Consider the following 57671-nt stretch of genomic DNA (forward strand, 5'->3'; position numbering starts at 1 on the left):
CAGCTCGGAATGCTCGGCAGCCGAAGTCAATTCATGCGCGTAGTTGGTGCCGTTCCGGGTCGAACCGAGGTACGGCGGGTCGACATACAGGCACACGTCAGGGCAGGGCCCGTAGGCGTCGATCACCTCCAGTGCGGGTCGACATTCGAGGCTTACGTCGTGCAGTCGGTCGGCGACTGCGGCGAATCTCTGCACGTACCCGGATAGGTAGTCCGGCATCGACGAACTACTGCCGCCAGGACTGATGTAATAGCGCCAGCCAGTCTTTTTCCCCAGCAGGGCGCTGCGGGATTGGGTAAGCCGAACCCATACGCGTCGTGCGATCTCCATGTCACCGCCATCGAGATCCGCCGCAGCGGCGTACTCTGCCCTGGAATGTGGGGTCAACGCGCACACTCGCGCCAACTCGGTTGAGTTGTCGCGCAGGACCTTCCAGAACGTCATTAGCTCTCGGTGCAGGTCGTTGACCGTCTCGAATCGCGCTGCTGGCTTGGCCAGCAAAACTGACAGGCTCCCCGCGAATGGCTCCACGTAGTGCCGATGCCGAGGAATCAAGTCAGCGATGGGGGCGGCCACCGTCATTTTGCCGCCGTAGTATGGGAACGGAGGCCTCATGTTGTCGCCTTCCGTGCTTCAACGCGAACGACGCCTACCGGCCAGCAGGGACGCCACTCGCGATTCATACCGAGTTGCGGGAAGTGACATCTCCGCTGCATATTGATGAGCAGGACGACATCAATCATGAGAACCTTCATTCCTCTTCGGCGGACGCTGCCGTGGGGGCGATCCCTTTCACGGCGCTGTCGGTATCGGTGAGCACGATTTCGTGTGGCGACCGGATGTGTTCGAACAGAAAGGGATCGCGGGCACCGATCTTCACGAGAGCCTGCCCGCGGTCGAGGCGCATCAGGGCTTCCTCGGTACCTGCGGGCAGCCGGTACATACGCATCGTCTCGGTGACGTCGTCCTCGCGGTCTTGGCCGAACAGGATCACGATCGACGCTTCCTGCATCAAGGCCCGTGCTGGGGAGTCGAGCGGGAGATCGGAGATGTGGTGGAAGGCGCTGATAGTCGACAGGCCCAGGCCGCGTGAGAGTTTGAGGTTCGATCGGAAGACCTCGCCGGTGGTGCCCTGGGCGACGTGCCAGCCTTCCTCGACGATGAGCAGTGTCTGCTGGAATCGGCTGCTGCGCGAGGCCAGCCGGTTCGCCAGCCAGGTGTTGGCGACGGTCATCACGATCCGCAGGGCCGGTCCGTCGGTGGGCAGCGCGGACAGGTCGACGTGGACGAATGGGTGGCTTTCCAGGGCGTCGGCTACTTCCGCAGTCGTCTCTTGATCGACCAGTCCTTTGAGGTCGCGGTCGGCTAGCCGCAGCAACGCAAGGCCGGGTGCCAGTCCCCATTCCAGCGCGCGTTCGGACCAGCGTCGTCCGAATCCGTCGCCGTCTTCGCGGTGCGGCGTCAGTAGCCGCATCGCCAGGTCCCGGATGACCGGGGCGCGGCCGTGTGCGCGGGCTTCGGCGTTGACCAGTTCCAGCGCGGCACCGACGGCTGCCTTCTCCCGCTCGTCGAGGGCGCGGCCCATGCTGTCCTGTAGGACTGCGAGTACCAGTGCTTCCTGCCCGGCGGGGACGACGCCGTCGAGTCCTCCGGTATGTTCGCCGCCGGTGCTGATCGCGGGGTCGAGGAGGTTGATGCATGCGCCGCCGCCCGCGGTCTGGAACCGGATCGACGCGGCACTCAATGCTTGGGCGAGGGGGGTGTATTCTCCGCGCCCGCTCTGGGGCTTCTTGTCGAAGACCACGACCTGGCGGCCGGGGAGCAGCTGGCGCAGGCAGAACACGGACTTGATCAGCGCGGATTTGCCGCGTCCGATATCGCCGAGGACGCAGACGTTGATGCCGCTGGTCTCGTCGCCGTAGACCGCGAAAGGGTCGATGATCTCGAGTTCCTGGCTGACCTTGTTGAGCCCGGCGGCGACGCCCTCCTGGCGCACCGCGCGACGGCCGGTGGCCAGGTTGAACGCCTCGGCTTGGCGAGTCGTCGTCCAGGCCCCTTCGGGACGAGGCTCGTACCAGCCGAGCCGATCCAGCAACCGGCGGCGCTTGGGCGGTCGACGCCGCACCGGCGTTGCGGGACCGCGCTCTCCGGCGCGGCCTGGGGCGAAGCCGCGCAGGTGCGCGCGTGCGGTGTCGATGGGGCGGTGGGGCGAGGTCAGGGTGTCGGTCATCGTGCGGGCTCCCAGTCGTCACCGGGTGTAGGTGGTGGGGGCGAGGCCGCGTCCCAGTGGCAGGGTGGCGAACAGGGCGACGTCGTGATCGTCTCGGGCCCAGTCGATTTCGCTGAGCGCGGAGTCGTTGGCGGCTTCGGTGATTCGCACGCAGGCACGATCGAGGTCGTCGGCGTCGCGGCCGGTGACCGCGATGGCCATGGTGTGGATCGCGCCGTGGTGGCCGGAGCCGGGGGTGAGGTCGTGGCGTCGGCGATCCGAGGCCGACAGCAGCACGTCGGAGGATCCGTCGTCCACTTTGCCCTTGCGCCGCTCTTTGGTCTTGCGGGCTTCGTCGGTGGTGAAGTCGCCGCGGGCCGCAGCGCGGGCGCGTTCGGCGGGCACGAAATCGATGCGGACGCTGACAGTGCGGATGGTCGGCATCGGGGCGGTCTCGTCGTCTCCGGGATCGGCGTCGACACCGGTCAGCAAGGGCGCCAGCCACAGCGCGTTGAGTTCGGCGGGCTCGATCGCCCGGGCGGGCACGAATCCGACCCGGGTGCGCCACCGTGCGCTGGGGCCGACGGCGACCGCGTCACGTCCGCCGACGTAGGTGGGCCAGCAGCCCGCCCAGTCCGTGTCGCCGTGGCGGGCGAGTTGGAAGTCCGGGTCGATGATGGCGCGGAATACGGCGCACGCGCGTTTCTCTCCGTAGACCTGGGCCTCGCCCATGCCCGCCAGGGCGAGCAGCCGTGCGGCGCGCTCGGTTTCGTCGCGGATCAGCTGCGCGATCGCGCCTTCGATCGGGGCGTGCCGAGCGCGGGCGATGCGGCCGGTTTCGGCCATGAATCTCTCGGTCTGCGGGATCTTCAGGCACACGTAACAGCGGTGGTCCTCCGCGAGCGGCGCCAGCACGTCCAGCAGCGCGCCGTAGGACTCGACCGCGGGCAGCAGGCGACGGTCGCTGAGGCGGATGACTTGGCTTTCGGCCCATTGTTCGTGCGGGGTCATGTCGTGCGGGACGCTGCGGTGCACCATCTGGATGCCGCGCACATACGACGACTGTTTGGCCATGTTCGCCAGGAAATTTCCGAAGGCGGCGGATGTGGCGGCGTAGGCGGCGTCGCCGCGCAGCCCGCCGGTGACGCCGTCGACGGCGAGGACGACCGAGAAGTAGGTTCGCTCACCGGGGTTGGCGTGGCGCAGGATGAACATGTCGTCGAGCCCGGTGCCGGCCACCGTCAGCGGCGCGACGTTGCCCAGCGGCACCGGCAGTGCCCAGCCCGGATCCAGCGCAGGGTCGCCGAACGCGGGATCGGCGGGGTTGCGGTAGATGTGTTCGCCGCGGCGGCGGCGCGTCCAGGTGCGCAGCACGTGCAGGTGGCGGGCGGCCCACGACCGGCGGCCGTCGAACTCGAGAGTCGCGGCGACCACGGCGGCGAGGCCGGCCACGATCACTGCCAGCGTCCACAGCGAATCACCGGCCACGATGTACAGCCCGACCGCGGCGACGATCGCGGCCCCCCAGCTGATCAGCACCGGTTGCGGCAGCCCGAGCCAGGTCCGGCGGGCGATTTCGCCGCCGATCATGTAGGTGCGCGGAGTCGTCATTGTTGCTGTTCCGCCTCTCCGGGACCGGATTCGGCGGCCGAGCGCGCTTTGTTCAGCGCGGCGGCCGAGGCCTGCGCGGCGACCGGCACCGCCAGCGCCGCCGCGCCCGCCGCCGCTTGGCCGCCGCCTTTGAGCAGTCCCCCGGCCTTCGGCCACGCGCGGCCCGACGATCGGCGGTTGAGCATGTTGCCGAACCGCGCTTCCCGGGCGCTGCGCCCGTCACTGCTTCCCGAGGTGCGCCAGCGCGGGCCGACACCCGCGACCCCGCCACCGGACGCGACCCCGCCACCGGACGCGGCTGCCGTGGTCGCGGCAGTGCGGCCCCCGCCCTGTTCGCGTGGGCCGCGGTCGCGCCACCCGCCGAGGCCGGGCCCGCCCCGCAGGCGGCTGCCGTACATGCCGCCGACCGCGCCGGCCAGCATCGACCCGGAGTGCGCGCCGAATCCGGCGGCATCGGACCGGGTCGGCAGCAACGGCGCATACCGCAACAGCGACCAGGGCGCGAGTCCGACGACGATGAACGAGGCGACGATCATCGCCAGTTTGCCGAGGCCGCCGGAATCGCCTTGGGCGGTCGACTGTCCGGTCAGCTCGGCGTTGATCAGCGACGATTCGACCGCCAGGAGCAGAAACAGCAGCGGTTTGGAGAACACGATCCCGATGAACACCAGCACCGGCCGCGCGGCCTTGGGCCGCCACCGCGGATGTACCCACATCCCGAACCCGATCCCCGACGCCACCGCCAGCACTGGTAACGCGTTGGCGTGCAGCAGCAAGCCGAAGAACACGCCCAGTGCGCCCGCGATCAGCAGCAGGAACAGAATCAGCCCCACCACGACGCCGCCGGGCAGCATGGGGGAGGTCAGTTGCCCGGTGAACCGGCTGATGTTGTCGACCATCGCGCCCATGTCCGGGCCGGAGGTCTGCGTGATCGCGTGTGACATCAGGTTCGACACCTCGACCAGCATCTGCGCGAGCATCGGCGCGAACAGCATCAGCAGCAGCCCCGCCGGGGCGTAGCCGAGCAGGTCGGCGGTGATCGTCTTGATCGTCTCGCCCTTCGACGCCGCCCGCCATAACGCCAGCAATGTCATCGCGCCCATGGTCATCACGCCGACGCCGGTCGACAGCGCGTACCAGCGCAGAAACCACGCGGCCTGCGGGTCGAACCCGCCCACCCCCGCCAGCCCGGTAAGCGTCTTCGTCGTCAGGTCGACCGCCGAATCCTTCGACGCGTCGGCCCACTCGTCGATCACTGTCTGCGGATTCTCGACGAACCGGACCGTGTTGGGCACCGCCGTGCCCCAGAACCAGGAGAACGCCCGCACATACGCCGAGGCGGCCTTGAACTGCAGATTGCCTTCGAGCGCTTGATTGAGCCGATCACTGACCGAGGTGTTCGCCGAAATCCACTGCGCGGTACCGGCGAACAGTTGCCCGACCGACCGGTTCCACTCGACACAGCGGCGCACATCGTCAGCGCCCGGGTCAGCCTGGTCACAGTTGACGAAAAACGCGTGCTGGCAATAGATTCCGGGAACGCTCCCGCCGCAGGGCCGGTTCCAGGCGTCTGCGGGGACCCCGTCGGCACCGGTGATCTTGCGGATCTCGGCCTTCGATTGCCGGTCCGGGGCAGCGGCCCACTGGAACCCCCAGGTGTTCCACTGCGGCGTGGACCAGCGCGCGAGGTCGTCGGCGCAGTATCCAGTGCGGAGGCTGTAGGTGCGGTCACCTGCCGGGAAGACCCGCGGCAATGCCTGGGCCGGCGGCTCGGTGCCCTGCTGCACCTGCTGCTGCACCGACCCGTCGTCGATCGCGGGGCCGCCCACCACCGGCCCGCTCACGGCCGACCGCAGGATCTGCTGCTTCTGCTCCGGCGACGCCGACCAGTACAACAGGCGGTCCTCCACCGCGAAGACCGCGTTGATGTAGGCGCCCATGTCTCCGCCCCGGTCGCGGCACGCACCGGAAAACCACGGGCCCGCCTTGAATTCGTCGCTGCCCCCGACGAATTTCTTCAGATCCGCGGGGAATCCGGGTGGCAGCGACCCCGACGGCTGCGCCGCACCGGCAGTGCCCGGGGTCGGATCGGCCGCCGCCACCGCCGGGGCACCGAACCCCAAGACGCACAGCATGATCGCCAGCACGAGCACCTCCAGGTTGCGCCGCGTCGGGCTGCGCCTGCCGGTCATTGGACGTAGAAGCTGTAGTAGCCGCCCAGCAGCGGCGCGGTCAGCGGCGATCCGGAGTTCGGGGCGACGACTTCGTCGGCGGTCGGCCCGACTCGCCCGGTCTTCTCCTGCGCCTTCCAGTCGCCGTCGCGCCACACCAGCGACACGGTGTTCGTCGACCACACTGTGACCACCGACACCGGATCCCCGGGCCCGATCGTCGACCGCGACACCCCGACCGTCCACACCGATACCTCCGCGGTGTTGTCGCTGTAGGACAGCACCGATACCGCGGCGGGAAGAACGTTGAGTACATTGCTGTCGTCGGCGCGGTCGCGGCCTACCTCGATCGACTTGCGCAACTGCGGGCCGGGGTCGGCGGCGACGAGCACCGACGCCACGGCCGCCATGCCGATGCGGCCCTGACCTGCCTGTGCCAGCGCCTGCACCACGTTCACCGCCGCGGTCGCCGCGCCCGCCCGATCACGGCTGTATCCGGCCGGGACGTTGTCGACTACGCGAGTCGGGCCGTGGGCCGCCCGCACCGCGAATCCGCCATCACCTTCGGTGTTCGTGCCGCTCTCGTCCCCGCTGGACAGCGCCGCGACGATCAGCACGACGACGGCGACCACCGCCCCCGCCACCAGCCACGGCCACGGCATCCGGCGGCGGGACCGCCCACCGCGCGGGCCGGCCCGCGCCGGCGACCCTGTGTCGTGCGCGGGGGTCGCGGGTCCGGCGCTGTCGGGTGACAGTCCGGCGAAACCTCGTGCTGTCATGGGTGTTTCACCTCCGGTTTCCGGTGTCAGCCGCCGACGACGAACAGGATCGCGGCCACGATCGGGGAAGCCAGTCCCGCCAGCGCGAGGGCGACGAGGCTGTCGCGGAACTCGTCCATTCCCTCGGCCAGGTCGTTGCTGTAGCCACGGGATTTCGCCGACCGGACCTTGTAGGCGCTGACGATCACTCGCACCGCACAGCCGATCAGCACGGCCGCCCACAAGGCCGCCACTACCCGCTTCCATGCCTGGTCGAGGGCGTTGCCGAACAGGTCGAATCGCGGGGTGACGCCGTCGAGCGGGTTCGGGGCCGCCTCCGCCGGACCGGCCCCGGCAACCGTCCAGATCGTCAGCGTTATCCCGAAGATCAGCATTCGCCAGGTGCCGATGACGCGGTGGCGTAGTAGCGGTTTCGTCATAACCTTTGCCTTCCAACAGATCTCATCCGGCCACCGCTCCTCCCCCGCGCTGCCATCCACCCGGGGCAGGGGGGATCGTGTCGTCCCGCCACAGCCGGGGCGGCGGACGGCGGGTGACTGCGGTGCGGTCGCGTGCGTCGTATTCGAGTGGGACAGTGCGGGATTCGGGCATATAGTCGGTGTGTAGCGCGTGGGTGGCGGTCGCGAGTTCGTCGGCGACGTTCTCGGCGACCGCGGCCGCGACCCGGGTCCACGCTCGCACGGTCGTGGCGGGCAGCCGGGACAGCACGATCCGTTCGCCGTTGGCCAGGGCCGGGTCGAACGGCACGCGCACGATCGGGCCGATCTCGGCGCGTTCGAGTGCCTCCTCGACCGCGGTGCGGGTGGCGGCGTCGGGCGCGGTGTCCTCTGTGAGGACCACGATCGCGGTGCGGACCAGGCGAGCGTGCCCGCGCGCGGCGAGACCGTCGAGGGTGCGCAGCGCGGCGTGGGCGACGTCGCGGCGATAGGTGATCGGCACCACAAGTTGGGTGGTGTGGTCGATCGCGTGGCGGAACGTCGGTGCCCGGTCGTTGTTGCCGGTGTCGGCGATGATCAGGGTCCGGTGCCGGCGCAGGACGGCGAGGATGGCGCGGCATTCCTCGGCGCCGATCATTTCGGTGCGTTTGGCCGACTGGTCCGAGGCCAGGATCTCGTCACCGCTGGGTTGGCGGATGAGGAACCGGGCCAGCGCCGACGCGGCGACCGTCGGCGCGCACAGCTCGTGGGCGTTGGCCAGCAGGTCCCAGGTCGACGACGGTTGCTGGGGTCCGGTGGCGGCCCGCGCGGCGAGCGTCCCGCGGGTTTCGTGGTTGTCCCAGCCCACCACGCCGTGGCCGCGGTGCAGGCCGAAGATGTTCGACAGCAGCACCGTGGCCGGGGTGGTTCCGGATCCGCCTTTCGGGTTGGCGACGGTGACCAGCGGTGTGCCGGGCAGGGGCTGGCGGATCCGTTCGATATCGACCCGGTGTTCGATTTCGGCGCGGGTGGGCTTCAGCCGGGCACCGAGTGTGTTCGCTCGGCCGCGCCAGCCCCATTGTGCCGGGTCGGTTTCTGAGCCGGGGGCGGGGCCGAGCAGACGCCGGATCCGTTCTTCCCGTATGGCTTCCAGCTCCGCGGCCGACGGTCCGGCGGGCTCATCGTGGCTGACGCCGTAGCGATCCGGTGCTCCCGGCTGGGGGGAGCGTGGTCGCAGGTGCATGGCCGGGCGTGCCTCGGTGGGCTCGGGTCGCAGTCGCTGTGCGCGCAGATCCACCGGACGCTCCGCGTCGTACTGTGCCGCACCGGGCTCTCGGTGTTCCGCGGGCGGTGTCGGGTTTTCGTCATCGCTCGTCGACACGGTTCACCTCCCACTCCGGGCTCGCGCGCCGCATCAGGACACCGACGGTCCGGTAGACCGTGTCGATTAGGGCTCCGGTGGGGTCGTAGAAGTACTGGGACACCCGGTAGACGCGGATCGCTTCGGTATCGGTTTGCGGCGGAACGGGTTCGGTCGAGGCGGCGACATCCACCGCTGCCACGGCATGAGACCCGGACCAGCGGGCCCAGGCCGCGCCGGGATCGGTGACCGGCGCCGAGCTGGTGACCGTTGCGGTCAGCGTGGCCGACAGCAGCGGTGCGGCCCGGCACGCGGCGTCCAGCGGCCCGCGATCACGGTTGGTGTTCCAGCCGAACCAGATCCGCAGCACGGCGCGGGCGGTCGCGTCGGCGTCGCGGCGATCGATCGGACCGGCCTCTGCGGGCAGGCTCGTCGCGGCGATGCCCAGTCGCCCGTCGGCCGCCGGTGCCCGGTATTGCGAATCGCCGGTGGCGCGGTCGGCGGGCTCGGTCGCCGGGGACACGCACCCGCCGATCGCGCCGATCGCCGCAGCGGCGGCGCACGCGGCGAGGCGGTCTCGGACGCGGCGCGCGATCACGATGTCCCCGCTTCCCATAGTGTGCGGGCCACGTTCGTGGTGCCGCGATCCTGCCGGGGACGGGCGCGACAGTCCCACCCGGTGCGCGGTGACCGGTGCGCCACGATCCGGCATCCCGCCGCGCGCAGGCTAGACCCGGGCTCGTCCGCGCGGGTGTAGGTGATCAGCCGCGTATAGCCCAGGGCCCGGGCAGCACGCCACGCCGCTCCCAGCAGCATGCTCGCGACGTTAGGGGTGCCGTCGGTCGCGGTCCGGCAGACCTCGAGTGTCCGGCCGTCGTCGAACCGGCGCGCGATCGGGCGTCCCACCATGATCACTCCGACGACTGCACCACCGGATTCGGCACCGATGGAGAACTTGTGCCCGACCGGCGGCGCGAGGTGGCGGTGGTGGGCGGCGACGAACTCGGCGGCGGTGGCGAACGACACCGGGCACAGCGCTAGCCGGGCGTGGCCGCGTGCCGGCACCGCGGTCTCGGCGGGAGCGCGCATTCTCGGCGGCAGCCGGTCGGAGGCCGATGTCCGCTCGGTGGTGCCCCGGTCTTTTCCGGCAGTGGTGGTTGCGGTCATCGCAGTGCTCCTGCCAGGGCTGTGTTCGGGCCAGGGTCCGCGAATTGTGCGGCGCGCCTGGGGATATCTCGGACGTATCCGAGGGTTTCGGGGTTCTGGCAGACTCCGGTTTGGGACAGGGTGTTGCTCGGTCCGCAGTTGTAGGCCGAAAGCCACAGCTCGGTCAGATCGCCGTGCAACTTGCCTTGTGCCACACCCTCTTTCGCGAAGGCGGCCAGTTTGCAGTCGTAGGAGCCCTGGGACATGACCGCGTCCGGGATGCTGCGCGGGTCGATGGCGCCGTCGCCGTCGCCGTCGATGCCCTCGGTTTGCCAGGTGGTGGGGATGAACTGCGCGGGGCCTGCTGCGTGGGAGTTGTCGTTGTAGGCGTCGACCCGGAAACCTGATTCCTGGTCGAGCTGGGCGGCCAGGATCGGCGCGGTGACTTCCGGGCAGGTACGTGATGCGCGTTCGATCCAGGGCGCGAACGGCGCGGGCACGGTCCCCGGCCGCAGCGGTGTGTCGGAATGGGCAGGGACGCAACCGGATTCGTGCCCGGTCCCGGCACCGGGCGCGGTGTAGGTCTGGCCGGGCGGGGGTGGGCCGTGGCCTTCGACGGTGACGTGGACGTGGTCGAAGTGGTTTTCCGTCGGTGAGCCGCGGTCTTCCATCTGGTTTGGGGTGCCGTGTGCGGGGCGGTAGGTCTGCCGGAAGATCGTGTAGACGACACCGAAGTCCTCGGCGTGGTCGTGGACGTAGTCGTTGATGCTGTCGCCCAGCGCTTTTCCCTCGGGGCTGTCCCAGTGCGGGATCATGATGTCGGCGGCCCGTCCGGAGGGATGGTCGGGGTAGGGGTCCGCGGCGCGCCAGCCGCCGATGCTGGCGACGGCGGGGAATTCGGCGTGGACAGCGCGCACGAGCCGGACGGTGTCGGTCTGCAGGTGGTCCTCGGAGCCGATCGAGGCTGGGAGGGCCGGCAGCGACGTGCCCACTGCTGCCGCCGCAGTGGCGGCAAGGTTCGGTGGTGCGGGCGTTCCGGATGCCGGTCCGGCGTGGCCTGTCAGCCAGGGCAGGGGGTTGACGGCGGTGCCGCCGGACAGTTTCCCTCCGGACCAGACTTCGAAATGCAGGTGTGGGCCGTCGGATTCGCCGTTGGCACCGACCTCGGCGATGGGCTGCCCGGCGGTGACGGTCTGCCCGACGCGCAGGCTGGTGGTCCACATGTGGCCGTAGACGGTGGAGTAGGGGTGGCCGTCGATGGTGGTGTCGAGGACGATCCACTGCCCGAATCCCTCGGCGGGTCCCGCGGCGGCGACGGTGCCGTCGGTGGCGGCGAGGATCGGGGTGCGCTCGGGCGCGGCGAAGTCGATGCCGTTGTGGGGTCGTCCGTCGCGGAGCCCGAAAGGTGAGGACACGGTGCGGTGGTCGGGGGGCATTGGCCACACCACACGGCCGGATCCGGGGCGCGCGGCGGGCATGTCGGGCAAGCAGTCGCTGCGTTTGTCCCGGGTGCCGCTGTGCCCGGAGACCACGACAGCGCCGATCAGCAGGACCGGGACGGCCAGCAGGAGCCACAGCCCGCCGGCGGGTCGGGTGTCGGTGTCGGACATGGGCGGTTACACCCCCGCCCCGGTTTGGCGGATCCGGTTGCCGAACCAGTCTTCGAGCCATTGCAGCGCGGAGCGGCCGGAGGAGTCGACGGGATAGCTGTCATAGGACTGGTGGGCGCCGGAGCCGAAGAAGTCCGCCGCGGTGAGGCCGTCGTTGAGCAGTTGCGACATGCCGCTGGCGCCGTGGGTCGACGCGGTCTGCGACAGGTTCGCCGCCAGCCCAGCCAGGTTCGAGCCTCCGCCGGTGACTGGCTGGCCCAGCAGATCCGGGGAGGTGGCGGCGTTCGAGCCGGTCAGCGAGCCCAGCACGGTGGTGGCCAGTCCGAGCAGGTTCGAGACGAGCGGGGTGAAGGAGGCGGCGATCGCAGCGAGATCGCCTCCGCTGGTGATGGTTTCGACGATCTTCCACAGGGTCTCTTGCAGGGCACCGGCTTGGCGGGCCAGCTCGATCACGTTGAGGTCGCCCAGTACGCCGACCACGACCGAGGCGATCGAGGCGAAGCCGGAGGGGTCGGGGATCAGTGCGATCAGTGACGCGATCGCGTGCAGGTCGATTCCGTCGGCCATCCGCACCAGGGGCTGGCACAGCGTGTTGATCTGGCCGAAAAGGTCGTGGACGGCCCGTACCTTGCCGGGCAGGTCGAGGGTCGCGTCCGTGACTGCCGGACCGATCCGTGCCAGGGTATCCAGCAGTCGCGGGACGTCCCCGGCGAACTGGAGGGTGTTGGCGGCGACGGTGGTGATTTGTCCGATCAGGGCGGTCGGCCGCAGCAGCGGCAGGATCTTCGCGGCCTGCTACCAGGTGTCCGACGGTGTCGAGGTCAGCGCCGTGGTGGCGCCAGCCAGGGCGTCGGCGGCGCTGGTCAGCTCCGGATACGGCGCGGAGGCAGCGTCGTTGGGCCCCGCTTCCGTCAGCCGATCGGCGAGGGTGGTGGCCGCGTCGCTGGCGGCGTCGAGATTCGTGCCGCGCAGTGCTGAGAGCACCTGATCCGCCGCACGGTCCGGTGTGCCGGGCTGCGCGGTCGACAAATGTTGTGCAGCAGCGGGATTGGCATCGACCCAGTGCCGGAGGTCGCCGAGCCGGGGAAGAACCTGACCGACGGCGTCGACGGCGTCGCGGAGGGTGACGGGATCGGGGTGGCCGGACCCGAGCTGGCCCACGATCGTGGCGATCCGGTTCGGCAGTTGTTGCATCTCGTCGCTGGTGAAGCCGGAGTTCAGCGACTCGGTCAGGTTCTGCGATGGCCCGCCGGCAGAGTTGGCTCCGGGTGCCGGCGTGGTGCCGGTGGGCTGGGACAGGATCCGGCCGAGACCGGCGAGCAGTGGGTTGGCGGCGGCGTCGGTGGCGCAGTAGCGGTCGCCGGTTTCGCAGAACTGGGCGGTGACCGCGCTGAGCTGGCAGAACCCGGTGGGACGGGGGCCGCGGATGCCGGTCCCCTGCACCGCTGGGCCGACGAGTTTGCCGCCGCTGGTGCCCTGGCGGGGATCGGCGACCAGCCCGACGGCGAGGACCTGTTGCGGTGACACGGGGAATTGCTCGCAGCCGATCTTCGCAGCGACATCTCCTGCCACGTCGGCACCCTGGGAGTATCCAGCGATCACGAACTTCGTTGCGCGGCAGCGCGCGGCGATGTCGCCGATCGCCTGTTCGACGGCGTTGCGGCCTTGGCTTTCGCTGTCGCCGTAGGCCATTCCGTCCATGGCGCGGGCAGCATAGGCGGGGAACACGGCGCGGAACCGGCTGCCGAACCGGCCGGTGAGCCCGCGGGCGATAGGGGCGAGCAGACCGACCGGCACTGACGGATCGGCCGCACTATTCGTCTCCCCGGTGCCGGACACGAAAATACCGGCGACAGAGGGACACCTACCGGCAGACCCGTCACCGAGACCGGGCTGCCCTGGACCTGGTTGCGCCGTCGCCAGCGCCCCAGTGCCGCCGAGCACACACACGAGAGCGACCAGAAACATCGGCATGCCCCAGACCGAGAGCAACCGACGGCGGGCACGGGCGAGTGCGGCCGTCGCCAGGTTGGGTGGTCGCCGGGTGTGCGGGGCCTGGTGGGTGGTCGTGGTCATCGTGGCGTGATTCCCGTGATCAGGACGCGTCGGTCTCGGCTGGTGGTGGTGATGGTCTGCCGGTAGATCTCGGCGGGGTGGCCGGGCCGCTGTTCAGCCAGGTCGACTGCCCAGGTGTCGGGCCCGGCCGGGGCGACGGTCACGCAGTAGCCGGTGCCGGGCGGGACGGTGTCGATGCCGCGCTGGATCTCCTGTGCCGGGGGCAGGGCAGCGTCCGGTGTCGCGACTGCCCGGGCCTGGTCGCCGCTGCGGAGGCGGTAGTAGGCATGTTCGAACGCGAAGATCGCTCCCGGTCCGCTGCTGTCGTCGCCGGATCCGTTGCCGGACACCGCATCCTCACTCGGCCGCGGCGGGCAGCCCGTTGCCGGTGGCGCCGCGGCCGGGGCGGTCGCGGAAATTACGGCCGCCGGTCCGGGGCCATCGGACTGCGAGGTATCGCGGCCGGAAAATGCCACGACGAGCACGACCGCGCAGACGAGCCCGGCGATCACCGCGGCAGCCACGCGCGGCTGGCGACGGTAGGGACGGGGGCACGGTGGCCGAGTCGCCGTGTCGTCGAGGACGGTATCGAGGTGATCGGCCCAGTCGCGCTGGTGCACAGCAGGATTCGCGCCCAGCCGATCCGGCGCGGGCTGGGCGGCCGGGTGCGAGTAGATGGTATCGAACCGCGTGGGTGCCATCTCGAAGCCTCCTGCGTGGCCGGCTACTGCGTCACCGGCGCGGGCGGCGCGGGCGGTGGCGCGAGCAGGGCAGGAAGGGGCAGGGCGGGGAGTGGCAGTTGAGCCAGTGCCTGCTGGGCGGCGGCGACAGCGGTGGCGGTGTCGGTGACTGTCTGCACGACCGCGCCCGCCCTGTCGGCGACTGCGTCGACGACCCCTGCGAGGGGATCGCGCATCGGTGCCGGTGCCACGGGTGGGGTGGCGTCGCAATCGGATTCGGCAGGCGGCGATGCGGGTGGGTCGATCAGCGGTGGCGGCGGCGTGGCCGGGCCCGGATCGGTCAGCGCGCCGACCGCCGCGGCGGCTCCTCCGCCGATGATCGCGCCAGCCGTGCCGCCGACGGCGGCCGCCGGGAGCCCGAGCACAGCGGCGCCGATCGGGCATCCGGCCACACCGGCTGGCAGCGCGCCGATACCCAGCGCGAATTCGCCGACGGCCGCTCCGATCGCGGCACCGGCGGCGCAGCCGATCAAACCCGCAGAGACACCGAGGATCTCGGCGCCGAGGACGCCTCCGGTGAAGCCGCCGCCCACCGTGGACAGGGTGCGGCGGGTGGACTCGTCGCGCGGTATTCCGAGGCTGTCGTAGCCGATGGCGATCTCGGTGGCACCCCAGTCGACCCACCGCTGTGCTTTGTCCTGCACCGCCGGATCGACCCAGTCGGGAACCACGACCGCTACGTCCCCGACCTGCAGGATACGAGGCGCGGGCGGTGCAGGCGCGGCGGGCGCGGCTGGCGGACCGTCTCCGGCGTCGACCGGTACATCCGTGTCGGGGATCTCGGCGTCGGCATCCGGGGGCGGAGCGGGGGCGACGGCGGGAAGGTACTGGGGACGAGGAACCGGCCGATCGGGTACCGACGGCGGTGGCGGGTCCGGAAACAGCGCTGCGGGACCGGTTTCGGCGTGCGGCGGCGCGGGGGGCGGCGGTGTCGGCGTGGTCACCCCGGCTTGGCCGCTGTCGGTGACTCCGGCTTGTCCCGGTGCCGCGGACGCGTCGGTGGCCAGGGCGGTCACGATCACGACCGGTATCGCGCCGGCCAGGACGGCACGGCGGATTCGCTGCTGAGTTGTGGCTGCGGTCATCGGTTCCCCTCGCGTGAGGGCGCTGCGGCCCGTGCGGATGAGTCGGGCGAATCCCCCGGGCCGGCGCGCGTTTCAGGCGTGCCAACAGCGGACCGGCTCATCAGGAGACGACCGGCACCAGCCAGGCTGTGATTCGTGGAAGCCGCTACCGGTCTCCCCCGGGCGGGCGGATCACGGTGGCGGTGCTCATCCGATTCCGCAACCAGCAGGAACCGGGGAACCCCAGAAGAACAGGGTGCTCTTGTACTTTAGGCCGATCACCCGGTCGCGCGCAATGATCGCGAATCCCGCAGAGAGCGGCCGTGTTTCGCCGCGCTGTACTGCGGCCGCACGGCGGACGACGACCACGCCGACGGGCTGGTGCCCCAGCGTGGCGCAGGCGTCGGGCGGCGGTACGGCGTGGTTGTCATCGGCCGATGTCGTCGCGGTCCGGATCGTGAGGGGCCGAGGAGCGGTCGGCGGCGGGCTGTCTGCCGGTGTCGTCGCCGATCGAGGGCGGGGTGTCGGTCCGCCGCCAGGCCGTCCAGGACGCTGCTTCGGCTTGTTCGGCGAGGTGGCGGCTCCAGTGCCACATACATTCTCCTGTGCGGGAAGGGGAGCCGAACGGGTGGACCGCCCGGTGGCGAGGACATGCTGTTACCGCTGTGTCCCGGTCGCCGCCGTTGTGGTGGCGGAGGATGCACGGCGGGGTCCGCCGTTCGGCGTGGGGGTGAAGAGACCGGCGGGGTGGCAGCGGGCTAGCCGCGCGAACAGGCGGGCCGATCCCGGCCAGGGCGTCACGATGCGGCCGGTCTCGGTGCGATACCAGCTGTGTGTGGTCGACCAGACGGTGCGGGCCAGCGCGTGGTCGAGCCATCGCTGGTAGCGATGCATAACTTCAGGCCTGATTTCTATTGCGGCAGCGCCGATTTCGCGTTGCCACGCGATGGCGTTGATGGCGAGTTCGGATTGGCGTTCGTGGATGTAGGGATTGCTGCCGTGGCCGGTGAACGAGCTGGGGCCGGCGTGGATGAACATGTTGGGGAAGCCGGGGACCGCGACCCCGAGGTAGGCGAACGCACCGTCGGCCCACACGGTGTGCAGATCGATACCGTCGCGACCGATGATCCGGGTGGGGACGAGGTACTCGCTGGCGCGGAAGCCGGTGGCCCAGATGATGGTGTCGACGCTGCGGTACCCGTCCTCGGCGACGATCCCGTCGGACGTGATGCGCCGGATAGGTGCGGTGACGAGGTCGACGTCGTCACGGGACAGGGCCGGATACCAGTGATTGGCCAGCAGGATCCGTTTGGCGCCGAGCGGATAGCCGGGGGTGAGCCGGGCCCGCAACACGGGATCGGCGACCTGCCGGTGCAGGTGCCGCCGAGCCAGCCAGGTGGCTGGGCGAGCCGACCACCCCCGCGTCATGATCGGGGTCAGCGCGAGGTCAGCACCGAGGAACACCACAGCACGGTAGACGCTCTGCAACGCCGGAGCGTGGGTGAACATCTCGGTGCGGAGCGCACCGAAACGCTCGGGTGGGCGGGGCAGGACCCAGTGAGGTGTCCGCTGGTACACCAGGACCCGCCGAGCGCGTTGCGCGATTTCGGGAACCAGCTGGACAGCGCTGGCGCCGGTGCCGATCACCGCGACGGTGCGGCCGGAGAGGTCGTGGTCATGGTCCCAGCGGGCGGTGTGGAACGCGGTGCCCTGGAAGATGTTCCGCCCGGCGATGTCGGGCAGATAGGGGCGGTGCAACAGGCCGACCGCCCACACCAGGTGCCGGGCGCGATAGCGGTCACCACGCGTGGTGGTAAGGGTCCAGTGGCCGCTGGCGTCGTAGACGGCCTCGACGACCGCTGCGTCGCAGCGCAGGTGTGGGCGCAGGCCTTCGGCGTCGACTGTCCGCCGCAGATAGGCGAGGATTTCCGGCTGGCCGGGATAGCGGACGGCGGCGCCGCGCGCGGGGCGGAACGAGTAGGAGTACAGCTGTTGCGGCACATCGCACGCGCACCCCGGATAGGTGTTGTCGCGCCAGATTCCGCCGACCTCATCCGCCTTCTCCAGCAGTACGAAATTGGTGATCCCGCGGCGTTTGAGCCGGGCGGCCATGCCAATTCCGCTGAACGCCGCTCCGACGATTGCCACTTCGACTGTCGCCACTTCGTTGGCTCTCATAGGTTTTCGCCTTCGCTCACCGCGGCTGAGGCGGCGGCGGTGTCGTCATCGAGTAGCCGGCGCAGTCCGGCGTGCTCGGCCCACGCTCGGGCGTGGTCGTCGGAGTCGATCGGCGCTGTCGTCTGCGGCAATCCGAACGCGGCAACCAATGCCGGGAGGTGCGGGGCTACCGCGAGGATGCGGTCGCGCAGTTCGGCGTCGACGCGCGCCGCGGTCCGCGGGGTGTACCGATCGTGGACGGCGTACCAGTCGCTGTGGGCCCGGATGAGGGTCAGCCCGTAGATGGCCGCCATGTCCTCGACGACCGCGCGCGTTCTGGCATCACCGGTGCGCGCCGCGGACACCGATGCCGCGTCGACGGCGAGCCGTTCGGCGTGGGCGCGTGCGAGTTCGATCTCGGCGGACTTGCGGCCGAGGGCAAGCACTCCGGCCGGGGTGCGGCCTGCTCGGACATCGCTGGTCATGATCTGCTGACGGTCGTGGATCATGCGGTGCCACCAGGGCAGGTCGAGTGCGGTGTCGGCGCTGTGAAGCGCGGTGGTGGCGCTGCCGTCGGGGCGGGCCAAGCGGGTGCCGGCGGCGATCAGCAGTGCCTGGTTCTCGCCTTCGGCGATCCTCATGCCGCGCAAGTTGGCGCTGTAGGCGCCGACGTAGTTGGCGGCGTGGATGCTCTGGCCGGCCAGGCGGTCCCGGCACACGTCGAGGATGTCGCGGGCGGTGTCGCTCATGAGTGGCTTCGCGAGCATCACCAGCTCCGCCGCTGACTGTCCCTCGGCCGCGACGCAGGCGGTGGCGTGGCGGCCGAGGGCGGTCATCGCGTACACCGCCGCCATGGCCGGTACGAGGTCGCGGCGGACGTTATCGAGGTCGAGCATCTGGTGTTCGTGGATTTGCCGCTGCTGGGTGTACCGCACGGTCAGGGCCAAGCCTGCCCGTGCGCTAGCAACGCTGGCGCGGGCGAGCTTGAGACGCCCGGTGAGCAGACCGCCGAGCCCGGCGGCGAAGCGCGCGCGGTGGTCGAGGGCGCAATGGAATCCGGCGTCGTCGAACTGCGCGAACCCTCCGCACAACAGCGCGTCACGCGGGATCCGGACGTGGTCGAAATCGACGATCGCGTTGTCCATGATCGGCCCGTCGGGACTGGGCGGTAGCGCGACCACGGTGACACCAGGGGCGAGACCGCCACGGGCTGTTCGCAGCTGGACCAGGAACGGCCATACCCCCTCGTCTCCGTCCACGATCAGGCGAGCAGCGACGATGACGGTCTTGGCGACGTCGAGTGCGCCGGCGTTGGGCGGCATCTTCAGTGCCGCTGCGGACGAGGAGTGCAGGTCGAACCAGCCGCCGTCGGAATGCGTTGCGTCGGGGTGCCAAGTCGCGCGGGTTTCGAGGTCGATGGCGGTGGAGCCGTAGCCGAGTTCGGTGATCAGCAGGACGCCGACGGCCGCTGTCGAGTTCAGCTCGGCCAAGCGTGCGCGTTGATAGGCCGCTCCGGTGCCCAGCCGTTCGATGGCGGCCACGGTGAGGTCGATGTGGCCGGTGAGGTAGGGCAGCACATGTGTGCCCAACTGCGCGCACCAGTCGCACAACGCGGTGCCGACGGCCAGATCCGCGGCGATGGCCTGGGCGCCGCCGAGGTCGCGGGTGATGCGGCGCAGCAGGGCGTAGCCGATGCGGATACGGTCGCCGGCCGTGGCTCCGGGCGGGTCGGGCCGGTCGTCGAGCGCGGCGACCAGGTCACGGACGCGCCGCGACACCACCGGGTCGTCGTACAGGTATGCCTGCAACGCGGCGATGGACGGACCGCGACGACGGGAGACAGCGGTACGACGGGCGGAGGAGCGCGGTGAGGGGAGAGTGGTGCTCACGGTGTGTGCCTTCGGTATGGCCGGCCGCCGGTGCTGCCGTGCGGGGAGCGGCAGCTCCGGGGCCGGGTGAGGTGAGTGGGTGAATGGGTAGGACGTGTAACCGCGGGTCCAGGCGGGTCGGGTGTCAGCGATGCGGCGGCGGGCGCGGTCGAACTGGCGGCGTGGTCGGCGATCGACAGGGACGCGGCGCGCTCCGGCAGCGTCCGTGGGGGCCGGGGTGCAGGTGTTTTGCGAGGGTCATCGCGCGAGCACGCCTCGCGGGCACTGCGGATCGCTGGTGAGCGCGGGCCCGCCGGCGTTGGACCAGCCAGTCGTGTTGGCTGCGGCGAGACTTCTTGGTGGTGCGGAGATCTCAGTGGCGGCGACGTGCTCACGGACCAGGGCGTGGTCACGCAACGCGAGGCGGTGGACGATCAGTGCGCCGTACCCGCGGGTTACCAGCACGACGGGGATACCGACGGCACGCACCAACTCGGCCAGATCATCGGCGATCCGATCCAGACTGGTCTGCGGGCGTGGGGGCAGCCGGAAATCGGATGTCGTGTCGAGGAAGAACGTCACGTGCAGCTGGCGGACGCGGGCGGGCAGGCGGTTTCGCAGCAGCGCCGGAAGCAGGCCTGGCCACGGGGTGGTCGTGACGCCGATGACAATGGCGGGAAGGGGACGGCGGGCGCGGCCGGGGCGCTTGGCTGGGGGCGCTGGGATCACGTGTTCTCCGTTCTCGGTGGGCCGGGCGTCGCGGTGCGGGAAGCGTGGCCGGTATCGATGCAGTGCAGATCCAGCAGCGCCTGTGGGTTCGTGCCGCCAGCGAGGAGGTTCCAGCGGGCGTGCGCGGCCAGCCAGCCGGTATCGGCGAAGCGCAGCCTGATTCGATGCTGGTACCGGGATTGGTTGTCGAGCAGCCGGGCGCACGCGTGGGTGAATGAGTGGCGATCGTCGTCGTGGATCTGCGGCAGTTCTTCGCGCCATCGGTGCAGTGGCGGCGGGCCGGGGATCACCCACTCGTGAACGAGGCCGGTGCGCAGGTCGACCAGCCCGATGGCGTGCCCGGGCGCCACCGGTAGGTGCCGTACCAGATGCGCGGTGATCGGCTCGACATCCGGTGCGGTCGTGTCGATTCGGTGGACGACGGCCCGGACGATGTCGTCGGTGACGCGATGAGCCACGACTCGCAAGACATGGCGGGTACCGCGGACGATTCCTGTGCCGATCCACGTGGTGGCGGGGGGCCGGTCGCCGAACAGCTCGAGCAGTCCGGGCCGGGGGTGCAGGTCGAGGTGCCGCACAAGGTCGGGAAGGATGCGGGTGGCGGCGGGGGGCGCGCCGAGTAGTTGTTCGAATGCGGGACTGGTGGTGGCCACGCCGGTTCGGGGGTTCCAGGTCAGGGTGGCCGCTGCTGGTCGCTGTGGCGGGTGGAGTGTGCGTGGTCCTGCCCAGGCGTGGACGGCGTGGACTTCGCGGTCGGGGCCGAGGACCGGCACGGTGAAGCAGCGCAGCGCGACGCCTGACGGCAACGCCACGGTCCGTGTCTGGGGCCGCCGCGTCACCACCGATCTCGCCACAGTGGCGGCGATCTGCTGCTCCAGCGCACCGGTTCCCGACATCCGGGTGCGGCCCAGCCGACTGTGTGCGCGGGGCCGGACACCTTCGGCGATCACCGAATGGACCGAATCGACGAAGGTGTCCACCAACACCCAGGGGCTCACCTCGGCGCGCGGAACCCTTTGTCGCGAACTGGTTTTCGGCCTACCGGGCCGGGAGTCGTTCATCGCCACCACCGTCCGAGGGACTGGAGTGCCGACGGGCCCGGATTCGGAGCGGATGCTGCCGGGCGACACTGTGGGCAACCTGATCGTCCGCGCGCACACCGTGGTTGATGTCCGGCGATGGCGAACGCGACGTTTCCGGCCGTCGTGATCATCGCAATCACGGGGCCTGCGATCGTCGCTAACGTCACGCTGGTCACGAGGTCTCCCGCAGCGGTGAGCGCGCGGGCGGGTGCCACGGCGTGGTCGAGGGCGTGGCGGGGACCAGGACGAGGTAGCCGGGCCGGCACGGCGGTGTCGGCTCGGGTGGTGCGGGGGTTGTGGCGATCCAGGCCAGCACGGCGACGGCCACGAGCGCGGCCAGGCTCGCGAGAAGTTCCAGCAGGGCGCGTGCCCACATGGGCCTGCGGTCGTCGAATGCTGCTGGTGAGGTCCGGGCTGTTCGCATGGGGTTATCGATCGCCGGTCCGGTGCCGGTGGATCCGGGACAACAGCACGCTCGTCCAGCGGCGCGGCCGATGCAGGGCGCGCCGGTAATCCGGCGCGGGGATGATCCCGTCGCGGGGGTGGTCGGTGGACAGATCCGTCCAGGCCCCTTGGGTGAGGTCGCGGGCATGCAGCGTCGCGGTGACCGTAATGCCTTGGCTGGACAGTGTTCTCGTGAGTGCATCGAGCGGTGCAGTGGCCCGGGCGAGATCACTCACGGTGCCGACCACGATCACCACCGTCGTCACGACATCCCGGCCGTGCAGGTCCGATACGGTTCGGGAGTCGCAGATGCCGCGAAAGGCGCTGGCGGCGATCGTGCCGTCGGCGCGGAATCCGACGACGGCGACACCCGCGTCCTGGCGGGCGATCGCGCGGGCTTCGACGAGTGCCGCGGTCTTCGGGTCGTTTACGTCGCGGCTCACCGGGGTGCGCCTCCCGGCGCGTCACGGCGGGGGTCGACATCAGCCTGCGAGGCGCGGCGCACCGCGGTCAGCGGCGCGATGACCATATCGCCGAGCGTGACAGCAGCGACCGTGTCGCCACGTTCGCGCGCCGCGCGGGCGACCGCCGTGACAGCGGCAATCACCTGCCCTTGCAGCAGGCTTTCGGTCATCGAATCGTGGGCGCCGAGGTGCCCGAGGACCAGCGCGACGTGGCCGAGGTCGCAGGCCGGCGCGGGCCGGGTCGGGCGGTGCCGCGCGCCGGGGGCAGATGCGTACCGCGCCAGGGCTTCGGCGGCGAAGGCCAGCGGTCCGGGGGTGCCGAACTCGGCGCGCTGGGACCAGATAGACACCACGCCAACCAGTCGCGCGGCCGCCCACTGCCAGGCCTGCACCTCGTCGGGCCGGTACTCCAGCAACGTGCCTCGGAAAAGGTAGGCGTCGTTGAGCGCCCGGATCCACAGCTTCGGCGCGGTCAGCGGCACAGTGTCGCGCGCCACGGGCGGTCGGGAAGACGGGTGCCGCCATTCGGCGAGCGCGGCGATCTCCAATTCCGGACTCTGCAACCAGCCGTTCCGCAACTCCGACAGCCGCACGTCAGGGCCCAGGTCGACATCGCGGATCGCAGGACCCAACCGGCCACGCCGATCGGGCCAGCGCGCGGCGTACCCGACCACACCCGCGGCCGGATCGAAGAACGGCTCGAGGGCGGCACCGACCGCACGGATCCGCCGCACGGCCTCGTCCTCGGTCAAGCTGACCGTCGCCGCCGCGCGGATCGTGCGCCGCAGCAGAAACGCATCCCCGACCGCGTTGCGGCGTTCGATCGCCGTCAGCGCCTGTTCGGCGTGGCAGGCGGCCACCTCGTCCGAACTCAGCCCGTACAGGAACATTCGCGGCCTGCTCACTGCGAACCCCCCTCACCGAGCGCGAGATCGCGGGCCGCGGAAGCGAACCAATCGGCCACCTGCTGACTCGCACCGTTCGCGGCATACGACGTATGCGCAGCAACGGTGGTCGCGATTCGCGCCCAGGTAGCCGGATCGGCCAGCGCGGCATTGTCGGCCAGATTGGCGGCGATCGCAGCACCGACTTGCCCGGCCAGCCGGGGGATCTGCGCAGGATCGGTGACCACCGCAGCGACCGCCTCCCCGAACTTGGCTGCGACCGCCTGCTGTTGGTCAGACGTCGGCATCGGCTCGCGGGGATCAGCGGCGTCCGCAACGCGTTCGGAAAGCGATTCGGCCGGGACCAAATTGACCTGTCCCTGATCGACATGCAGGTCGTCCAGAACGACTGTCGTCGATGCCTTGCTCGCGGCCGAGGACCATGCCTCACCGAGCGAATGAGCCGCCGAGATCGGGTCACGCAGATCGGCCTGGGCTGCCAACCCCGCCGCGGCGCGGAATGCCTGCGCGTTCTCCGGCGCGTCGCAACTGAGATCACCCGGAGTGCAGATCTCCGCGACCCGTCCGGTCAGGTCACCGAAACCTTCGGATTCCGAACCGATTCCGCCGCTCGCCGGCACCGGGCCGAAATGGATCTGAGTGGTGGCGGCGCCGTCAGTGCCGGGCACCGGGTCGGGTGATGTCTGTCCGGGGCGCCCGGGAATCGGGTCCGGCCCGTAGGGTCGCGTCCAATCCGACAGCAACGCCACACCCGCAACCTGGTCAGAGTTGACCGGACCCTGGCCGGCACCTACTCGGCGCGCGAAATCCGCTGCGCCCCCGGCACCTTGGGAATACGCGGCTACAGCGATACGCGTTTCGGGACAACGCGCGACCACGTCTGCGGCCGCGGCGTCCAAGCGGTCACCGGCTTCGGTGACCGATGCGGCGAACGACTCCGTGGATGGCCCGGTTCCCGGCGCACCGCCGAATCCGGCCGGATACGGGATCGTGGCATGCCCGATGACTCCCTCCTGGGCCAGCATCGGGCCGAATACGGTACCGATCATGCCGGAGATGGCGGACGGGTCTGCGGCGGAGCTCGATTCGGATGTGCCCTGCACCCCGAGGACATATAAGTCGGGGCACGAGATGTTCGCAGTTCCTGCGACCTCGTCGGCTGATGCGGTCCCGCCGACCGCCAGGACGGCAGCAGCGCAGGCTAGCGCGCTCCACATCGACCAGCGGATGCTCAGGCACACGGGGACTCCCGTGGCGAAGCGCTCTCGGGCGTCCCTGTCCGGGTGCGCTGTGACGGATCTATGTTCTCGGACGGCAATGCGTTTCGATGGTGGCAACGGGGATCCTCGCGAATCAGCCCCGCACGACCTCGGGATGCTCGCCCAGCTGGCTCGCCTGGATCGACGGCACCGGGGCCTGTGGGGTTCGCGCAGGCGCGGCGGCTCCGGCCGCACGGATGTTCCGTCGTGCGGCCGTGGGGGGAAGCTCGGTCTCCCGCGCTGCAATGCGCCGACCAGCGCATGCGGGGTAGACACGAATCGGCCGGGAGACTCCGGCCGATGAATCAGCTGTGGGTGTGGGCACGACCCTCGCGTACCGAGGGGGTTTGTGGAAGGAGTACGCGAGGGCCGGCCGGCACCTGCCGGCACGCTGTAGGTGCTACAGCAGCGGCAGGATGTACGAGGCCACGTTCACCGCGACCTGCGCGACGTACGCGACGGTGTTGATGACGGCCAGGCCGATACCGATGACGTCCATTTCCCTCCCTCCCGGTCTCTGTGCCGGATCGGTTCCGGCGCATCTACTGGCCTCATGAACATTAACGCCGACACCTTCCGAAAACAACAGTAAATTGGAAGGTAATGGAAGTTTTTGTTGCGTTACCGTTGGATGATCGTTGTGTGCCAGGGTCGATCCGGAAGTGAAAGCATGCAGAGCGGAAGGTTCGGGCGTGATTGAGACACCACCACTGGACAGCTTCTGGTCGATGCACGGCTACGAGTCGCCTACAATCACTGCGGTGGAAGACAAGGCATCGGGCATGGGAACCACGCCGACGAGCAAGGGGGCCAAGCTCAGACAGCGTCGCGAACGTCTGGGTCTCAGTGTGCGAGCGGCCGCGAGGAGCGCCGGTATTGCGCACACCACGCTGCGGGACTACGAAAGCGACAAATCGGTGCCTACGCGGGGAGCGGTGTTTCCCGCCCTGGACCGCGCCTACCAGTATGTGGAAGGCTCGGTGTACAAGTGGTACCACGAGGACGTGGAACCAGTCGAAGAGTCGGGGCAGGCAGTGCCTCCCCCACTGCCGACGGAGGTCTTCCCAGTTGCACTGCCGCTCGAGAGCATGATCGCGTTGATCGAGGCCGACCAGGATCTTGAGCGCATCGCCGCCGAACGAGGCGACGAGAAAGTGCTCGAAGTGCATCGTCAGGTATCCCTGTGTGCCGATCGGCTCCTGCGCGCGTGGATCATCGCCCAGGTCGAGGGCCGGCGCTCAGCAGGGATCAAGGAGGATCGGGTCATCGAGATGTTGCTCAGCGACAAACTGGCCCGCCGTCCGCACACCGATAATCCGCAGGATCAAGACGACCTGGACTACCTGCGCTATCTGCTCGGCCGTACCGAGCATCTAACTCAAGAGCAGCAGGACCGCTATTCTGAACGGTTCGCCAATCGCACCAAGGGGGTTCGATAGATGCTGACGCTCGAGATCAAGTTGAATCGGCTGTTCGAGTTGCTCCATGAGCGTGGCGAGCCCGAACGCAGTACCGACGAGGTCGCCCGGGGAGCATCGGAACGGCTCGGTCGCACAATCGATCCGGCGATGCTCGTCGCGGCGCGTGCCGGGCAGCTCACCGAGCTGCCCGACGATGTCGCCGACGCGGTCTGCGCCGAGTTCGGTTCCGAGACTCACTATTTGCGTAGCGGTGAGGACGCTGAAACCGTCAGCCAGGACTTGACGTTCCAGATGTGGATTCTCATCCGCGACCTCGGCTTGCACCGGCTCGCCGCCCGCAGCCACGAATTGAACATCGACGGCCTGCGCGCGATCGTCGCGATGCTCGACGAGATCAAGCAGAAATCCTTGTCGCCCAGTCACATTCACGACCGTCGCACCGCCTGACTTGCCGCAGGCTTGCTCGCTGCCCGCGCAACGGCACCCGCGGCCCACCACAACCGCAGCAGCGTGCGTTCTTCGGGCAGAACAGGCATTGCCGCGACGGACACATCGTCCAGCGCCCCATTCGCGCGGCGCTGGAGGATCGCTCGGCGGACTGCGACGATGTCGTCCAACGCTTTACGGTCGCCGTCATCGACGGCGAGGGCGGTGATGGGGTTACCCGGATGGTGCGGGACCACGGGCACGGTGCTAGCGATGATCTGCCAAGCGTCCCGGATCTCGATGCGCAGTCGTTCCAACCGCTCGACCGGTGTCGATCCCCATCGGTCCCGAAGCCGCAGCGACAGCACCACGCTCGGTGCCGCGGAGGTCAGTTCCCGCCAGATCGGATACAGCCGAATCCTCAGTACCGCGCGTTGCAGTCCCCGGGCGCACGACGGCACGACCATCAACGCCAGCACGGCCCCGATCATGAGCTGCGGCTCGCCTGACGCCAAACCGTCGGAGATCACGCTGTAACCGCTGCGGGCAAACTCCGGCGCGACGCCGGAGGCGCTGAGGCCGGCGAAGAACACGAACAGCACGATCGGCACGATGCTGAGGACCGCCACGATGAAGGCGACCGCCACGGCGAGCAGCTCGCGTTGCGCGGTAGCGATGTGACGCAGACTCAACATCGTGCGGATCTGGTAGACGGACACAATCACCGGCAGCACGAACAGCAGTGCGAGATAAGCACCCCAGCGCCAGCCTCCGTAGTCGGCGATCGAGATCCCTTGCGCCCGTGCAGGACTGCTCAGTAGAAGAAACGCAACGCCCACCGCTGCAGCGAAGAAGGCGGTCGCCCGGAACGGTGCCTTGTAGCGGATGGGGCCGAATTCCCTTATCAGCAGCCAGATCCCCATTCCACACGTCCACGACAGCACCTGGGTCCAGTGCCAGAGGTCGAATACCACCGGAAGCCCGCCCGGGACGAATCGCGCGAATCCCCGGCCGATCGAGGGCTCCCGCATCAAGACACCGATCGCGCATACCAGCTGCATCATATTGACCAGGTGATCGACCTCGGATTCGCGGCGGACCAACACAATTCGCATCACCGCAGGGACGACCATGAGCAACATCGCCGGGATCGTGATGTAACCGGGCAGGTAGTCCGGTGGCCACATCAGAAGGCCTTCAAGATGCCGTCACGCCGCGGTCCACGGGTGCGAACACGCGTCCGCATCATCGTCGCGAACAGTTCCGCGGAATACTCGTCGGGCGGGTCGTAACTCGAGGCACCACGGAACCCGCGCACCGCGGAACCAGCGACCAGATCTTTCTGAGCGAGAAGCCCACCCAGCTGCCCCACCAGCGGTGCCTCCTGCCCGTGATCGAGCAAGATGTGGCCGAGTTCGTGCAGCGCGTCGTGCGGATCGGACATGTTCCGCAGAAACAGGACGTCGTGGTCAGCGTAGGCGAGCCACATGCCGCACAATCCTGCCGGCGCCACCTCCGGCAACGGCAACCTGTCGATACGTCGGCCTCGCAGGCGCTCGACCACGGCGAAAAGCTCGTCGACCGTGTAGTCGCCGGGCAGATCACGGTCGAGACGGTCGACGAGAGACTGCAACTGGGCACGGATTGAGGACATTCTTCTCGGTGACATCACCCAGCCCCTCATCTGCCCACGGCGAGGTGCCAACCAGAGCCCGCGGGCCAACGGGTCACGCCGCGACGAGCCGGTGCGGCACGTTCGCCCATCGGCAGTGGTCCGAGACGGTATTTGAAAGTTGTACTATTCATGGCTGGCCTCTCCCCCGAGTACCTGGCGGTATGACTTGAGCTAGCACGATCGATGATCTCGACCCCGGCGCTGGGACCGCGTCACCTATGCGGCAGTTAGGTGTCGGGCCGCCACCACAGCGAAGCGCAGAGGCCCGTGAACAGCTGCCGCCGATCATGGGACGGTCCAGGGTAGACGACGCCTGGCGACAATGCCATCGCCTCCGGCCAGACGGAGCCCAGCCTACGGTGACGGGCCCGCAACTTCGTCACCAGTCGCTCCGAACAGTCTGCACCGCAAGGCTTTACGACCAGAACGCAGGCGTCGAGCGCCAGCTCATCGCCAATGACCGGACACGGCCGGCCACTGTGTGCGCTGTCAAACTTCCGCCCCGCAGGCCCGGTCATTTTGCCCCCCACTTCACGCGATCGTCAGCGTGTCCGCGCCCCAGTCGATGACCTCCTGGACCGGCTCGGCCCCCAACGGTCACGCCCCAGATGATCTGACCGAAAGTTTTCTTTGAAAGCTTTCACTTGTCAACTGTTACAACGAGTTACATCGGAAAGCTGTGCCTGTCGACCGGCTGACGGACCAAGCGATCGCACCGGCCCAGGGCCGGGCGCCCCCGGGCTGATCGACCACTTCGGCGGGCCGATACGGGTTACCGAACCATGTCCGGACCGGACTATCCACGACGTAACAGGCATGCGTCATGCGAAAGTGCAGCTTTGGCCTGCGAGGCTCTTTCCAGTTCCGGATGCCTGAATCCGTCGCGAGCATTTCGACTGCTCGGGGGCATTCACCGCATTTCGACCGACGAGTAGTCGAGGCTCAAGCCGGCCCAGCGCTGAATCCGGCTGCTAAGAACGGGGGCCAAACCGCCCAACGCCACCGCGATCCGCATCTCCCATGGAGCGACGACGAGTTCCCCCACGTCGTCCCGAATCGCTCGGACGACAGCGTCCCCCACGCGCGCCGGTGGCAGCGCACGAAACCCACGCGGCAGGGCAAGCCCACTGTCGGCGAACATCCCCGCTTCGCTGATGAAACCCGGCTCCACAATCGATACCCCGACACCGCTGCCACGCAGATCCTCACGCAACGCCAACGCGAAACCACGCAGGCCGAACTTCGTCCCGTTGTACACGGCTGTGTCCCCTGCCAGCATGCGGCTGCCGATGGACCCGATGAACACGATATGGCCGTGCCCGCGGGCACCCATCGACTTCGCAGCAGCGCGTGCCATCGCCATCGGCGCACGCAGGTTCACCGCAATCGCATCATCAAGATCATCCGATCCGAAATCCGTCACGTGCCCCGACGCAGGCAGACCCGCGTTAGCGACCAGCACATCAACTGAGCCAATAGCTTCGAGGACCTTGGCCAGACCGTCACCGCTGCGCAAATCAGCCTGGATCGACTCGGCGGCCAGTTGCGCCGACACCCGTTGCAGCGCCTCTTTTCGCCGCCCGGTCAGAACCAATCTCGCGCCGGAGTCTTTTACCGACTTCGAGATCGCCTGTCCGATCCCGCCCGTCGCGCCGGTGACAAGCACCTTGCGATCCCTGAGCTGATACCTGCCATCCACTGCCACGCCCCCCTTCTTGCGGTCTGCTCGGCACGTCGACCACGGCGGACTACAGGAACCAAGCCGAGCCCACGACCCTCCGACGACGTACCACCTGGCCCGACCCTCGACAGCAGAGCAGATCAAGTCAATCGGCGGCCAACGAGTGTGTCAAGACCGACGGCCCTGTGCCCGGCGGACCGCACCCTCGCATAGCCGCCGCGTCGAGCGAATAGACAACGCAGCCACACCACGGCGGAAGTTTTGTTAGGTAGACACACCACATCTTGGTGTTTAAGATCCTCGGACAACCCGGCTGACCCTCGCGAGAACGCCCCAGTTGCCAATCCCGGCGCAGCACGGCCAGCTCGAGACACCAAGGAGGGATCGTTGCGCCACCCAGAACGAACCCACCCCGAAGTGCATCCGACCGTCAGACCCGACTCACACTCCACACCAGTAGCGGCAGCCGAGAACCGACCAGCGCGCCGCAAGCCGCCGCCCCACCGACAGCAATCAGCCAGCGAACTCGCCGCCTCTTGTTTGAGCCTTGCACTCCATGAAGGGTTCACATGTCCACTACCGAGCCGACTTACCTAACCCGAGCAGAGGTCGCTGAACGTCTACGGCTCAAACCGAAGACGTTGGCCAACTGGGCGAGCGCGGGCAAAGGGCCGCCATGCATCCGTCTCGGCGGTAGGGCAATCCGCTACCCGCGCAAGGATTTCGATGCCTGGGAGCGAACCCAACCTCGCACGCACTGAACAAAGGAGGCGACATGCCGCAGGAAGCCCTGGAACCTGGAGCGGCACCCGATAAACATAAGCTCAGCCCAACGAAAGGCGCGGACGGCATCTGGAGACTGAGCCGAGTAAGGCACCGCGCCCTCAACGGCGACTATGTTCGCAGCAGCGGAAAAGGACGCACCCAGAAGGAATGCCTCGACGATTTCTGGCGCAGCTTCGAGAAGAACAACACCAAAGGCAGCAATCGACGCAGGCGTTCCCCGCGCAGGCGATTCGCACTGACGGACAAGATGGTTGACGTGTTCGACTACTGGCTGGACCTTCAAAAGGCCCGAGTCGACAAGGGGGAGATCGTCAAACGCACCTACACCAACTACAGCAAGGGCATCAAGCCAGCCCCCAAGACCGCGAGAAACCGAAAACCGAACGCCTACAAACTGGGGAGAGAGTACAGGGGACTCACGATCGCTGAATCGTGCGACCGGCTGGAGATCGTGGACTACCTGGACGAAGTCTTCGAAGTAGCCCCCAACACGGCGATGCTCCACCATGTCATCCTCAAGAGCGTATGGAAGATGCTGATGACCAACGCCCCCATCGAATCGAACCCGATGCACGGCATACCGCAGCCCAAACCCGGAGGCTACGAACCCCGCGCACTGGTGGGCGCCGAGCCAGCAGGCATACTGCGCTCCATCACCCGGTGGCTCGAATATGGCTACAGCCCCAGCGAATATCTGCCCTGCTACTACCTGCTGATGCTCGGGACAGGCATGAGACCTGCCGAGGCCCTAGCCGTACGTTGGGTTGACATCCTCGATCTGGACGAAGAGCGCGCGATCATCCACATCTGCGGAACTATCGTCGCAGACCCGTTCCACAGGCAGAACAAGCGCAAGCGCGGCCCAAGTTACTACGTAGTGGCACCGAGATGGCTCACGCGAATACTGCGAGCTTGGAAAGAGTTCGACCAGCCGGTGACTGAGGAGCAGGCCATATTCCTGCCGCCCTACGGCCATGGCGATTGGCTACATCCCTCCACTGTGCAACGTTCTCTCGAGACCTTCCGCGGTGACGAGTTCGAGTGGTTCACCTGGACAAACCTTCGGGACACCGTAGCCACCGTTGTTGCTGTGGAAACCGAGGACGACGACCGGGCTAGCGCGCAGCTGGGCCATTCTTCGGCTCTCCGCCGGACGATCGCGCAGCGGCACTACATCGACCCAAAGGGCCGTCCGATCAAGCCTGTCGACAACGCCGATGCACTCGAGACCCTAGGCTTGGAATGGACGCCGACCAAGTACCGCAAGCACCGAGCGTGGATCGACCGACGAAGGGGAACGGTTGGAACAACGAAAGTTGGAGCAAAGTTGGAAAAAGTTGCTTCCTAATAACAGCCAGATGGAGGAAAAGGCTCTTGACCAGCGCAGATACCAACTATCGCATCGAACACGACACCATGGGCGAGGTCCGCGTGCCGGTGAACGCGCTGTGGCGCGCGCAGACCCAGCGGGCCGTCGAGAACTTCCCGATCAGCGGCCGCGGTCTCGAGCGCGCCCAGATCCGCGCCCTCGGGCTGCTGAAGGCGGCCTGCGCGACGGTGAACAGGGACCTGGGGCTGCTCGACGCGACCAAGGCCGACGCCATCGTCGCGGCCGCGTCCGAGATCGCCGAGGGCCGCCACGACGACCAGTTCCCGATCGATGTGTTCCAGACCGGTTCGGGCACCAGCTCCAACATGAACGCCAACGAGGTCATCGCGAGTCTGGCCGCCGGCAGCGGGGTGACCGTGCACCCCAACGACGACGTGAACATGTCGCAGTCGTCCAACGACACCTTCCCCACCGCCACGCACCTGGCCGCCACCGAGGCCGTCGTGCGCGACCTGATCCCCGCGCTCGAGCACCTGCGGCTGCGCCTGCTGGACAAGTCGGCCGAGTGGCGCACGGTGGTCAAGTCCGGCCGCACCCACCTGATGGACGCGGTGCCGGTGACGCTGGGCCAGGAGTTCGGCGGCTACACCCACCAGGTGCAGGCCGGCATGGAACGCCTGATCGCGACGCTGCCCCGGCTGGGCGAACTGCCGATCGGCGGCACCGCGGTCGGCACCGGACTCAACGCGCCCGCCGGATTCGGCGCGAAAGTCGTTGCGGAACTGCGCAAGTCGACGGGGCTCGACGAATTGTCGGAGGCCCAGGACCATTTCGAGGCGCAGGCCGCCCGCGACGGCCTGGTGGAACTGTCGGGCGCGCTGCGCACGGTCGCCATCAGCCTCACCAAAATCGCCAACGACATTCGCTGGATGGGTTCGGGCCCGCTGACCGGCCTCGGCGAAATCCAGCTGCCGGACCTGCAGCCGGGCTCCTCGATCATGCCCGGCAAGGTGAATCCGGTGCTGCCCGAGGCGGTCACACAGGTGGCCGCGCAGGTGATCGGCAACGACGCGGCGACCGCGTGGGGCGGCGGCAACGGCGCCTTCGAACTGAACGTCTACATCCCGATGATGGCCCGCAACGTCCTGGAGTCGATTCGCCTGCTGGCCAATGTGTCCCGGCTGTTCGCCGACAAGTGCGTCGCCGGCTTGACCGCGGATACCGAGCGGCTGCGCCGGCTCGCCGAATCCTCGCCCTCCATCGTCACTCCGCTGAATTCCGCGATCGGTTACGAGGAGGCGGCCGCGGTGGCGAAGGAAGCGCTGAAGGAACACAAGACGATTCGGCAGACCGTCATCGATCGCGGGCTCATCGGCGAGAAATTGTCCGAAGCCGAATTGGATCGGCGGCTGGATGTGCTGTCGATGGCGAAAGTGGACGGCGAGAATCAATAGCCGAGGCCCACTGCGATGAGCGCAGAAATCGCCGGTCAGCGGGACGTAGGACGTTCGGCGGCGATCCGGCTCGGATAATCCTGCAGCTCGATATCGTTCTTGGCGGAATCGGCATACTTCAGCATCATGTCGAAACCACGCGATTTCAGGAACCAGTTGCGAAGGTGGATCCCGTATCCCCGTTTGGGGGCGAGGAAACGGCCCGGGCTCGCGTCGTCGGTCTTGCGGGAGTAGCGCTTCATGATGTCCTCGTAGCGCTCGAATGCCATGACGTGGTCGCCGTCGGCCAGCGCCAGCTCGCCGGCGAGGACATAGGCGCCGACGACCGCCAGCCCGGTGCCGAATCCGGCGAGCGTGTGACCGTAGGCGGAATCGCCGACGAGCGCAATCCGGCCCCGCACGAAATGCTTCATCGAGACCTTGCTGATCGAGTCGAGGTAGAAGCCGTCCAGGCCGGGCAGTTCGGCCAGCATGCGCGGCACCTCCCAGCCCATACCGGCGAACTTCTCCGCCACGATGCGCCGCTGGGCGTCGATGTCGTCGCGCCCGTAATTCAGTTCCGGCGACGCGAACATGTACAGCTGGGCGGCCTTCGAACCGCCGGTCATCGCGAGTAGTCCCGGGGCGTTGCAGCCGAGCGAGCGCGCCCGCTCCCGCTGACCCTCCGGCATATCCTCCCAGTGGGAGGCGCCCGCGATCGCGTAGTAGTACCCCGAGTGCCGGACGAAATCCTGCTCCGGCCCGAAGGCCAGCCGCCGCACCCGCGAATGGATGCCGTCGCAGCCGACGACCAGATCGAAGGTGCGGGCCGGGGCGTGCTCGAACTCCACGTGCACGCCGTCGGCGGTCTCGGTCAGCGCGGTGACCGTATCGCCGAAGAGGTATTCGCACTCGCCGGCGGTCCGCTGGTAGAGCACCTCGGCCAGGTCGCCGCGCAGGATCTCGATATCCCCGCCGATGAAATCGCCCGGCAGCACGGCCTTTTCGCGGCCGTCCTCGTCGACCATGACCCAGTCGGTCTTGCCCGTCTGCCTCCGCCGGATGTCGTCGAGCACATCGCCCATCCGCTCGAGCACGGTCATATGGGTCTCGCCGGTGAAGTCGATGGCCTGGCCGCCCGGGCGCAGGCCCGGAGCCTTCTCGACGACCGTGACCCGGAAGCCGTAGCGGTGCAGCCAGTAGGCGAGAGCCGGGCCGGCGACGCTGGCGCCCGAGACGAGAACGGTGGTGTTGCGCATGGCGATAACTCCTCGAGTTAACTGCGTCCGACGGACGCTGTTGATGTTTATCAGCGTATGCTGGACGCAGATTCACGTCAAGTCGTTCTTTCGGGAAGGATGAGGAGCATGTCGGCACCGACCACCCTCGAACTGCTGTGGGGCGCCCCGCAACGGCCCAAGCGCGGGCCCAAACCCTCCCTGACGCTGGAGCGGATCGTCGCCGAGGCGGTGGGCCTGGCCGATGCGGAGGGCCTGGCCAACCTGTCGATGCAGCGGCTGGCCGAGCGGCTGGGCTGCGCGAAGATGGCGCTGTACCGCTATGTGCCGGGTAAGGCCGAACTCACCGCGCTGATGCTGGATACGGCGCTGGGCACGCCGCCGCCGAGTGCGCCGACACCATTGCCGCATCCCGATGCCTGGCGCGATCACCTACGGATGTGGACCGAGACCGTCTTCGACCGGATGCGCGCCCACCCCTGGTCGCTCGAGTTGGCCGGCGGCATTCGCCCGATGGGCCCCAACGAGATCGGCTGGCTGGAGAGCGCGCTGACGGGACTGTCCGGATCTGGCCTGACCGGTCCGGAACGCCTCGATACGGTCGTGCTGCTGCTCGGCCACGCCCGCGGCCTGGTCCAGGTGACGCGCGCGGCCGACGAGGACCTGGAATCCCGCCTCGGCGCGGAGATCGCCACGGTCATGGCGGCGCACGCCGACCGCTATCCGGAGGTGGTCGCGGCCTTCGCCGAGCAGGCGACCGGCCCCGAATCGGCCCGCGATAACGCGCTCGCCTACGGCATCGACCGCATCCTCGACGGCCTCGCCGCCCTGATGGCCAGCCGCGCGCACTGAAGCCGATGTCCGAAACAGGGGCCGGAACATGGCCCGACGACCCCTGTGGCGCTTAGAGTCGGACCATGTCCGAGCTACCCGAATTACAGCAGGATGCGATCACCACGGTGCGCGAATTCTTCGCGGCGCTGGAGGTGGGTGCGGTGGACGAGGCACTGGACCTCGTCGACCCCGACATCGTCTGGAAGAACACCTCGCTGCCCGACGTCCGCGGCGCCGGTCGCGTCGGGGGGCTGCTGCGCGGGTTGGACCGCCCGGCGTTCGGCTTCCGCGTCGACATGCACCACATCGCCGCCGAATCCAACGGCTCCCCCGCCGCGGAGGGCAGCACGGTGCTCACCGAGCGCACCGACTACCTGCGCGCCGGGCCGGTCGAGATCGGCTTCTGGGTGTGCGGCACCTTCGAGATCGTGGACGGCCGCATCACCCTGTGGCACGACCACTTCTCCTGGGAGGACTTCCTGCGCGGCACCGCCGTCGGCCTCTGGCGCGCCGTCCGCCGCTGAGCCCCCGCCCGCCCCGGACACCGGCACCCACCCGCGTGGGGCGGGCCTCAGCACTCGGGCCCCGGAAGCGGAGCGCCGGGTGCGACACACGCCGACCTCGCCGCGGCAGCTGTCACCGAGCGTCGGCGCTTTCGACACCGACGCTTCGACGAACGTCCTGTCTCAGCGGCGCAGGTGCTCCAGTTCGGCGCGGGCCGCCTCGCCCTCGGTACCGAAATCGGTGCGGGAGAAGATGTTCCACCGCTCCAGCAGCGGGGCGAAGACCAGCTCGCCTTCCCGGGCCGGGTCGTAGACGCCCGCCGCGGCCAGAACCTCGGTGCTGTTGCGGCCGTCGGACAGCGGCACCTCGGGGATGCGGAAGGCAGCGACCTGGTCGGCGATGGCCCGCACGGTCTGGTCCGGCACCAGGTCGAGGGCGGCGGCGACGAGGTTGGCGAAGAACACCGACTGCAACTCGTCGTCGGCGGCGAGCCGCTCGCTGATCGCGGTCACGAGCGGATTCTCCCGCAGCGCGGCGGTGTTGCGGTGCCGGATCGCGGCGGCCGCCTCCTCGAAGGCGTTGGCGGCCAGCACGTCCAGCAGGTGCAGCGCCGGGCGCCGGAAGCCGGTGGTCATATGCGTCATCCGCATCCGCTCCAGCTCGACCGGGTCGACCGAGCGCGACACCATCAGGTAGTTGCGGATCAGGATCTCGTGCCGATTCTCCTCGGCCGTCCACCGGCCGACCCAGCGCCACCAGGGGCCGGTGCGCAGGTACTTGCCGAGCTCGCGGTGGTAGGAGGGCAGGTTGTCGGCGATCAGCACGCCGACGGTCAGGGCCACCCGCGCCACCTCGCTCAGCTCGGATTGCTCCGGCGCCCAGTCGTTTCCGCCGAGGAAGGCGAAGTTGCGGCCGTCGTCCCAGGGCACGTAGTCGTGCGGCTGCCAACCCTCGGCCGCGGCCGTGTGCCGACGCAGATTCTCTTCCACCTCCGCCGCGAGCGATTCCAGCAACTCGCGATCGGTCAACAGAGTTTGCACCCCGACAACCTACCGAGTCCGCCCGGCGAATGGGAAAGCTACGCCGAACACGCAGACAATCCACAGCAACGGCCCCGGAGACGTTGGGACGTTTCCGGGGCCGGGCGGTGCTCGAACGTTACTTCTCGGTCACCGTGGTCTTGCGGTCGGAGGCGTTCCAGCTGATGGTGCCGCCGGTGAAATCGCTCTCCTTGCCGCCGGCGATGTCCTTCTCGTCGGTGGTCGGGTAGCCGAGCTTGCTGTTCACGCCGCCGCTGTTCTCCCACTCCTGGCGGATGTCGCCCCACACCACGTGCGACCCGGTCTTCTCGCTCGAGCAGATCAGGCCGGCGGTGAACTCCTGGCACGAGCCGCCGTCGGGGCCGCTCACGGCCGCGCCGGTGGGCTCGCCGAGCGTGCCGGTGGGCCCGCCCATCTCGGTGTACTTGGCGAGAACCGGTCCGGCGACCGCGAATTCGCCGTTCTGGGTGGCGATCTTGGTCTCGGTCGCCGCGCCGCTCTGGGTGCCCGTCTCGTGCTCCGAGCTGGAGCCGGGCGTGGTGGTGGCCGCGGACAGGGAGGTGGTGGCCGAGGCGGAACTACTCGAATCGTTGTTGTCGTCGTCGTTGCTGCAGCCCGTGAACAGCAGGGCCGCGGCGGCGATCGTCATGGTGCAGGCAGCCGAACGTCGAGCGAAGTGGTGCATGTCCATCCTCTCGAAAATGGTTGCCGGTGGCGTCACTACGACGCCACCGGCAACTCAGGCCGTTTATTCGGCTATGGTCCGGCGAATCGAAGAGCAAGACCCGAAACCAACGCCGAACAGGTATCCCGTGGAAATATACCCGTAAGCCTGTGAGGTGAAACACATACCAGCGATTTGCTGACCTACGCGTTCGGTCCGTACTCCTCCAGCATCTCGGTGACCAGCGCGGCGATCGGCGAACGCTCGCTGCGAGTCAGGGTGACGTGCGCGAAAAGCGGGTGTCCCTTGAGCTTCTCGATCACCGCCGCCACGCCGTCGTGCCGGCCGACGCGCAGGTTGTCCCGCTGGGCGACATCGTGGGTGAGCACCACCCGCGAACCGCTGCCCAACCGGCTCAGCACCGTCAGCAGGACGTTGCGCTCCAGCGACTGCGCCTCGTCCACGATCACGAACGAGTCGTGCAGCGAGCGGCCCCGGATGTGGGTCAGCGGCAACACCTCCAGCATGCCGCGCGCGAGCACCTCCTCCATGACCTCCGGGCTGGCCAGGCCGTCGAGGGTGTCGAACACCGCCTGCGCCCACGGGCCCATCTTCTCGCTCTCGGACCCCGGCAGGTAACCCAGCTCCTGGCCGCCGACCGCGTACAGCGGGCGGAAGACCACCACCTTGCGCTGCGAGCGCCGCTCCAGCACCGCCTCCAGGCCCGCGGTCAGCGCCAGCGCCGATTTGCCGGTGCCGGCCTTGCCGCCCAGCGACACGATGCCCACGCTCTCGTCGAGCAGCAGATCCAGCGCGATGCGCTGCTCGGCGGAGCGGCCGTGCAGCCCGAACGCCTCGCGGTCGCCGCGCACCAATTGCAACCGCTTGTCCGGCGTCACCCGGGCCAGTGCGCTGCCGTTGGCGCCCAACAGCCGGATCCCGGTGTGACAGGGCAGGTCCCGGACCTCGTCGAGATCGATGACGCTCTCGGCGTAGAGCCGGTCGACGGACTCGGGAGCGACCTCGAGTTCGGCCATGCCGGTCCAGCCCGAGGTGATCACGTCCTGCGCGTGGTACTCGTCGGCGTGCAAGCCCACCGAACTCGCCTTCACCCGCATCGGGATGTCCTTGGACACCAGGGTGACCGAACGGCCCTCGGCGGCCAGATTGAGCGCGCAGGCGAGGATGCGGGAATCGTTGCTGTCGGTGCGGAACCCGACCGGCAGCACCTCCGGATCGGTGTGGTTCAACTCCACCTGGAGGGTGCCGCCCTCGGTGCCGATCGGGACCTGCTCGTCCAGCCGGCCGTGCACCACTCGCAGGTCGTCGAGCATGCGCAGGGATTCCCGCGCGAACCAGCCGAGTTCGTGATGATGCCGCTTGCCTTCGAGTTCGCTGATCACCACCAGCGGCAGCACCACGTGGTGCTCGCCGAAACGCGTGATGGCCCAGGGATCCGATAACAGGACGGAGGTGTCGATGACGAAGGTTTTCAACCCGGTTGTCCGGGTGGTCTGCGAGGCGGGTGCTCCCTTTCCGGAGCGTGCGCTCTGAACAGAGCGGGCTTTCGCCGAGGGAGCGATGACGGAGCGTGCATCAGTCACGGTGGGCTCCTTTGTTGTTCGTACAGCACCCGTACGAACGTTCTCGCTGGGCCGGTCCGCCCTGGGGTCAAAGGACCCGAGGGCCGGGCGCCGGCCCCCTCGCACTGAATTGCTCAGTCACGATCAGGACCTCCCGTACGAGCCACACCGCCGCGGCCCGCACATCCGACGTTACTGCCGATCCGCGATTCCGGCTCCCGAGATCGCAGGCGTGTCGGTGAATATGTCGTTAACGCGCCGCCTGTATACCCAGAAGGGCGAAAGGTCATGCTATGAAACACATCTCATTTCCGGGCCGACTCCACTCGGGACGGAATGGTTAGCGGGTCAATAGCTACAACGTAACCAATACCCGACTGCGCGCCGGACTCCGGGCCGCTTTCACATTCTTCGCCGACTCGGCGACTCATGCCTGCTGTTTGCTGACGCCGCGCGGTCACAGCCGGTCCACGAGCACCCGGATGCCGTCGCCGGATCCGGGCCGGTCGTGGCCGCGTTGCACGCGAGAACCGCGCTCCGGTTGCTGCGCCATGGCTCCCATGGGAGCACAACCACGGCCCGGATGCCGGACCCCACGCCGCGTCAGCGGATAGAGTCGACCCATGGCCGATGTTGAGCAACTGGAGCAGCTGTCGTCGAAGGAGCTGCACGACCGGGCCGTGAAGTACGCCGTCCGGCACGGCGACATCCGGTTCCTGTGGCGCCTGCTCGAACAGATCCCCGCCGCCGAGGCCGCCACCGGCGACATCGGCGAGAGCGAGGCCGACATCAAGTACGTGCTGCCGATGCTCGACGACTACGTGCACGCCGGCGAGGGCAAGATCGCCGACGTGCTGCGCCCGCTGTACATCGAGTACCTGGCCGAGCACGACTGAGTCCGAGCGACCGGGCAATACACCCGCGCGACGCCGACAGCAAGGGCACATCGCTCCCTGTCTCAACCCACGCCGTCCCGGTAGCTTCGCGTTCGTGAGCATTCACCTACCCGCCCGTCACCAGTGGAAGGTTGCCGCCTGATGAGCATTCGCCTCGGGTACCAGATGCCGAACTTCAGTCACGCCGCCTCGCCGCGCGAGCTGTTCCCGTCGGTGATCGCGCAGGCCCGCGCGGCGGAAGCAGCCGGCTTCGACGCCGCGTTCGTGATGGACCACTTCTATCAACTGCCGGTGCTCGGCGCGCCGGAGGAACCGATGCTGGAGGCCTACACCGCGCTCGGCGCGCTGGCCACCGCCACCGAGCGAATCCAGTTGTCCACGTTGGTCACCGGGAACACCTATCGCAATCCCGCGCTGCTGGCCAAGACCGTCACCACTCTGGACGTGGTCAGCGGCGGGCGCGCGGTGCTCGGGATCGGCGCGGGCTGGTTCGAACTCGAGCACATCGGCTACGGCTACGAGTTCGGCACCTTCACCGACCGCTTCCGGCGGCTGGACGAGGCGCTGCAGATCATCCAGCCGATGCTGCGCGGGGAGCGCCCCACCTTCGACGGCGAGTGGTACCACACCCGCGAGGCCCTCAACGAGCCGCGCGTCCGCGACGACCTGCCGATCCTGCTCGGCGGGGGCGGCGAGAAGAAGACCTTCGCGCTGGCCGCCCGCTTCGCCGACCACCTCAACATCATCTGCGACGCCCCCGAGCTGCCCGCCAAGATCGAGGCGTTGCGGCAGCGCTGCGCGGAGGCCGGCCGCGACCCGGAAACGCTGGAGACCAGTTTCCTGGCGTTCCTGATCGTCGACGAGGACGGCGACCGCGCCCGCAAGCTGCAGGACGAGCTGCTGCGAAAGCAGGCCGCGCAGGACCCGTCCGGCCCGTCGGTCGACGAGCTGCGCGAAACCCTGGGCCGCCGCCAGTTCGTCGGCGACCCGGACGACGTGGCCGAGCAGATCCAGCGCCGGGTCCTCGACCACGGCGTGGACGGCGTCATCGTCAACATGGTCGCCAACGGGCACGAGCCCGGCGTGCTGGAGCTGGCCGGGAAGACGCTCGGCCCGCTGGTGCGCAAAGGCTGACGTCCGCGCCGATCACGCTCGCGCCGCGGCGAGATGGGCGTTCACCAGGACATCGACCAGGGTCTCCGGTTCCTGCCACGGGAAGCTGGGGCGGTCCTGCCGCAACGTGACCAAGCCGTGCAGCGCCGCCCACAGGCAGGTAGCCGTGGCCCGTGGGTCCGCGCTGCCGGCAGCGGCCGCCGCGTCGACCAGCAGGCCGAAGGTGGACAGCCCGGGCAACTGCTCGGCCGTGGGTTCCCAGCCCGGGGTGCCGGCCGTGCCGAACAGCACCCGGTAGTGCCCGGGATGCCGCAGACCGTAGTCGACATACGCCCGGCAGATCGCCGAAAGTCGTTGTGCGGCATCAGTACTGCCCGCGCTCGCCGCCGTGAGCGCGGCATGCAGTTCGGCGAACCGCAGCCGGTACACCGCTGTCAGCAGTTCGCGCCGGTCCGCGAAATGCAGGTACACGCTCTGCGGCGCCACGCCCGCGGCACGGGCGACGGCGCGCAGCGACAACGCGTCCTGACCGTCGAGCGTCTCCAGCAGCCCACTGGCGGCGTCGACGAGTTCGGACCGTAGTCGTTCCCCCTCGCCGCGCCGATTCCGGCGGCGGTTCGAGGCGGTTTCGCGGGCTGATTCCGACACCTTGACAGGATAACAAGACAGGCGTCTACTGACACCCATCAGTAGACGCCTGTCTTCTTAGGAATCGCCATGCTCACCGTCACCCGCGTCGTGCACGCCAGCGTCCTGCTGGACTTCGGCGGCGCCCGCATCCTCACCGATCCCTGGCTCTCCGAACGCGCCTTCTACCGGCACGGGGAGCCGCGCAGCGTGGCCACCGCCGCCGACCTGCCCGAACTGGCCGGCATCGTGATCAGCCACGGACACTACGACCACTGCGACCTCGCGGCGCTGGCGAGCTACCCCGACCGGTCGGTGCCGTTCGCGGTCGCCGAAGGTCTTGCCGCACAGGTGCGTTCGGCCGGTTTCCGGAACGTGGTCGAGCTGAAGCCGTGGCAGCGAACGCATCTCGGGCCGGTCGAGGTGACGGCCGCGCCGGCCAGTCACGGCGTGCCCGAGGTCACCTTCGTCCTGCGGATGGACGGGCACACCGCGTATTTCGGCGCCGACACCCGCCGCATCGGCGAACTCGACGAGATCGCGCAGCGCTTCCCCGAGGTAGACCTGGCGCTGCTGCCCATCAACGGGCTGCGCGTGCGCCCCCTGCTCAACCGCCAGGAGGTGATGGATGCCGAGGAGGCGGCCGAGTTCACCGGCGTGCTACACCCCCGCCTGGCCGTTCCCATCCACTACGCGTTCACGGGCGGGCCCGTGGGTGACCGGTTGATGATCAAGACCGTCCGCAACCGCCCCGATCTGTATCGCGACGCCGCGGCCACGCTCGCACCCGACACAGCGGTCCACGTGCTGCCCACCGGCGAATCCCTCACCGTATCCCCTTGAGCCCCTGACACATCCACCGACTTTCGGGCTCCGGTGCGGCTCAGTCGAACAGGCTCTATCCCTGATTGTCCGAGCCGCGCCGAATATCCATCGCCGCCCGGATCAGCCCCCGTGCTTTCTCTCCTGTCACGGATTGGTCTGCCAGGACGTCGAAAGCGCGCCCGTAGAGCGCGATTTCTCTCGGTTGCGTGACGGTAAGTTCGGCCGTATGCCCCTCGACCTTCACCATGCGGTTGTCGAACATCATGAAATTTTCGACGGATACAACGGTCTCGGCAGTGAGGGGTACGATACCCAGCGCAACTCTCGGCATTCCTATTATCGAAAATAGCCGATCGAGCTGCCCGAGCATCACACTGTCGTCTCCCACGGTACCGTACAAGGATTTCTCGCTGATCAAAAAATGAAATCTGCGCCCACGCTGGTACAGGATTTGCTGACGTTCCATGCGCTTCGATACGCCGCTGTCCAGATCGTGGGGAAGGTTGTAGAAATCAATGACACTTCGGAGCTTCGCTTCCGCATATTCTGCGGTCTGCAGCAGCCCGGGAATCACCTGAGGCTCATAATTTCTGATGAATTGCGCTGCGGCCTCGTTCTTCATTACGAGCTGTTGCGCCCGTTTGATCCCCCCGCCCAGCACACGCCGCCACTCCAGGTACGCCGAGTCGACCGCGTGGAGTGTGGCCAGCAACTCCGGTAGCTCTTCGCCGGCGCCGCAATGTCGGCAGTACGCACGAATATCGTCGCTCGACGGACGCGCTTTTCCGTGCTCTATACGCGATACCTTGGATTCGTGCCATCCTGCGCGGGCAGCGAGGTCTCGGCCTGTGACACCGGCATTTCTTCGTATCTCCCGGAGCCGCAGGCCGAGGGCTTCCCTGCCTTCCTGAGCCGAGTTCGTCACTATCGTGCGGTCACCGGACGTTCGTAGTACTCGCGGTAAGGTATCGCGAAGGGCCAGAGGCTCGCTCTGACCTCTCGGCAATATGCGACGATTCCGGGATCCGTTGTCGTTCCCGTACCCGCCGGTCGACCATCTGCATCCTGCAGATTGAACACCACCGTCCTCTCGTCGAACAGCCACCAATCGTCGGACGGCACGATTTCCGGCGTAACCGTATGGCGTGGGACGTACCGAATATCTTCGCCGGCATCGACGTTCTCGCCCGTAACAGACAACAGCCAGCGCTGGTAACCGCTGTGCGGCACAGTGACTACTCGGATACGACTGACTCCGACACCTCGATCGGTCATATCCCGAATCAGCCCGATCCAATCGCTCTTGTCGTACTCGGGTGGCGGCTCGTCATTCAGGAAACGCCGCAGGGCCACCGACTCCGAGGGTTCCGCGTAAGAATCGCGAACTTCCATATGGAAAGCCGAGTGTCGACACGCGAGGAAGGGCCGAATCCAATCATCGATCCCGCGAAACTCCACCGTAGTAAGTCCTCTCAGCCTTCGGTACTTCGACAGCCGTTTCGTCCTCTGCGATCACCATCTGCGCCAGCGTCTCACGGTCGGTGACGGGTACACCCGTCAGGGTGAACGTACCTCGGCCCGTATCGGTCAGCCGTGCGGCTATGAACGTATCCGGCTCCAAGAAACCGAGAAGCAGATGCGGAAGTTCAACGGTGCCCGCATGATCCGTCCGCCATGCCTGGACGACGTAACCCTCGTCGTTGACATACAGCGTAGGGCACCCATTCCTGTCCGATCCTCCACTGCCGAGGAACTTCAGATTCATGACGACTTCCCTTCTTCGGGTACTTGCGGATGCTTGCGGACAACAAGAACATCATCTCGCAGATCCATGCGGGTTGCGCTCGATTTCATCAATGTCCGCAAGTATCTGCAAGCTTGTCGCCCTGGTGGTATTCGGCCACATAGCGTCGTAGGCGGCATCCGGAACCGGCGGAGTCGGACCGGTCGATTGCCGTACCGACGGCGATGAGGGGACGAGATGGAGTGGCGCACACGGTTGTTCGAGTTTCCTGGGGGCGTGCTGGAGGTTCGCGCCTATGAAGGTGAGTCGGCCGAGGATGGGCCCGGGGTGTATCTGGAGTGTTGTGTCGGTGAGGCCCAGGATGGCGGGAGCGCGGAATGCGAGGCCTCATGAATGTGCTCGGCTGGCATGTCGGCCTGGTTATCGCTATCGGAATACCGTTGGGGGTCTTCGTGATTGCGGTGTTCTGGCCGCAGCGGACGCCGAGGGGCAGGTCGGTGCGGGAGATTCGTGAGCGGGTGGAAAGGGAAGGCGGAAAGTAAGGGCGGTCCGCACCCTCGAGGTGGTACGAGCATGGCCCGTCGATGCACTCAGGCATCGACGGGCCATGCTGTCTTCGGAACCCTTGGGGCTCAGCCCGTTACGGGCTCAGCCGAGCAGGCGCCAGTCCTCCAGGCCCTCGTAGAGCGGGAACTCCTGGGCCAGCTTGGCGACGCGGGCGCGCAGCGCGTCCAGGTCGGCGCCGCCCTTCAGAGCCGTGGCGATGATGTCGGCGACCTCGGTGAACTCGGTGTCGCCGAAGCCGCGGGTGGCCAGGGCGGCGGTGCCGATGCGCAGGCCCGAGGTGACCATCGGCGGGCGCGGGTCGAACGGAACGGCGTTGCGGTTCACCGTGATTCCGATCTCGTGCAGCAGGTCCTCGCCCTGCTGGCCGTCCAGCACCGAGTTGCGCAGGTCCACCAGGACCAGGTGCACGTCGGTGCCGCCGGTCAGCACCGTGACGCCCTGCTGCGAAACGTCGGCGGCGGTCAGCCGCTCGGCGAGCAGCTTCGCGCCGGTGAGGGTGCGCTCCTGGCGCTGCTTGAACTCCTCGGTTCCGGCGATCTTGAAGGCCACGGCCTTGGCGGCGATCGCGTGCATCAGCGGGCCGCCCTGCTGGCCGGGGAACACCGCGCTGTTGAGCTTCTTGGCGTAGTCCTGCTTGGCGAGGATGACACCCGACCGGGGGCCGCCCAGCGTCTTGTGCACGGTCGAGGACACCACGTCCGCGTGCGGCACCGGCGAGGGGTGCAGCCCGGCGGCGACCAGACCGGCGAAGTGCGCCATGTCCACCCACAGGTAGGCGTCCACCTCGTCGGCGATCTCGCGGAAGGCGGCGAAATCCAGGTGCCGGGGGTAGGCCGACCAGCCCGCCACGATCACCCGCGGCCGCACCTCGCGGGCCTGCTTGCGCACCTCGTCCATGTCGATGCGGTGGTCGTCCTTGCTGACCCCGTAGGCGTGCACCTCGTAGAGCTTGCCGGAGAAGTTCAGCCGCATGCCGTGCGTGAGGTGACCGCCGTGCGCCAGATCCAGACCCAGCAGCCGCTCGCCCGGGTTCATCAGCGACATCAGCACCGCGGCGTTGGCCTGCGCGCCGGAGTGCGGCTGCACGTTGGCGAACTCCGCGCCGAACAGCGCCTTGACCCGCTCGCGCGCCAGGTTCTCCACCACGTCGACGTGCTCGCAACCGCCGTAGTAGCGCCGGCCCGGGTAACCCTCGGCGTACTTGTTGGTGAGCACGCTGCCCTGCGCCTGCAGCACCGCGCGCGGCACGAAGTTCTCCGAGGCGATCATCTCGAGGGTGTCGCGCTCGCGGGCCAGCTCACCGGCCATCGCGGTGGCCAGCTCGGGGTCGAGCTCGGCGAGAGACTGGGAGTTGACAGAGGCGGCGGTCGTCTGGGTCACGACCACAGTCTAAGTGCCGGGTCTCCTGCCCTCGAACGGTGCTCCCGGTAACGGCGACCGCCCCGAACCGGCTCGCGGCGCGCGCCGCGGCGGTATCGTGGACGGCACCGACATGTCGCATGGATTGTCTTGCACCAGTTCGATTTTCGAGGTGTCGCCATGAACTCGACCGACCCGAACCTGTTCCAGCAACTCCTGCTGTTCCTCGCGGTGCTCTTCTGCGCCGACGCGGGCTGCCCGGTCCCGGTGTAGCGAGGGCCACGACCGCAACGCCCGATCCTGGTGCGGCGGGCGCTACCCCACCCGGCGCACGGCGTGAGCTTGGCCACCGCTACCGACTCAGCGCAGGCGCGGGCTTACCTACCGCCACCAATTCGGCGTACGGCGCGGGCCTACCTACTACGCCATTCGGCGCACCGCGCCTGGCGTCAGTGGTTCGTCGAGGAGGCGGCGGAAGCGGTCGGCGCGCTCGTCGGGGTCGGGGGCGGCGTCCAGCCAGCCGCCGAGCAGGCGGTAGCCCTCGACGTAGGTGCTGATGTAGGCCCGCCACAGCGGCGAGGACAGGAAGCGCAGCGACTGGCGGGCCCGTTCCGGCGTGGTCAGGCTCCAGCGCTGCAGGAATTCGGCGACCTCGTCGGGGCCGCGGCCCTGGTCGTGCAGCAGCAGCGCCGCGTCCTGCCGCACGCTCAGCAGATTCGCCGAGGCGGCCGAAAGGCGTTCCGCGCGTTCGCCGTCGAAGCGCAGCCCGAGATCGGCGTAGATCTCCTGCGCCCAGCGCCCCCAACCGGGGCCGACGATCGACTTCAGCGCCAGATCGGCCAGCCCCTCCGCCATCAGGCACTGCGGCGTGTTCACCACGAACAGTGTCTGCTCGTCCTGACCGGCCGCCACCAGCCCCGCCTCCTTGCGGCAGTGCTCGGTGTGGTGCCCCGGGTAGGCCTCGTGCGCGATCAGCGCGGGCAGATGCGCCATGTGCTGTTTCAGGTCGGAGTTGATCGCCACCCGCGACCGGTAGTTGCCCAGGTAGTAGTTGAAGCCGGACCACGGCTTGTCGCCGACCACCTCGTACTCCACGGTCTCGTGGTCGGGCAGCGGATAGCGGTCGCGCACGAGTTCCCGCAACGCCCCGGAGAACGCGGCCACGCACTCGCGCAACCGGTCGGGCGGGATCTCGTCGGCCCGGCGGTGGGCGGCGACCCGCTCGGTCAGCGGGCCGTCACCGGCCAGCACCTCGTCCATCTGCCGGTGCGCCTCGCGGTAGTCCTCGACGTCGCCCGGCGCGATCCGCACGTCGAAATAGGCGTGCACCTCGTCGATGAAGGAGATCCGGTCACCGGCGAACTTGCGGCCGGAGCATTCCAGCGCCCGCAGATGCACGTCGAGGAATTCGGTGCGCTCGGCCGGCAACCCCGACTCGGGCAGCTCTTTGCGCAATGCGGCCGCGCGCGTGGCCAGCTCGCGCGGTTCCGGCGCGGGCGCGTTCTCCACCGCGCGCCGCAGTGCGGGATCTCCGGTGTAGGCATCGACGAACCCCGACTCGAGCCGGTCGAATGCCAGCCCCAGTCGCAGGTATTCGGTCACGAGCGGATGCGCCTGCATGACCGTCGACCTTATCGGCGAGAGAAACATCACGCGATGTTACCGGCGAGTAGGAACACCCCGCGTACGGCGGTCCGTTGCCCCGGAGGACAATTCGCCTATGCGAGGACAGTGGACCGGTTCTCACCGCGCCGGCGACGGCACCTGTGAGAACTCATCCGAAGTGCCGTGTTTACCGAGTCGAGGACGTGGGTAAGTGGCGCGGATGAGCGAGCCGAGTCCGTATGTGGAATTCGACCGGAAACAGTGGCGCACGCTGCGGAAATCGACTCCCCTGGTACTGACCGAGGAAGAGCTGGTCGGTCTGCGCGGTCTCGGTGAGCAGATCGACCTCGAGGAGGTCGCGGAGGTCTACCTGCCCCTCGCGCGACTGATCCACCTGCAGGTCGCCGCCCGCCAGCGACTGTTCGCCGCGACCGCCACCTTCCTCGGCGAAACCCATCCCGACCACCAGGTCCCCTTCGTCATCGGCATCGCCGGCAGCGTCGCGGTGGGCAAATCCACCACCGCCCGCGTCCTGCAGGCGCTGCTCGCGCGGTGGGAACACCACCCCCGGGTCGACCTCGTCACGACCGACGGATTCCTCTATCCCACAGCCGAACTCACCCGCCGCGGGATCATGCACCGCAAAGGTTTCCCGGAAAGCTACGACCGCCGCAAATTGCTGCGTTTCGTCACCGAGGTGAAATCCGGTGCGGCCGAGGTGTGCGCACCGATGTATTCGCACATCTTGTACGACATCGTGCCCGGCGATTTCCATTGTGTGCGGCAGCCCGACATTCTCATCATGGAGGGCCTCAACGTCCTGCAGACCGGCCCCCGACTGATGGTGTCGGACCTGTTCGATTTCTCCATCTATGTCGACGCGCGCATCGAGGACATCGAAACCTGGTACGTGAATCGCTTTCTGTCGCTGCGCAAAACCGCGTTCGCCGATCCGAAATCACACTTCCACCACTACGCCAAGTTCTCCGACCGGGAGGCCACGATCGCCGCGCAGGAGATCTGGAACGCCACCAACCGGCCCAATCTGGTGGAGAACATCCTGCCCACCCGCCCGCGCGCCACCTTGGTGCTGCGCAAGGATTCCGACCACACCATCAACCGGATCCGGCTGCGCAAGTTGTAGTTCAGACCTTCCACGCGTCGTCGAGCCGGGCCGCGACATCGATGTCGCGCACCGCCGCGATGTGCGGTTTGCGAATCTCCTTGGCGATATACCGGGCCACGAAACGGCGGATCTCGTGGTCGACGCTGGCCAGGATGCGCAGCAGTTGCCCGCGTCGCGTCGCCGTGGCGACATTGATCCGCACGTCACCGGTGCGCGGCTCCGCGATATCGATGAGCACCCGCAGCGGCTCGGCGGTGCGGACGGTCAGATGGACGTGCACGTAGCCCTCGACCTGGAACCGGTGCCGGTCCACGGCCAGATCGAGCAGCAGGTCGACGCTCAGCGGGATGGCCACCTCGAAGCGGATGTGCCCGTCCACCTCCCGCGTCAGCTTCGGCTCCCCCAGCCGCACCTGCGCCGACACCTTGGCCAGCCGCCCCGGACCGACCCCGATCGGCCCGAAATCGAAAGCGGCGCCGGTCAATTGGCCGAACGCGCCCGCGATGCGCTGCTCCGACGCGGCGTACTCCAGGAAGCGGCGCCCGAATTCCTCGTAGCTGAGGTAGGTCGCCGGCGCACCGCTCGCGACGACCGCGCTGCCCTGCCCGGCCCGGATCTCGCTCATGGTCGCGACGGTACGCGAGCGGCGGGCCCGGCAACCCGGTGATCATGCAATGCAACAGAGCTGTGCTCGATTTCCACCCCTGCGGCACAGCCCGTTTGCGGCGTCGTGACCGCGCCGCTCAGATTCCGTAGCGGCGATGTCGCGCCGCGTACTCGCGCAGCGCGCGCAGGAAGTCCACCCGCCGGAATTCCGGCCAGTAGGCCTCGGTGAACCAGATCTCCGAGTACGCGCTCTGCCACAGCAGGAAGCCGGACAGCCGCTGCTCGCCGGAGGTCCGGATGACCAGGTCCGGATCGGGCTGCCCGGAGGTGTACAGATGCTGGCCGATCGCGTTGACCGTGATGGACTGCACCAGGTCCTCGCCCGTCTCCCCCGCGGCCATCTCCTGGCGCACCAGCGAGCGCACCGCGTCGGCGATCTCCTGGCGGCCGCCGTAGCCGATCGCCACGTTGACGTGCACGCCGCTGCGACCGTGCGTCTCCGCGGCGGCCTTCTCCATGCGCCGCGCGATGTCGTCGGGCAGGCCCTCGAGCGAGCCGACGATGCGGACGCTCCAGTTCCGCTCCGGCGCCGACAGCTCCTCGACCACGTCCGGGATCACCTCGAACAGCGTCTCCAGCTCGTCCGCCCCGCGGCTGAGGTTCTCGGTGGACAGCAGGTACACCGTCACCATCTCGATGCCCTCGGCCTGACACCAGCCGACCAGTTCGGCGATCCGCAGCGCACCGACCCGGTGGCCGTGGCTGACGTCGGTGAAACCGTTCTCCCGCGCCCACCGGCGGTTGCCGTCGCAGACGACCGCCACGTGCCGCGGATGTTGTTTGCCCGCCAGCTGTTTCGACAGCCGCGCCTCGTAGATGCGATACGGCAGGCCACGCACCCGACTAGCAAGTTCCACGAACAGCCACCCTACGCCGCTGTCCCACCGCACCGCGTTTTCGGCCTGAACAAGCTCCGCGCACACCCGGTACAGTGACATCGACGCCAACCTACGGAACCGTAGGTTACTGAGGAGGTAATTAAGTGGCGGAGACGGCACAACCGGCCGATCCGGTGCTCGGTGCCCTGAAAGAGCTGCGGAACCTGCCGCTCAAGCCGCGCCTGCGGGGGTGGATCCACACCTACGCGGTGGCGATCGCGGCGGTGGCGGTGATCGCGCTGACCGCGACCGCGGCGACGGTGTCGGCGACCGCGGGCTGGTCGACCCTGGTGTACGGGCTGACCGTGTGCGGGGTGTTCGGCGTCAGCGCCGTGTATCACCGGGTCACCTGGCGCACGGAACGCTCGCGCATCCACATGAAGCGGGCCGACCATTCGATGATCTTCCTGTTCATCGCGGGCAGTTACACGCCGTTCGCGCTGTTGGGGCTGCCCACGAACACCGGGCTCACACTGCTGGTCGTGGTCTGGGCGGGCGCGCTGGCGGGCGTCGCGCTGAAGCTGCTGTGGCCGACCGCGCCGCGCTGGGTCGGGGTGCCGCTGTATCTGCTGCTGGGCTGGGCCGTGGTGCCGGTGGCGGCGACGCTCACCCACAATGTCGGCGTCGCGCCGATGGTGCTGCTGCTCGTCGGCGGTCTGGCCTACAGCGGCGGCGCCATCCTCTACGCCACCAAGTGGCCCAATCCCTGGCCGGATACCTTCGGCCATCACGAGTTCTTCCACGCCGCAACGGTTCTGGCGGCGCTGTGCCACTACGTCGCGGTGTGGCTGGTGGTCCTGGGCTGACCCCGGGCCGTGACGCAGCCGACAAGATCGGCCGGAACGCAACGGCGGTCACGGTCCGGGTTCTATGCTCCTGCTTCGTGTTCTCCGAACAATCCCGCCTGCGCACGGCCGCTCCGCCGCCGGCTCGCGCGTCCGCGGCCACTCCGCCGCCAACTCGCGGGTCCGCGGCAGCTCTGCCGCCGACTCGCGTGCTCGCGGCCGTTCTCTCGCCATGATCAATCGGCTGATCCTGCTCGCGCTGCGCGCGCGCTGGGGGCTGTCGTTCGTCGTGATGGCCTGCAATCTCGGCGGCCTGGGAGTCATCCTCACCGAACTGTCGCTCAGCGGATTCCTGGGCCGGCTCGGTCCGGACTGGGTGAGCGCGCTGACGCAGGCCTCGATCTATCCGGCGATCGGCGCGGTGGCCGGGATCATCCTCGCCGTACGCGACCGATTCTTCTATTTCGGCTGGCTGGATCAGGGGCGGAAACCGGGTGCCGCGGAGGCACGGCGGCTGCTGAACCTGCCCATGGCGATCACGCTGCGCGCGTTGGCCATCTGGCTGCCGGGCGTGGTCATCGCGACGGCCATCTTCGCGCAGGTGATCCCGTCGCGGGCGATCGCGGTGATCGGCGCGATGTTCACGCTGGGCGCGTTCGAATCGGCCGGGTTCACCTTCCTCATCGTCGACCGGCTGATCCGGCCGACGATTCCGATCGTCTCCACGGTGCTCGGCGGCACGATGCACTGGAGTTCCACGGTGCTGAACCGGGTCGTGGTGTCGTGGGCGGTGGCCGGGGCCATGCCGTTACTGATGTTGATCACGGTGCTGGCGGATCCGGTGGCGACGGCCGAGGACCGGATTCGCACCGCCGTCTACATGTCCGTGGTCGGGCTCGGGGTGGGCGCGCTGTCCACGGCCACGCTCGCGCGCGCGGTCGCCGCGCCGATGCGGGCATTGCGCCGGGCACTGGACCGCATCGCGCGCGGCGAGCTGGACGTGCGGGTGCCGGTCGGCAGCGCCAGCGAGATCGGACGGCTGGAGCACTCGGTGAACGAGCTGGCCGCCAACCTGTCCGAACGGGAGCGGATGCGGGCGGTGTTCGGCCGGCACGTCGGCACCGAGGTGGCCGAGCGCGCGCTGGCCGGCGGGCTCGATCTCACCGGCGACATCCGGCCGGTGACCGCGCTGTTCGTCGATGTGGTGGGCTCGGTGGCGCTGTCCACCGGGCTGGAGCCCAGCGAGTTCGTGGCCAAGCTGAACCGGCTGCTGTCGATCGTGGTGTCGGCCACCGAGGACAACGGCGGGCTGGTCAACAAGTTCGAGGGCGATGCGGCGCTGTGCGTGTTCGGCGCGCCGATCGCCTTGCGCGACAACGCTACTCCCGCCTTGCGCGCGGCCCGGCGGATCCGCGACGAGGTGGCCGCGGCGGGCGAGCTGGACATCGGCATCGGGGTCGCCCGCGGCATGGTGTTCGCCGGCGACGTCGGCACCGACACCCGCCTGGAGTTCACCGTGATCGGCGACGCGGTCAACGAGGCCTCCCGCCTGACCACCGAGGCCAAGCGCGTCGACCGCCGAATCCTGGTGTCGCAGGCGGTCATCGACGCCGCCACCGCCGAGGAGCGCGCCCGGTGGGCGCACTACGAGACCATCCACCTCCGCGGCCGCGCGGAGCCCACCTCCTGCTGGACGGATGTACCGGTGCCCGCCGCGCACCGAGGTGCGTCGAAGGCGAACGGCTCGGACGCGGGCGAACAAGCGGATACCGCGGGCATCGAACCGACACCCGAACAGCTGACCTAGATCGCGTGCCCGCTCAGGGCTTCCAGGTGATGCGGCCGCCCTGGAAGTCCTGTGCCTTGCCGCCCTGGTAGTCGTATTCGTCGCTGGTCGGGTAGCCGTAGCGGCCCTTCTCGGCGACCTCGGTGAACCAGGTGTCGCGGATGGCGCCCCACACCGCGTGCGCGCCGGTCTTGGCGGACCAGTAGACCGAGCCGCCGTTGAACAGGTTGTAGCGGCCCTGACCGTCCTTGCCCGCCTTCTGCTCGTCGGTGACCGGGTAGCCCAGTGCGCCGTTCTCCCAGCCGAGCGCGCCCCACTTGTCCCGGATCAGTCCGCCGACGGCGTGCGCGTCGGTGCCCACCGACCAGTAGATCGAGTTGTTGCGCTCGAAGGCCTGGAACTTGCCTCCGCCGCCCGCGTCGGACTCGGGTGAGACCGGATTGCCGAAGACGGCGAACCCGCCGGCCCGGTCGTACTCGGCCTCGATCGCGCCGCCGACCTCGAAGGCGCCGATCGGCCTGGCCTCCGCGGCGCCGACGGACGCGGTCAGCATCACGGCGGCCGCGGCCGTCGCGACGGCGAGCGGCCGGTAACCGGACGGGCGGGCGGAACGGATTCGACGTGGCAGTCTCACGAGTACTCCCTGGGCCTGAGTAATGCTTGCCTGACAGTTGCTGCCGACCCGGACATCCTGCACCGAGCGACTTCCCGCGGCAAGCGCCACGACACACCCGCACCGAAGTCCATGCGAATCCGCTATGACCGGCATTCCGGAAGGTCAGCGGCGACCCCGGACATGATCATCATCGACCGCGGCGCGTGAATCGTTACCGGTCCGAGACCAAAGACGCCTCGAGTTCGCTCGGATCCGCGACCGGGAGGTCGCAGACCGAACCCCGGCAGACGTACGCGGCGGCCCGTCCCGCGACAGGCTGGCGATCGGCCAGCAACGGCACCGAGTTCGGCGCGCCCGCCACCACGGCGGCCCCGCCGGGCGCCGAGCGGCGGGCGATCAGGGTCAGCTCGGCGGTATCGGGGTCGACGCCGTTCGGCAGCGAGATCGCGACCTGGATCGGCCCGCGCACCGCCGCCTCGGCCACGGCGAGCCAGTGCCCGCCCGAGCGCGGGGCGCGGGCCAGCACGATCGCGCCGCGCTGCAAGGTCTGCTCGGCCAGTTCGCGGTAGCGGGCCGCGCGGCTGGAGTCGGCGAGCACCGAAGCCGTCAGCAGTGCCTCGGCGAAGGCCGACGCGCCCGCAGGCGTGGCGCCGTCGAGCGGATCGCGCGGGCGGCTCACCAGCGTCTCCGCGTCGTCGGCGGTGTCGAACCAGGTGCCCGGCGCGGCCGGGTCGGCGAAATGGTCGACGGCCGTGTCGACCAAGCGGCGCGCGTGCTCGAGCCAGTCGGGGTCGGCGGTGGCCTGGTGCAGGGCGAGCAGGCCGGTGGCCAGCCAGGCGTAGTCCTCCAGGACGCCGGCGGCCGTCCCCGCCGCGCCGCCCAGCGACGCCCGCACCAGCCGGCCCTCGATCAGGTGCTGCGACAACAGGAATCGCGCGCAGCGGTCGGCGGCCTCGACCCATTCCGGCCGGCCCAGCGCCGCGCCCGCCTCGGCCAGCGCGGTGATCGCCATGCCGTTCCAGGCGGTCACCACCTTGTCGTCGCGCTCGGGTTGCGGGCGGCGGTCGCGGGCCGCGCGCAGCCGGGTCCGCACGCGCTCGAAACGCTCGGCGTCGTCCGGGTCGGCGTACCGGGTCGGCACCGAGGTGCCGTGCTCGAAGTTGCCCGCCTCGGTGATGCCGAAAACCTCTGCGGCCCAAGCGCCGTCGTCCGCGCCGAGCACCTCGGTCAGCTGCGCCGGGGTCCAGACGTAGGTGGCGCCCTCGACGCCGGGCGCGCCGGGCTCCACGTGGGTGTCGGCGTCCAGCGCGGAGGCGAAGCCGCCGTGCTCGGTCCCGAGATCGTCGAGCAGGAACTGCGCCGTCTCCGCCGCGATGCGCAACGGAAGGTGCTGCCGCGCAAGGCCGTTCACCGGGCGTCGAGCGAGATGGGCGTAGGCGCGCAGCAATTGGGCGTTGTCGTAGAGCATCTTCTCGAAATGCGGTACCACCCAGGCGGCGTCGACCGAATACCGGGCGAACCCGCCGCGCAGCTGGTCGTAGATGCCGCCACGCGCCATCGCGGCGGCGGTCAGCGAGACCACTTCCAGCGCCTGTTCGTCACCGGTGCGCTCGTGATGCCGCAGCAACCCCTCCAGCAGCGCCGACGGCGGAAACTTCGGCGCCCCACCAAATCCCGCGTACTGCGTGTCGACGTCGCGCAGCACCGCGGCCACCGCGTGCTGCAACAGCTCGGGCCCGACCGCCAGCTCGCTCCCCGGCAGCCCGTCGGCCTGCTCCCGCAGCGCCTGCGCCACCTGCCCCGCGGCCTGTTCCACCTCGTCCCGCCGATTCCGCCAGGTCTCGCTCACCGCCGTCAACAACTGCGTGAACGACGGCATCCCCCCACGCGGCGTCTTCGGGTAGTAGGTCCCGCAATAGAACGGCTCCCCACTAGGCGTCAGGAAACAGGTCATCGGCCACCCGCCCTGCCCCGTCATAGCCACCGTCGCGGTCATGTACACCGCGTCGATATCGGGCCGCTCCTCCCGATCCACCTTCACACACACGAAGTTCTCGTTCATCACCGCCGCAGTCGCCGCATCCTCGAACGACTCGTGCGCCATCACGTGACACCAGTGACACGAGGCATACCCCACCGACAACAACACCGGCACATCCCGCTCCCCCGCCTCCGCCAGCGCCTCCCCACCCCACTCCCGCCAATCCACCGGATTCCCGGCATGCTGACGCAAATACGGCGAGGTAGCACTGCCCAGTCGATTCACACCCCCAGCCTCCCACACCAGAAGCCCCCAGAGACGGCCCGCGCAGCCGACATCGGTGGTCACCTGCTGCGGCTGCCGACCGATCCTGCTGCCTGACAGCATCGTCGGAGTCACGCCGCTAGGTGCGCGCTGGGGATTCGCGAGGGCGAGCGGGGAATGCGGTGGTCTGTCACCCTGGTCGGGGGCCGCGTGGGCGGTTCCGCAGATGAGGGAGTAGCACCATGATTCGGAAATTCACTGTGACCGTTGCCGTTGCCGCCGCCATGATCGGGGCGGGTGCGGGGCTTGCGCAGGCGGCGGAGACCGCGCCGGTTGCCGTGCAGCCGGTCGCTGCCGGGCAGACGCAGACGGTGCCGGGCGAGGCGGTCGGCGGCGTTGTCGGCGGGGCGGTCGGGACGGTTGCCGGGGCGGGGCTCGGCGCGGTGGCGGGTGGCGTTGCCGGGTGTGTGGCGACGACCGTCGCCTGCCCGGTCGGCACGGTCGCCGGTATCGCGATCGGCGTCGGTATCGGCGCTGTGACCGGCGGGGCCGTCGGTGCGGCGGTCGGCGCGGGTGTGGGTGGCGCCCTCGGCGCACAGATCCCGGCCTGACAGGCGCGACGTCGTTCCGATCCCGCCGGGGGATCGGGACGACGTCGACTCCAGGGGAAAACCCAAGGAGCATACGGAGCTTCGAGTGCTCTGACACAGCTCTATCGCCGATGCGGCAAGCCATTGCTGAAGTTGCGGAACGCGGGGTGGCGGTAGTTCGGACAGACCCGTTGCGGGTGTGCGGGGGCAGCTGTGCCGAAACCGCAACGCAGTGGGGGTACGGGGTGGGTATTTCGCAGATATGAAAACTACGACCTCACCCGCCAAGCCGAGCCGCAGACCGTGGTTCGCGGATCTGGAAGACGCCGAGCGGCGCGGCGCGCACGGGAGTGCCGGGATCGGGTACTTCGACTGCGATTGCGATCTGTGCCGGCGACGACACCACGATCCACCGTTCTGAACCGGCCCCGCAGTACCGCCGGCACCGTGAGACGGCGGCTCTCGGGTGCGTGCGAACCGCCTCCGACCTCGGGTGGGACGGCGGCCTTCGGCCTGTCCGCGGCGCGGTGCCGACGCTATGTGCCGCGCGGCGTCTCCGGCTTCGTGGATTTCTCGGCCGCGGGCTCGGCGTCGGCGGAATCGTCTTGCACCGCACCGGGATCGGTGCCCTCGTCGGCCGCCTGGTCCGGTTCGGGGTGCTCGGGGGAGAACTCGGCGGGCAGGCCCTTGATGTGCTTGTTCATCGAGCGGATCAGCAGCACGGTGCCTGCCAGCAGCACCAGCACGATGACCAGGCCCAGCGGCGAGGCCTTGCCGAATTCCGGACCGGTCGGGTTGGTGGCCGGCTGGGCGAGCAGGGTGAGGATCATCGCGTGGTGTCCTCGAGCGCGGTGCGCGCGTCCTCGGCCTCGCGGATGCCGGCGAACAGGTCGGTCTCCGGGATCTCGGTACGCACCCGGGTGCGGGCCAGCTCGAACTCCTCGGTGGGCCACAGCCGCTGCTGCATCTCCAGCGGGATGGCGAAGAACGCGCCGTTCGGGTCGATCTGGGTGGCGTGCGCGCGCAGGGCGTCGTCGCGCTGCGGGAAGTACTTGGCGCACTCGATCTGCGTGGTCACCCGGCCCATGATGTCGCCGCGCTCGGCGGCCATCGCGCGGAAGCGGTCCAGCCACTCCTGCATCGGGAACGGCTCGCCGATCCGCTCGTACTCGTCGGCGAACACCTCCATCCGCTGAATGCTGAAACCGTGGTCGTAGTACAGCTTCAGCGGAGTCCAGGGCGCGCCCGCGTCGGGAAACCGCTCCGGGTCGCCGGCCGCCTCGAACGCCGCCATCGACACCTTGTGGCACATGATGTGGTCGGGGTGCGGGTAGCCGCCGTTCTCGTCGTAGGTGGTCATCACGTGCGGCTTGAACTCACGCACCACGCGGACCAGCGCCTCAGTGGCCTCCTCCAGCGGCACCAGCGCGAAGCTGCCCTCCGGCAGCGGCGGCAGCGGATCGCCTTCGGGCAGACCGGAATCCACGAATCCCAGCCAGTGCTGCCGCACGCCGAGCGCCTTGGCGGCCTCGGCCATCTCCTCGCGCCGCACCTCGTTG

56 protein-coding genes (2 of these 56 cut by a window edge) are annotated in these 57671 nt (G+C 68.7%); 14 read left to right on the forward strand and 42 right to left on the reverse strand.

Features of this window, described 5'->3' with window-relative positions; genetic code table 11:
* The 23 genes from IU476_RS06530 to IU476_RS06640 form a co-directional block, all read right to left on the reverse strand.
* A protein-coding gene (locus IU476_RS06530) for a DNA adenine methylase (RefSeq protein WP_195097777.1) crosses the window boundary here: on the reverse strand, positions 1–615 show its 5' portion. It extends 219 nt beyond the left edge of the window; 615 of the gene's 834 nt are visible here — the first part of the coding sequence; the start codon lies at positions 613–615; its stop codon lies off the left edge, out of view.
* Between the two features lie 136 nt (positions 616–751).
* Positions 752–2230 carry a putative type IV secretion/conjugal transfer ATPase gene (locus IU476_RS06535; protein ID WP_195097779.1) on the reverse strand — a complete coding sequence of 493 codons (1479 nt, stop codon included), beginning with the start codon at positions 2228–2230 and terminating at the stop codon, positions 752–754.
* Positions 2231–2248: 18 nt separating this feature from the next.
* Positions 2249–3820, reverse strand: a complete 1572-nt coding sequence (locus IU476_RS06540) for a hypothetical protein (protein ID WP_195097781.1) — start codon at positions 3818–3820, stop codon at positions 2249–2251.
* A complete protein-coding gene (locus tag IU476_RS06545; RefSeq protein ID WP_195097784.1) occupies positions 3817–6012 on the reverse strand; it encodes a hypothetical protein in 2196 nt (731 codons plus the stop codon). Before IU476_RS06545 ends, IU476_RS06540 begins: the two co-directional genes overlap by 4 nt.
* On the reverse strand, positions 6009–6770 hold the full coding sequence (locus IU476_RS06550) for a DUF8175 domain-containg protein (RefSeq protein ID WP_195097786.1): 762 nt from the start codon (positions 6768–6770) through the stop codon (positions 6009–6011). Before IU476_RS06550 ends, IU476_RS06545 begins: the two co-directional genes overlap by 4 nt.
* A gap of 26 nt (positions 6771–6796) precedes the next feature.
* On the reverse strand, positions 6797–7189 hold the full coding sequence (locus IU476_RS06555) for a hypothetical protein (RefSeq protein ID WP_195097789.1): 393 nt from the start codon (positions 7187–7189) through the stop codon (positions 6797–6799).
* A gap of 22 nt (positions 7190–7211) precedes the next feature.
* Entirely contained in the window at positions 7212–8567 is a 1356-nt protein-coding gene (locus IU476_RS06560) for a MinD/ParA family ATP-binding protein (RefSeq protein WP_195097791.1), read from the reverse strand.
* A complete protein-coding gene (locus IU476_RS06565; protein ID WP_195097793.1) occupies positions 8551–9162 on the reverse strand; it encodes a hypothetical protein in 612 nt (203 codons plus the stop codon). The genes IU476_RS06560 and IU476_RS06565 overlap by 17 nt, the downstream gene beginning before the upstream one ends.
* A complete protein-coding gene (locus tag IU476_RS06570) occupies positions 9141–9713 on the reverse strand; it encodes an XF1762 family protein (protein WP_228823301.1) in 573 nt (190 codons plus the stop codon). Before IU476_RS06570 ends, IU476_RS06565 begins: the two co-directional genes overlap by 22 nt.
* Entirely contained in the window at positions 9710–11302 is a 1593-nt protein-coding gene (locus tag IU476_RS06575) for a M23 family metallopeptidase (RefSeq protein ID WP_195097794.1), read from the reverse strand. The genes IU476_RS06570 and IU476_RS06575 overlap by 4 nt, the downstream gene beginning before the upstream one ends.
* A gap of 6 nt (positions 11303–11308) precedes the next feature.
* Positions 11309–11875, reverse strand: a complete 567-nt coding sequence (locus IU476_RS06580) for a hypothetical protein (RefSeq protein WP_195097796.1) — start codon at positions 11873–11875, stop codon at positions 11309–11311.
* Positions 11876–12097: 222 nt separating this feature from the next.
* Positions 12098–13378, reverse strand: coding sequence for a cutinase family protein (locus IU476_RS06585; RefSeq protein WP_324193902.1), 1281 nt, complete (start codon positions 13376–13378; stop codon positions 12098–12100).
* Positions 13375–14058, reverse strand: a complete 684-nt coding sequence (locus IU476_RS06590; protein ID WP_195097800.1) for a DUF8176 domain-containing protein — start codon at positions 14056–14058, stop codon at positions 13375–13377. Before IU476_RS06590 ends, IU476_RS06585 begins: the two co-directional genes overlap by 4 nt.
* Positions 14059–14081: 23 nt before the next feature.
* Positions 14082–15182, reverse strand: a complete 1101-nt coding sequence (locus IU476_RS06595) for a hypothetical protein (protein WP_195097802.1) — start codon at positions 15180–15182, stop codon at positions 14082–14084.
* A 406-nt stretch (positions 15183–15588) separates the two neighbouring features.
* On the reverse strand, positions 15589–15756 hold the full coding sequence (locus IU476_RS06600; protein ID WP_195097804.1) for a hypothetical protein: 168 nt from the start codon (positions 15754–15756) through the stop codon (positions 15589–15591).
* A gap of 62 nt (positions 15757–15818) precedes the next feature.
* The gene (locus IU476_RS06605) at positions 15819–17339 is read right to left on the reverse strand and encodes a flavin-containing monooxygenase (RefSeq protein ID WP_195097806.1); all 1521 of its coding nucleotides are present in this window, start codon (positions 17337–17339) and stop codon (positions 15819–15821) included.
* Positions 17336–19207, reverse strand: coding sequence for an acyl-CoA dehydrogenase family protein (locus IU476_RS37000; protein ID WP_195097808.1), 1872 nt, complete (start codon positions 19205–19207; stop codon positions 17336–17338). The genes IU476_RS06605 and IU476_RS37000 overlap by 4 nt, the downstream gene beginning before the upstream one ends.
* A gap of 237 nt (positions 19208–19444) precedes the next feature.
* The gene (locus IU476_RS06615) at positions 19445–19915 is read right to left on the reverse strand and encodes an alpha/beta fold hydrolase (RefSeq protein ID WP_195097810.1); all 471 of its coding nucleotides are present in this window, start codon (positions 19913–19915) and stop codon (positions 19445–19447) included.
* On the reverse strand, positions 19912–20901 hold the full coding sequence (locus IU476_RS06620) for a GAF domain-containing protein (RefSeq protein WP_195097812.1): 990 nt from the start codon (positions 20899–20901) through the stop codon (positions 19912–19914). Before IU476_RS06620 ends, IU476_RS06615 begins: the two co-directional genes overlap by 4 nt.
* 268 nt (positions 20902–21169) lie before the next feature.
* Positions 21170–21421: a hypothetical protein gene (locus tag IU476_RS06625; protein ID WP_195097813.1), complete on the reverse strand. Its 252-nt coding sequence runs from the start codon at positions 21419–21421 to the stop codon at positions 21170–21172.
* 4 nt (positions 21422–21425) lie between these two features.
* Positions 21426–21884, reverse strand: a complete 459-nt coding sequence (locus IU476_RS06630; protein ID WP_195097814.1) for a hypothetical protein — start codon at positions 21882–21884, stop codon at positions 21426–21428.
* Positions 21881–22810 carry a hypothetical protein gene (locus IU476_RS06635; RefSeq protein ID WP_195097815.1) on the reverse strand — a complete coding sequence of 310 codons (930 nt, stop codon included), beginning with the start codon at positions 22808–22810 and terminating at the stop codon, positions 21881–21883. The genes IU476_RS06630 and IU476_RS06635 overlap by 4 nt, the downstream gene beginning before the upstream one ends.
* Positions 22807–24051 carry a cutinase family protein gene (locus IU476_RS06640; protein WP_195097816.1) on the reverse strand — a complete coding sequence of 415 codons (1245 nt, stop codon included), beginning with the start codon at positions 24049–24051 and terminating at the stop codon, positions 22807–22809. The genes IU476_RS06635 and IU476_RS06640 overlap by 4 nt, the downstream gene beginning before the upstream one ends.
* A 779-nt stretch (positions 24052–24830) precedes the next feature.
* Between IU476_RS06640 and IU476_RS06645 the strand changes: the two genes are divergently transcribed.
* Positions 24831–25508 carry a helix-turn-helix domain-containing protein gene (locus tag IU476_RS06645; protein ID WP_195097817.1) on the forward strand — a complete coding sequence of 226 codons (678 nt, stop codon included), beginning with the start codon at positions 24831–24833 and terminating at the stop codon, positions 25506–25508.
* Complete coding sequence (locus IU476_RS06650; RefSeq protein WP_195097818.1) at positions 25509–25937, forward strand: hypothetical protein; 429 nt, start codon at positions 25509–25511, stop codon at positions 25935–25937. It abuts the gene before it with no gap.
* Here the strand turns inward: IU476_RS06650 and IU476_RS06655 are convergent.
* The 3 genes from IU476_RS06655 to IU476_RS06665 all read right to left on the reverse strand — a co-directional run bounded on the left by IU476_RS06655 (position 25916) and on the right by IU476_RS06665 (position 29296).
* The gene (locus tag IU476_RS06655) at positions 25916–27058 is read right to left on the reverse strand and encodes a DUF6545 domain-containing protein (protein WP_195097820.1); all 1143 of its coding nucleotides are present in this window, start codon (positions 27056–27058) and stop codon (positions 25916–25918) included. The two genes, IU476_RS06650 and IU476_RS06655, sit on opposite strands and share 22 nt — an antisense overlap.
* A 44-nt stretch (positions 27059–27102) precedes the next feature.
* Complete coding sequence (locus IU476_RS06660) at positions 27103–27588, reverse strand: hypothetical protein (protein ID WP_195097822.1); 486 nt, start codon at positions 27586–27588, stop codon at positions 27103–27105.
* 913 nt (positions 27589–28501) lie between these two features.
* Positions 28502–29296 (reverse strand): SDR family NAD(P)-dependent oxidoreductase, encoded by a 795-nt coding sequence (locus tag IU476_RS06665; RefSeq protein WP_324193905.1) that lies wholly within the window; start codon positions 29294–29296, stop codon positions 28502–28504.
* Positions 29297–29841: 545 nt separating this feature from the next.
* Between IU476_RS06665 and IU476_RS06670 the strand changes: the two genes are divergently transcribed.
* Genes IU476_RS06670 through IU476_RS06680 form a run of 3 tightly spaced genes read left to right on the forward strand, consistent with a single transcriptional unit; the run spans position 29842 to position 32842 of the window.
* Positions 29842–30033, forward strand: a complete 192-nt coding sequence (locus IU476_RS06670) for a helix-turn-helix transcriptional regulator (RefSeq protein ID WP_195097824.1) — start codon at positions 29842–29844, stop codon at positions 30031–30033.
* A gap of 14 nt (positions 30034–30047) precedes the next feature.
* The gene (locus IU476_RS06675; protein ID WP_195097826.1) at positions 30048–31406 is read left to right on the forward strand and encodes a site-specific integrase; all 1359 of its coding nucleotides are present in this window, start codon (positions 30048–30050) and stop codon (positions 31404–31406) included.
* 26 nt (positions 31407–31432) lie between these two features.
* Positions 31433–32842 (forward strand): class II fumarate hydratase, encoded by a 1410-nt coding sequence (locus IU476_RS06680; protein WP_267466400.1) that lies wholly within the window; start codon positions 31433–31435, stop codon positions 32840–32842.
* Between the two features lie 35 nt (positions 32843–32877).
* Here IU476_RS06680 and IU476_RS06685 read toward each other — a convergent pair whose 3' ends face one another.
* A complete protein-coding gene (locus IU476_RS06685; RefSeq protein ID WP_195097830.1) occupies positions 32878–34080 on the reverse strand; it encodes an FAD-dependent monooxygenase in 1203 nt (400 codons plus the stop codon).
* A 108-nt stretch (positions 34081–34188) separates the two neighbouring features.
* Between IU476_RS06685 and IU476_RS06690 the strand changes: the two genes are divergently transcribed.
* Together IU476_RS06690 and IU476_RS06695 are read left to right on the forward strand one after the other, a co-directional pair.
* Positions 34189–34911 carry a TetR/AcrR family transcriptional regulator gene (locus IU476_RS06690; RefSeq protein WP_195097833.1) on the forward strand — a complete coding sequence of 241 codons (723 nt, stop codon included), beginning with the start codon at positions 34189–34191 and terminating at the stop codon, positions 34909–34911.
* A 65-nt stretch (positions 34912–34976) separates the two neighbouring features.
* Positions 34977–35417 (forward strand): limonene-1,2-epoxide hydrolase family protein, encoded by a 441-nt coding sequence (locus IU476_RS06695; RefSeq protein ID WP_195097835.1) that lies wholly within the window; start codon positions 34977–34979, stop codon positions 35415–35417.
* A gap of 162 nt (positions 35418–35579) precedes the next feature.
* Here IU476_RS06695 and IU476_RS06700 read toward each other — a convergent pair whose 3' ends face one another.
* The 3 genes from IU476_RS06700 to phoH2 form a co-directional block, all read right to left on the reverse strand.
* Positions 35580–36437 carry an acyl-ACP desaturase gene (locus IU476_RS06700; RefSeq protein ID WP_324193906.1) on the reverse strand — a complete coding sequence of 286 codons (858 nt, stop codon included), beginning with the start codon at positions 36435–36437 and terminating at the stop codon, positions 35580–35582.
* Between the two features lie 118 nt (positions 36438–36555).
* Positions 36556–37122, reverse strand: a complete 567-nt coding sequence (locus IU476_RS06705) for an LGFP repeat-containing protein (RefSeq protein ID WP_195097837.1) — start codon at positions 37120–37122, stop codon at positions 36556–36558.
* A 182-nt stretch (positions 37123–37304) separates the two neighbouring features.
* The gene (gene phoH2 / locus IU476_RS06710) at positions 37305–38597 is read right to left on the reverse strand and encodes an RNA 5'-3' helicase PhoH2 (protein WP_228823360.1); all 1293 of its coding nucleotides are present in this window, start codon (positions 38595–38597) and stop codon (positions 37305–37307) included.
* Positions 38598–39307: 710 nt separating this feature from the next.
* On the opposite strand from phoH2, the gene IU476_RS06715 reads away from it, so the two are divergent.
* Both IU476_RS06715 and IU476_RS06720 read left to right on the forward strand, forming a co-directional pair.
* Positions 39308–39580, forward strand: a complete 273-nt coding sequence (locus IU476_RS06715; protein WP_195097839.1) for a hypothetical protein — start codon at positions 39308–39310, stop codon at positions 39578–39580.
* A 141-nt stretch (positions 39581–39721) separates the two neighbouring features.
* Positions 39722–40714: an LLM class F420-dependent oxidoreductase gene (locus tag IU476_RS06720; protein WP_195097840.1), complete on the forward strand. Its 993-nt coding sequence runs from the start codon at positions 39722–39724 to the stop codon at positions 40712–40714.
* Positions 40715–40726: 12 nt separating this feature from the next.
* Here IU476_RS06720 and IU476_RS06725 read toward each other — a convergent pair whose 3' ends face one another.
* Complete coding sequence (locus IU476_RS06725) at positions 40727–41341, reverse strand: TetR/AcrR family transcriptional regulator (protein WP_195097841.1); 615 nt, start codon at positions 41339–41341, stop codon at positions 40727–40729.
* Positions 41342–41410: 69 nt separating this feature from the next.
* On the opposite strand from IU476_RS06725, the gene IU476_RS06730 reads away from it, so the two are divergent.
* Entirely contained in the window at positions 41411–42163 is a 753-nt protein-coding gene (locus IU476_RS06730) for an MBL fold metallo-hydrolase (protein WP_228823304.1), read from the forward strand.
* Between the two features lie 55 nt (positions 42164–42218).
* On the opposite strand, the gene IU476_RS06735 is transcribed toward IU476_RS06730, so the two are convergent.
* The 5 genes from IU476_RS06735 to IU476_RS06755 form a co-directional block, all read right to left on the reverse strand.
* The gene (locus tag IU476_RS06735; protein ID WP_195097842.1) at positions 42219–43070 is read right to left on the reverse strand and encodes a helix-turn-helix domain-containing protein; all 852 of its coding nucleotides are present in this window, start codon (positions 43068–43070) and stop codon (positions 42219–42221) included.
* A complete protein-coding gene (locus IU476_RS06740; RefSeq protein WP_195097843.1) occupies positions 43070–43603 on the reverse strand; it encodes a DUF6879 family protein in 534 nt (177 codons plus the stop codon). The genes IU476_RS06735 and IU476_RS06740 overlap by 1 nt, the downstream gene beginning before the upstream one ends.
* A complete protein-coding gene (locus IU476_RS06745) occupies positions 43581–43910 on the reverse strand; it encodes a hypothetical protein (protein ID WP_195097845.1) in 330 nt (109 codons plus the stop codon). The genes IU476_RS06740 and IU476_RS06745 overlap by 23 nt, the downstream gene beginning before the upstream one ends.
* Before the next feature lie 627 nt (positions 43911–44537).
* Positions 44538–45836, reverse strand: a complete 1299-nt coding sequence (gene glyA, locus IU476_RS06750; protein ID WP_195097847.1) for a serine hydroxymethyltransferase — start codon at positions 45834–45836, stop codon at positions 44538–44540.
* A 399-nt stretch (positions 45837–46235) separates the two neighbouring features.
* Positions 46236–47435 (reverse strand): DUF885 domain-containing protein, encoded by a 1200-nt coding sequence (locus tag IU476_RS06755; RefSeq protein WP_195097849.1) that lies wholly within the window; start codon positions 47433–47435, stop codon positions 46236–46238.
* Between the two features lie 196 nt (positions 47436–47631).
* On the opposite strand from IU476_RS06755, the gene coaA reads away from it, so the two are divergent.
* A complete protein-coding gene (gene coaA, locus IU476_RS06760; RefSeq protein ID WP_195097851.1) occupies positions 47632–48564 on the forward strand; it encodes a type I pantothenate kinase in 933 nt (310 codons plus the stop codon).
* Position 48565: 1 nt separating this feature from the next.
* Here the strand turns inward: coaA and IU476_RS06765 are convergent, their stop codons facing one another.
* A complete protein-coding gene (locus IU476_RS06765; protein WP_195097853.1) occupies positions 48566–49171 on the reverse strand; it encodes a hypothetical protein in 606 nt (201 codons plus the stop codon).
* A 118-nt stretch (positions 49172–49289) separates the two neighbouring features.
* Entirely contained in the window at positions 49290–50150 is an 861-nt protein-coding gene (locus IU476_RS06770) for an isoprenyl transferase (protein WP_228823307.1), read from the reverse strand.
* 44 nt (positions 50151–50194) lie between these two features.
* On the opposite strand from IU476_RS06770, the gene trhA reads away from it, so the two are divergent.
* Positions 50195–50896: a PAQR family membrane homeostasis protein TrhA gene (gene trhA / locus IU476_RS06775; RefSeq protein ID WP_438943979.1), complete on the forward strand. Its 702-nt coding sequence runs from the start codon at positions 50195–50197 to the stop codon at positions 50894–50896.
* 211 nt (positions 50897–51107) lie between these two features.
* On the forward strand, positions 51108–52682 hold the full coding sequence (locus tag IU476_RS06780; RefSeq protein ID WP_195097856.1) for an adenylate/guanylate cyclase domain-containing protein: 1575 nt from the start codon (positions 51108–51110) through the stop codon (positions 52680–52682).
* Between the two features lie 13 nt (positions 52683–52695).
* Here the strand turns inward: IU476_RS06780 and IU476_RS06785 are convergent, their stop codons facing one another.
* On the reverse strand, positions 52696–53295 hold the full coding sequence (locus IU476_RS06785) for an LGFP repeat-containing protein (RefSeq protein WP_324193907.1): 600 nt from the start codon (positions 53293–53295) through the stop codon (positions 52696–52698).
* Between the two features lie 193 nt (positions 53296–53488).
* A complete protein-coding gene (locus IU476_RS06790; RefSeq protein ID WP_324193908.1) occupies positions 53489–55543 on the reverse strand; it encodes a thioredoxin domain-containing protein in 2055 nt (684 codons plus the stop codon).
* Between the two features lie 221 nt (positions 55544–55764).
* On the opposite strand from IU476_RS06790, the gene IU476_RS06795 reads away from it, so the two are divergent.
* Positions 55765–56133: a hypothetical protein gene (locus IU476_RS06795; RefSeq protein ID WP_195097860.1), complete on the forward strand. Its 369-nt coding sequence runs from the start codon at positions 55765–55767 to the stop codon at positions 56131–56133.
* A 515-nt stretch (positions 56134–56648) separates the two neighbouring features.
* Here the strand turns inward: IU476_RS06795 and IU476_RS06800 are convergent.
* Both IU476_RS06800 and mca read right to left on the reverse strand, forming a co-directional pair.
* Positions 56649–56942, reverse strand: a complete 294-nt coding sequence (locus tag IU476_RS06800) for a hypothetical protein (RefSeq protein ID WP_195097862.1) — start codon at positions 56940–56942, stop codon at positions 56649–56651.
* Positions 56939–57671, reverse strand: partial view of a mycothiol conjugate amidase Mca gene (gene mca / locus IU476_RS06805; RefSeq protein WP_324193909.1) — the 3' portion only. It continues 182 nt past the right edge of the window; 733 of the gene's 915 nt are visible here — the last part of the coding sequence; its start codon lies beyond the right edge, outside the window; the stop codon is at positions 56939–56941. Before mca ends, IU476_RS06800 begins: the two co-directional genes overlap by 4 nt.

The organism is Nocardia blacklockiae, from assembly GCF_015477355.1.
GTDB classification, from domain to species: Bacteria; Actinomycetota; Actinomycetes; order Mycobacteriales; family Mycobacteriaceae; genus Nocardia; species Nocardia blacklockiae.

Coding starts and splice junctions, on each gene's coding strand:
- IU476_RS06685 (WP_195097830.1), bottom strand. CDS start 34,080: ATGCGCAACACCACCGTTCTCGTCTCGGGCGCCAGCGTCGCCGGCCCG.
- IU476_RS06715 (WP_195097839.1), top strand. CDS start 39,308: ATGGCCGATGTTGAGCAACTGGAGCAGCTGTCGTCGAAGGAGCTGCAC.
- IU476_RS06650 (WP_195097818.1), top strand. CDS start 25,509: ATGCTGACGCTCGAGATCAAGTTGAATCGGCTGTTCGAGTTGCTCCAT.
- IU476_RS06800 (WP_195097862.1), bottom strand. CDS start 56,942: ATGATCCTCACCCTGCTCGCCCAGCCGGCCACCAACCCGACCGGTCCG.
- IU476_RS06595 (WP_195097802.1), bottom strand. CDS start 15,182: ATGACCGCAGCCACAACTCAGCAGCGAATCCGCCGTGCCGTCCTGGCC.
- IU476_RS06600 (WP_195097804.1), bottom strand. CDS start 15,756: ATGTGGCACTGGAGCCGCCACCTCGCCGAACAAGCCGAAGCAGCGTCC.
- IU476_RS06780 (WP_195097856.1), top strand. CDS start 51,108: ATGATCAATCGGCTGATCCTGCTCGCGCTGCGCGCGCGCTGGGGGCTG.
- IU476_RS06795 (WP_195097860.1), top strand. CDS start 55,765: ATGATTCGGAAATTCACTGTGACCGTTGCCGTTGCCGCCGCCATGATC.
- IU476_RS06555 (WP_195097789.1), bottom strand. CDS start 7,189: ATGACGAAACCGCTACTACGCCACCGCGTCATCGGCACCTGGCGAATG.
- IU476_RS06690 (WP_195097833.1), top strand. CDS start 34,189: ATGTCGGCACCGACCACCCTCGAACTGCTGTGGGGCGCCCCGCAACGG.
- IU476_RS06575 (WP_195097794.1), bottom strand. CDS start 11,302: ATGTCCGACACCGACACCCGACCCGCCGGCGGGCTGTGGCTCCTGCTG.
- IU476_RS06590 (WP_195097800.1), bottom strand. CDS start 14,058: ATGGCACCCACGCGGTTCGATACCATCTACTCGCACCCGGCCGCCCAG.
- IU476_RS06550 (WP_195097786.1), bottom strand. CDS start 6,770: ATGACAGCACGAGGTTTCGCCGGACTGTCACCCGACAGCGCCGGACCC.
- IU476_RS06765 (WP_195097853.1), bottom strand. CDS start 49,171: ATGAGCGAGATCCGGGCCGGGCAGGGCAGCGCGGTCGTCGCGAGCGGT.
- IU476_RS06720 (WP_195097840.1), top strand. CDS start 39,722: ATGAGCATTCGCCTCGGGTACCAGATGCCGAACTTCAGTCACGCCGCC.
- IU476_RS06545 (WP_195097784.1), bottom strand. CDS start 6,012: ATGACCGGCAGGCGCAGCCCGACGCGGCGCAACCTGGAGGTGCTCGTG.
- IU476_RS06565 (WP_195097793.1), bottom strand. CDS start 9,162: ATGGGAAGCGGGGACATCGTGATCGCGCGCCGCGTCCGAGACCGCCTC.
- IU476_RS06675 (WP_195097826.1), top strand. CDS start 30,048: ATGCCGCAGGAAGCCCTGGAACCTGGAGCGGCACCCGATAAACATAAG.
- IU476_RS06585 (WP_324193902.1), bottom strand. CDS start 13,378: ATGACCACGACCACCCACCAGGCCCCGCACACCCGGCGACCACCCAAC.
- IU476_RS06655 (WP_195097820.1), bottom strand. CDS start 27,058: ATGTTGCTCATGGTCGTCCCTGCGGTGATGCGAATTGTGTTGGTCCGC.
- IU476_RS06625 (WP_195097813.1), bottom strand. CDS start 21,421: ATGCGAACAGCCCGGACCTCACCAGCAGCATTCGACGACCGCAGGCCC.
- IU476_RS06605 (WP_195097806.1), bottom strand. CDS start 17,339: ATGAGAGCCAACGAAGTGGCGACAGTCGAAGTGGCAATCGTCGGAGCG.
- IU476_RS06540 (WP_195097781.1), bottom strand. CDS start 3,820: ATGACGACTCCGCGCACCTACATGATCGGCGGCGAAATCGCCCGCCGG.
- IU476_RS06745 (WP_195097845.1), bottom strand. CDS start 43,910: ATGAATCTGAAGTTCCTCGGCAGTGGAGGATCGGACAGGAATGGGTGC.
- IU476_RS06535 (WP_195097779.1), bottom strand. CDS start 2,230: ATGACCGACACCCTGACCTCGCCCCACCGCCCCATCGACACCGCACGC.
- IU476_RS06670 (WP_195097824.1), top strand. CDS start 29,842: ATGTCCACTACCGAGCCGACTTACCTAACCCGAGCAGAGGTCGCTGAA.
- IU476_RS06770 (WP_228823307.1), bottom strand. CDS start 50,150: ATGTCACTGTACCGGGTGTGCGCGGAGCTTGTTCAGGCCGAAAACGCG.
- IU476_RS06705 (WP_195097837.1), bottom strand. CDS start 37,122: ATGCACCACTTCGCTCGACGTTCGGCTGCCTGCACCATGACGATCGCC.
- IU476_RS06570 (WP_228823301.1), bottom strand. CDS start 9,713: ATGACCGCAACCACCACTGCCGGAAAAGACCGGGGCACCACCGAGCGG.
- IU476_RS06695 (WP_195097835.1), top strand. CDS start 34,977: ATGTCCGAGCTACCCGAATTACAGCAGGATGCGATCACCACGGTGCGC.
- IU476_RS06755 (WP_195097849.1), bottom strand. CDS start 47,435: ATGCAGGCGCATCCGCTCGTGACCGAATACCTGCGACTGGGGCTGGCA.
- IU476_RS06730 (WP_228823304.1), top strand. CDS start 41,411: ATGCTCACCGTCACCCGCGTCGTGCACGCCAGCGTCCTGCTGGACTTC.